Annotated in this window: 48 protein-coding genes and 1 CRISPR repeat array (1 of these 49 running past the window's edge); of the genes, 26 read left to right on the forward strand and 22 right to left on the reverse strand. The window is 50.9% G+C overall.

Features of this window, described 5'->3' with window-relative positions; genetic code table 11:
• Nucleotides 1–758 precede the first annotated feature (758 nt).
• From IX84_RS21365 to IX84_RS21395, 7 genes are all read left to right on the forward strand, one after another.
• Nucleotides 759–1,454, forward strand: a complete 696-nt coding sequence (locus IX84_RS21365; RefSeq protein WP_044225604.1) for a CRISPR-associated endonuclease Cas6 — start codon at nucleotides 759–761, stop codon at nucleotides 1,452–1,454.
• Between the two features lie 129 nt (nucleotides 1,455–1,583).
• Nucleotides 1,584–2,585, forward strand: a complete 1,002-nt coding sequence (gene cas1 / locus IX84_RS21370; protein ID WP_044225606.1) for a CRISPR-associated endonuclease Cas1 — start codon at nucleotides 1,584–1,586, stop codon at nucleotides 2,583–2,585.
• Nucleotides 2,586–2,596: 11 nt separating this feature from the next.
• A complete protein-coding gene (locus tag IX84_RS21375; RefSeq protein WP_152605182.1) occupies nucleotides 2,597–3,190 on the forward strand; it encodes a hypothetical protein in 594 nt (197 codons plus the stop codon).
• Nucleotides 3,187–3,492, forward strand: a complete 306-nt coding sequence (gene cas2 / locus IX84_RS34695) for a CRISPR-associated endonuclease Cas2 (protein WP_052516272.1) — start codon at nucleotides 3,187–3,189, stop codon at nucleotides 3,490–3,492. The genes IX84_RS21375 and cas2 overlap by 4 nt, the downstream gene beginning before the upstream one ends.
• Nucleotides 3,493–3,607: 115 nt before the next feature.
• A CRISPR array of direct repeats spans nucleotides 3,608–4,577; the repeat unit is 36 nt; unit sequence CTAGGCGAGCGCATCCAGATAAGTTAGGACTGCGAC.
• A gap of 490 nt (nucleotides 4,578–5,067) precedes the next feature.
• Nucleotides 5,068–5,970 carry an Rpn family recombination-promoting nuclease/putative transposase gene (locus IX84_RS21385; protein ID WP_044225869.1) on the forward strand — a complete coding sequence of 301 codons (903 nt, stop codon included), beginning with the start codon at nucleotides 5,068–5,070 and terminating at the stop codon, nucleotides 5,968–5,970.
• Nucleotides 5,971–6,237: 267 nt separating this feature from the next.
• Nucleotides 6,238–7,308 carry a tetratricopeptide repeat protein gene (locus IX84_RS21390; protein ID WP_044225612.1) on the forward strand — a complete coding sequence of 357 codons (1,071 nt, stop codon included), beginning with the start codon at nucleotides 6,238–6,240 and terminating at the stop codon, nucleotides 7,306–7,308.
• A gap of 60 nt (nucleotides 7,309–7,368) precedes the next feature.
• A complete protein-coding gene (locus IX84_RS21395; RefSeq protein WP_044225615.1) occupies nucleotides 7,369–9,342 on the forward strand; it encodes an acetoacetate--CoA ligase in 1,974 nt (657 codons plus the stop codon).
• Here the strand turns inward: IX84_RS21395 and IX84_RS21400 are convergent.
• From IX84_RS21400 to IX84_RS21415, 4 genes are read right to left on the reverse strand one after another with little or no spacing between them, the layout of a single operon-like run.
• The gene (locus IX84_RS21400) at nucleotides 9,339–9,992 is read right to left on the reverse strand and encodes a deoxynucleoside kinase (protein ID WP_202965282.1); all 654 of its coding nucleotides are present in this window, start codon (nucleotides 9,990–9,992) and stop codon (nucleotides 9,339–9,341) included. The genes IX84_RS21395 and IX84_RS21400 overlap by 4 nt on opposite strands.
• Before the next feature lie 15 nt (nucleotides 9,993–10,007).
• Nucleotides 10,008–11,018, reverse strand: a complete 1,011-nt coding sequence (gene murB / locus IX84_RS21405) for a UDP-N-acetylmuramate dehydrogenase (protein ID WP_044225618.1) — start codon at nucleotides 11,016–11,018, stop codon at nucleotides 10,008–10,010.
• The gene (locus IX84_RS21410; protein WP_044225621.1) at nucleotides 11,015–11,560 is read right to left on the reverse strand and encodes a hypothetical protein; all 546 of its coding nucleotides are present in this window, start codon (nucleotides 11,558–11,560) and stop codon (nucleotides 11,015–11,017) included. The genes murB and IX84_RS21410 overlap by 4 nt, the downstream gene beginning before the upstream one ends.
• Nucleotides 11,561–11,562: 2 nt before the next feature.
• A complete protein-coding gene (locus tag IX84_RS21415) occupies nucleotides 11,563–13,362 on the reverse strand; it encodes an ABC transporter ATP-binding protein (protein WP_044225624.1) in 1,800 nt (599 codons plus the stop codon).
• Between the two features lie 439 nt (nucleotides 13,363–13,801).
• Between IX84_RS21415 and IX84_RS31325 the strand changes: the two genes are divergently transcribed.
• From IX84_RS31325 to IX84_RS21450, 7 genes are all read left to right on the forward strand, one after another.
• Nucleotides 13,802–14,653: a DUF6089 family protein gene (locus IX84_RS31325; protein ID WP_052516274.1), complete on the forward strand. Its 852-nt coding sequence runs from the start codon at nucleotides 13,802–13,804 to the stop codon at nucleotides 14,651–14,653.
• Between the two features lie 112 nt (nucleotides 14,654–14,765).
• Nucleotides 14,766–15,626 (forward strand): DUF6089 family protein, encoded by an 861-nt coding sequence (locus tag IX84_RS31330; RefSeq protein ID WP_152605183.1) that lies wholly within the window; start codon nucleotides 14,766–14,768, stop codon nucleotides 15,624–15,626.
• Nucleotides 15,627–15,894: 268 nt separating this feature from the next.
• Nucleotides 15,895–16,332: an arsenate reductase ArsC gene (locus tag IX84_RS21430; protein WP_044225626.1), complete on the forward strand. Its 438-nt coding sequence runs from the start codon at nucleotides 15,895–15,897 to the stop codon at nucleotides 16,330–16,332.
• 517 nt (nucleotides 16,333–16,849) lie between these two features.
• The gene (gene hemL, locus IX84_RS21435; protein ID WP_044225629.1) at nucleotides 16,850–18,166 is read left to right on the forward strand and encodes a glutamate-1-semialdehyde 2,1-aminomutase; all 1,317 of its coding nucleotides are present in this window, start codon (nucleotides 16,850–16,852) and stop codon (nucleotides 18,164–18,166) included.
• Nucleotides 18,166–19,224, forward strand: coding sequence for a sensor histidine kinase (locus IX84_RS21440; protein ID WP_044225631.1), 1,059 nt, complete (start codon nucleotides 18,166–18,168; stop codon nucleotides 19,222–19,224). Before hemL ends, IX84_RS21440 begins: the two co-directional genes overlap by 1 nt.
• A 7-nt stretch (nucleotides 19,225–19,231) precedes the next feature.
• Nucleotides 19,232–19,915 carry a response regulator transcription factor gene (locus IX84_RS21445; RefSeq protein ID WP_044225634.1) on the forward strand — a complete coding sequence of 228 codons (684 nt, stop codon included), beginning with the start codon at nucleotides 19,232–19,234 and terminating at the stop codon, nucleotides 19,913–19,915.
• A 121-nt stretch (nucleotides 19,916–20,036) separates the two neighbouring features.
• Nucleotides 20,037–20,456: a CBS domain-containing protein gene (locus IX84_RS21450; protein WP_052516276.1), complete on the forward strand. Its 420-nt coding sequence runs from the start codon at nucleotides 20,037–20,039 to the stop codon at nucleotides 20,454–20,456.
• A gap of 7 nt (nucleotides 20,457–20,463) precedes the next feature.
• On the opposite strand, the gene IX84_RS21455 is transcribed toward IX84_RS21450, so the two are convergent.
• Together IX84_RS21455 and IX84_RS21460 are read right to left on the reverse strand one after the other, a co-directional pair.
• Nucleotides 20,464–21,195, reverse strand: a complete 732-nt coding sequence (locus IX84_RS21455; RefSeq protein ID WP_044225638.1) for an EI24 domain-containing protein — start codon at nucleotides 21,193–21,195, stop codon at nucleotides 20,464–20,466.
• A gap of 82 nt (nucleotides 21,196–21,277) precedes the next feature.
• On the reverse strand, nucleotides 21,278–23,452 hold the full coding sequence (locus IX84_RS21460) for a bifunctional alpha,alpha-trehalose-phosphate synthase (UDP-forming)/trehalose-phosphatase (RefSeq protein WP_044225639.1): 2,175 nt from the start codon (nucleotides 23,450–23,452) through the stop codon (nucleotides 21,278–21,280).
• Between the two features lie 281 nt (nucleotides 23,453–23,733).
• Here IX84_RS21460 and IX84_RS33580 point away from each other — a divergent pair, with 281 nt between their 5' ends.
• Nucleotides 23,734–23,898, forward strand: a complete 165-nt coding sequence (locus tag IX84_RS33580; protein ID WP_160213872.1) for a hypothetical protein — start codon at nucleotides 23,734–23,736, stop codon at nucleotides 23,896–23,898.
• A gap of 56 nt (nucleotides 23,899–23,954) precedes the next feature.
• On the opposite strand, the gene IX84_RS21465 is transcribed toward IX84_RS33580, so the two are convergent.
• Complete coding sequence (locus IX84_RS21465; RefSeq protein WP_044225642.1) at nucleotides 23,955–24,683, reverse strand: beta-ketoacyl-ACP reductase; 729 nt, start codon at nucleotides 24,681–24,683, stop codon at nucleotides 23,955–23,957.
• 268 nt (nucleotides 24,684–24,951) lie between these two features.
• Between IX84_RS21465 and IX84_RS21470 the strand changes: the two genes are divergently transcribed.
• The 4 genes from IX84_RS21470 to phaC all read left to right on the forward strand — a co-directional run bounded on the left by IX84_RS21470 (nucleotide 24,952) and on the right by phaC (nucleotide 29,650).
• Entirely contained in the window at nucleotides 24,952–26,130 is a 1,179-nt protein-coding gene (locus tag IX84_RS21470; RefSeq protein WP_044225645.1) for an acetyl-CoA C-acyltransferase, read from the forward strand.
• A gap of 304 nt (nucleotides 26,131–26,434) precedes the next feature.
• Nucleotides 26,435–26,881, forward strand: a complete 447-nt coding sequence (locus IX84_RS21475; RefSeq protein ID WP_044225648.1) for a hypothetical protein — start codon at nucleotides 26,435–26,437, stop codon at nucleotides 26,879–26,881.
• Nucleotides 26,882–26,923: 42 nt separating this feature from the next.
• Nucleotides 26,924–28,501: a poly(R)-hydroxyalkanoic acid synthase subunit PhaE gene (locus IX84_RS31335; protein WP_052516277.1), complete on the forward strand. Its 1,578-nt coding sequence runs from the start codon at nucleotides 26,924–26,926 to the stop codon at nucleotides 28,499–28,501.
• 90 nt (nucleotides 28,502–28,591) lie between these two features.
• Entirely contained in the window at nucleotides 28,592–29,650 is a 1,059-nt protein-coding gene (gene phaC, locus IX84_RS21485; RefSeq protein WP_044225651.1) for a class III poly(R)-hydroxyalkanoic acid synthase subunit PhaC, read from the forward strand.
• A 228-nt stretch (nucleotides 29,651–29,878) separates the two neighbouring features.
• Here the strand turns inward: phaC and IX84_RS21490 are convergent, their stop codons facing one another.
• Nucleotides 29,879–31,402 carry a M48 family metalloprotease gene (locus tag IX84_RS21490; protein WP_044225653.1) on the reverse strand — a complete coding sequence of 508 codons (1,524 nt, stop codon included), beginning with the start codon at nucleotides 31,400–31,402 and terminating at the stop codon, nucleotides 29,879–29,881.
• A gap of 199 nt (nucleotides 31,403–31,601) precedes the next feature.
• Between IX84_RS21490 and IX84_RS21495 the strand changes: the two genes are divergently transcribed.
• Nucleotides 31,602–33,641 carry a urocanate hydratase gene (locus IX84_RS21495; protein ID WP_044225655.1) on the forward strand — a complete coding sequence of 680 codons (2,040 nt, stop codon included), beginning with the start codon at nucleotides 31,602–31,604 and terminating at the stop codon, nucleotides 33,639–33,641.
• A gap of 2 nt (nucleotides 33,642–33,643) precedes the next feature.
• Here IX84_RS21495 and IX84_RS21500 read toward each other — a convergent pair whose 3' ends face one another.
• The 6 genes from IX84_RS21500 to IX84_RS21525 all read right to left on the reverse strand — a co-directional run bounded on the left by IX84_RS21500 (nucleotide 33,644) and on the right by IX84_RS21525 (nucleotide 42,313).
• Nucleotides 33,644–34,813 carry an AGE family epimerase/isomerase gene (locus IX84_RS21500; protein ID WP_044225658.1) on the reverse strand — a complete coding sequence of 390 codons (1,170 nt, stop codon included), beginning with the start codon at nucleotides 34,811–34,813 and terminating at the stop codon, nucleotides 33,644–33,646.
• Nucleotides 34,814–34,815: 2 nt separating this feature from the next.
• Nucleotides 34,816–35,751 (reverse strand): DUF4434 domain-containing protein, encoded by a 936-nt coding sequence (locus tag IX84_RS21505; RefSeq protein WP_044225660.1) that lies wholly within the window; start codon nucleotides 35,749–35,751, stop codon nucleotides 34,816–34,818.
• A 5-nt stretch (nucleotides 35,752–35,756) separates the two neighbouring features.
• A complete protein-coding gene (locus tag IX84_RS21510) occupies nucleotides 35,757–37,577 on the reverse strand; it encodes a sodium:solute symporter family protein (protein WP_044225663.1) in 1,821 nt (606 codons plus the stop codon).
• 87 nt (nucleotides 37,578–37,664) lie between these two features.
• Complete coding sequence (locus tag IX84_RS21515) at nucleotides 37,665–40,979, reverse strand: FG-GAP-like repeat-containing protein (RefSeq protein ID WP_052516278.1); 3,315 nt, start codon at nucleotides 40,977–40,979, stop codon at nucleotides 37,665–37,667.
• Between the two features lie 110 nt (nucleotides 40,980–41,089).
• Nucleotides 41,090–41,359, reverse strand: a complete 270-nt coding sequence (locus IX84_RS21520; protein WP_044225666.1) for a hypothetical protein — start codon at nucleotides 41,357–41,359, stop codon at nucleotides 41,090–41,092.
• 21 nt (nucleotides 41,360–41,380) lie between these two features.
• Nucleotides 41,381–42,313, reverse strand: a complete 933-nt coding sequence (locus tag IX84_RS21525) for a tetratricopeptide repeat protein (protein ID WP_044225670.1) — start codon at nucleotides 42,311–42,313, stop codon at nucleotides 41,381–41,383.
• Between the two features lie 109 nt (nucleotides 42,314–42,422).
• Here IX84_RS21525 and IX84_RS21530 point away from each other — a divergent pair, with 109 nt between their 5' ends.
• The 3 genes from IX84_RS21530 to IX84_RS21540 all read left to right on the forward strand — a co-directional run bounded on the left by IX84_RS21530 (nucleotide 42,423) and on the right by IX84_RS21540 (nucleotide 46,000).
• Nucleotides 42,423–43,781: a cryptochrome/photolyase family protein gene (locus IX84_RS21530; RefSeq protein ID WP_044225673.1), complete on the forward strand. Its 1,359-nt coding sequence runs from the start codon at nucleotides 42,423–42,425 to the stop codon at nucleotides 43,779–43,781.
• A 77-nt stretch (nucleotides 43,782–43,858) separates the two neighbouring features.
• Nucleotides 43,859–44,494 carry a sulfotransferase family 2 domain-containing protein gene (locus tag IX84_RS21535; RefSeq protein ID WP_044225677.1) on the forward strand — a complete coding sequence of 212 codons (636 nt, stop codon included), beginning with the start codon at nucleotides 43,859–43,861 and terminating at the stop codon, nucleotides 44,492–44,494.
• 231 nt (nucleotides 44,495–44,725) lie between these two features.
• Complete coding sequence (locus IX84_RS21540) at nucleotides 44,726–46,000, forward strand: sulfatase family protein (protein ID WP_044225887.1); 1,275 nt, start codon at nucleotides 44,726–44,728, stop codon at nucleotides 45,998–46,000.
• Nucleotides 46,001–46,161: 161 nt separating this feature from the next.
• On the opposite strand, the gene IX84_RS21545 is transcribed toward IX84_RS21540, so the two are convergent.
• A complete protein-coding gene (locus IX84_RS21545) occupies nucleotides 46,162–47,334 on the reverse strand; it encodes a 5-(carboxyamino)imidazole ribonucleotide synthase (RefSeq protein ID WP_044225681.1) in 1,173 nt (390 codons plus the stop codon).
• 344 nt (nucleotides 47,335–47,678) lie between these two features.
• On the opposite strand from IX84_RS21545, the gene IX84_RS21550 reads away from it, so the two are divergent.
• Nucleotides 47,679–48,125, forward strand: a complete 447-nt coding sequence (locus IX84_RS21550) for a hypothetical protein (RefSeq protein ID WP_044225684.1) — start codon at nucleotides 47,679–47,681, stop codon at nucleotides 48,123–48,125.
• A 65-nt stretch (nucleotides 48,126–48,190) separates the two neighbouring features.
• Here IX84_RS21550 and xseB read toward each other — a convergent pair whose 3' ends face one another.
• From xseB to IX84_RS21570, 4 genes are all read right to left on the reverse strand, one after another.
• A complete protein-coding gene (xseB, locus tag IX84_RS21555) occupies nucleotides 48,191–48,373 on the reverse strand; it encodes an exodeoxyribonuclease VII small subunit (protein WP_044225686.1) in 183 nt (60 codons plus the stop codon).
• Entirely contained in the window at nucleotides 48,370–49,596 is a 1,227-nt protein-coding gene (gene xseA / locus IX84_RS21560; protein ID WP_044225690.1) for an exodeoxyribonuclease VII large subunit, read from the reverse strand. The genes xseB and xseA overlap by 4 nt, the downstream gene beginning before the upstream one ends.
• A 35-nt stretch (nucleotides 49,597–49,631) precedes the next feature.
• Nucleotides 49,632–51,557 carry an ATP-dependent zinc metalloprotease FtsH gene (gene ftsH / locus IX84_RS21565; RefSeq protein ID WP_044225693.1) on the reverse strand — a complete coding sequence of 642 codons (1,926 nt, stop codon included), beginning with the start codon at nucleotides 51,555–51,557 and terminating at the stop codon, nucleotides 49,632–49,634.
• Between the two features lie 65 nt (nucleotides 51,558–51,622).
• Nucleotides 51,623–52,549: an alpha/beta hydrolase gene (locus IX84_RS21570; RefSeq protein WP_152605184.1), complete on the reverse strand. Its 927-nt coding sequence runs from the start codon at nucleotides 52,547–52,549 to the stop codon at nucleotides 51,623–51,625.
• A gap of 175 nt (nucleotides 52,550–52,724) precedes the next feature.
• On the opposite strand from IX84_RS21570, the gene IX84_RS21575 reads away from it, so the two are divergent.
• Together IX84_RS21575 and IX84_RS21580 are read left to right on the forward strand one after the other, a co-directional pair.
• Entirely contained in the window at nucleotides 52,725–53,744 is a 1,020-nt protein-coding gene (locus IX84_RS21575) for a tetratricopeptide repeat protein (RefSeq protein WP_044225698.1), read from the forward strand.
• Nucleotides 53,745–53,854: 110 nt separating this feature from the next.
• Nucleotides 53,855–55,666, forward strand: a complete 1,812-nt coding sequence (locus IX84_RS21580) for a CHAT domain-containing protein (RefSeq protein WP_152605185.1) — start codon at nucleotides 53,855–53,857, stop codon at nucleotides 55,664–55,666.
• Nucleotides 55,667–55,672: 6 nt separating this feature from the next.
• Here the strand turns inward: IX84_RS21580 and IX84_RS21585 are convergent, their stop codons facing one another.
• From IX84_RS21585 to IX84_RS21595, 3 genes are all read right to left on the reverse strand, one after another.
• Nucleotides 55,673–56,440 (reverse strand): tetratricopeptide repeat protein, encoded by a 768-nt coding sequence (locus tag IX84_RS21585; RefSeq protein WP_044225704.1) that lies wholly within the window; start codon nucleotides 56,438–56,440, stop codon nucleotides 55,673–55,675.
• 2 nt (nucleotides 56,441–56,442) lie between these two features.
• A complete protein-coding gene (locus IX84_RS31340) occupies nucleotides 56,443–57,009 on the reverse strand; it encodes an RNA polymerase sigma factor (protein ID WP_052516280.1) in 567 nt (188 codons plus the stop codon).
• A 66-nt stretch (nucleotides 57,010–57,075) separates the two neighbouring features.
• Nucleotides 57,076–57,671, reverse strand: the end of a protein-coding gene (locus IX84_RS21595; RefSeq protein WP_238578316.1) for an ArnT family glycosyltransferase. It continues 1,123 nt past the right edge of the window; the window shows 596 of its 1,719 coding nt (coding positions 1,124–1,719); the start codon falls outside the window, past its right edge — the gene reads right to left on this strand; the stop codon is at nucleotides 57,076–57,078.

Raw genomic sequence — 57,671 nt, forward strand, 5'->3', positions numbered from 1 at the left:
CGTTTGACTGCTACTTGCATTGGGCACGACGACCGCACCAGATCCAGCTGCAGTGCGTTAGATTGAGCTATGTCGGCAATGCCCCGTTAGGGTCAAAATGTCGGAAACCACGAGATAGCACAGTGGGGCCGCGCCGTAGGTGCGGAGGGTGAGCTAAGGGCCTGGATGGAAGGACAATATAGGGGGATGTACTTTCAAGAAATACCCGAGCGGAGCATTGACAAAAGGCATCGCTACGTCCCTTTGTACAATACACATTCCGCACCTACGGCGCGGGGGAAGCTGCGGCTTTACTGTGTTACCTACCTATAGCCCCTAACGGGGCTTACAGTGATTGACTGCTCCTTACATTGGATAAGATGACCGCACCAGATCCAGCTGCAGTGCGTTAGATTGAGCTATGTCGGCAATGCCCCGTTAGGGGCAAAATGTCGGTAACCACGAGATAGCACAGCGGGGCCGCGCCGTAGGTGCGGAAGGTGAGCTATGGGCCTGCATGGAAGGAAAATGAGGGAGGATGCACATCCCTATCCTTTCAAAATCCAGAGAATACGCTTAAATTTGAAAAGTGAGTGCGGGGGCAATGGCTTGAGCATGACTTTGAAAGGGGCGCTGTACAAGACAGCTGGCCAATTGTCATTAGAGCTCATAAAAAGACTTTCCCCCAGTCGATATTGCGTAAGCAGCAAGTGCCACAGTGTAGAAAACAGAAACGATCATAGCCCCTTACCAGGCTGATAGATAAAACAAATGAAGCTTTGACAAAGAGCCCGAACCTCCTCGATATCCCCACGCTGAAAGTCCGGTTCGAGCCCCGGATACAGCCCCGGGAGCTCAATGCCTTCCGTGGGGCTATGGCTGCCAAGGTGGGGCTGGAGCACGAGTGGTTCCACAACCATGACAATGATGAGAAAGGCAACCGCCGTTACCACTACCGTTATCCGCTGGTGCAATATAGGCTTATGGAAGGCTGCCCGGGCCTGTTCTTTCTGGGTAAAGGGGCAGATGAGGCGATGCGCCTGTTTGCGCAACCGGATTGGAGCGTAACTTTCACCCGGCAAAAAAGAGAGGCCCATTTGTATGAAATGAAACGGGCTATACAACAAATAGGATTGTCCCAAAAAATGCAGCAGTATCGGCTGCGGTCCTGGATTGCCTTTAATCAGGATAATTACAAGCGCTACCAGCAAACACCTGGGCTCATCGGTCGCCTGGAGCTCATGGAGCGTGCGCTGGCGGGCCAAATCCTGGGCTTAGCGACCGGGCTGGGCTATCAATTCCCGGAGCGTTTTAGCGTTGCGATCACAGAATGGGAGGGGGCTTCCACGGTCACCTTTTCCAAAAACAAAATGCTGGCTTTCAATGTGTCTTTTCAGACGGATGCGGTGCTGCCATTGCAGGCGGGCCTTGGCCGTGGTGCCGGGCGGGGCTTTGGGGAGATTGAGATAGGGTAGTAGGAGTCTTGAGAGATAATATGCCGGAAATTTTCTAATGAAGAAGTGTAACCTGTGCAGGGTGAATGGCGTAATGCATTGTCGAGGTTGTTCCCCTTGAATAGCCTGGTTTATGAAAAGTAGTAGAATATGCAGGTCTACCTCGACTCCTACGGCGCATTCCTGGGCGTCCGGCACGGCATGTTTTTCGTGAAGCCCAAAGGGGCTGAGGGGCGTGCATTGCCCGTGCGGGAAGTGAAAGCCATCTTTTTGTCCAAAGGGGTCCGGGTGAGCACGGATGCCTTGCAGCTGGCTATTCAGGAAGACATTCCGGTGGTGCTCACGGATGGGCTCGGCCGGGCAACAGGGCAGGTCTGGAGCGGGCAGTTTGGGTCTATCTCCACGATACGCAAGCAGCAGGCGCTTTTTTCTATGCACATGGACGGGCTTCAGTATGTGGCGGGGCTTCTGCAGCGCCGGGCAGCTATGCAATTGGAAAACCTAAGCCTGTGGTCAGAAAAGTACCCGGTGGATGCGGCTTCCTGGGAACGGGGCAAAGCGGTATTGTCGAGTATCATCAACCGGCACCGGCAGGCTTACAAGTACAAGGATGTCGAATCCCTGAAGGATAGCCTCAGAGGTTGGGAGGGCACTGCCACCCGGCACTATTTCCAGCTTATGGGCAGCATCCTGAAACCACCCTTTGTTTTTGATGGGCGCAGCAAAAGGCCTGCTTACGACCCATTCAATGCCCTGCTCAACTACCTGTACGGCATGCTTTATCCGCTTGTTGAACTGGCACTTATGAAAGCAGGGCTTGACCCCTACACTGGCATCCTGCATGCCGACGAGTACAACCGCCCTACCTTGGTCTATGATATGATCGAGCCTTACCGGCATTGGGCAGAGTGGGTGGCTATAGAGCTGTGCAATAACGGCAGCCTTGGCCTTTCCGGGTTCGAAGACAAGGGGCGGGAAGGGTTCTGGCTGGGGCCAAATGGCAAAAACGAGGTCATAGGGGCATTCCTGGCGTACCTAGAAAGCCCCGTGCACTACCACGGCAAGCAGCGCCGAAGAGCCCTGCATATTGATTTGGACGCTTTGCAACTCGCTGCAAAGCTCCGCGAAAGTGATTTTAAACCCTTTGAATAAACTTTATGCACATGAGAAAAATGCTATGCTTTTTACTATCCACTTTCGGTTTTGCCACAGCTGCAACTGCCCAGATCCCCATCATTGACGCCGACGAGCTCATGCGCGCCTTCCACGAAGAAGCGGCACACCGGATCGAAGATGAACTCAACGCTTATGAAGAGGAAAACCTCGACACGACAGACTGGATCCCCGAAGCAGACGAGTGGGATCAGGTTTTCCGCACCTCAGACTGGGAAGCGACCGTGACCGACCGGCCGGAGGGCCCGCGCATCGGCTGCATTTGTATGGACGGCACACCGCAGGACGACAGAGGGCGGGGCGCCTGTGGCGGTAGAGGCGGCGTGCGATTCTGGCTGCATCAGCAGGGCGACAGTATCTTTATGGACCCCACGATCCGGCACAAAGCGCACCCGGACCCCTACACAGATGAAGACAAGGAGCGCCTTGCGGCCTACAATGAAAGTAAAGGCACTGCATTTGGCAGCAGCAACAAAAGCGGTATTAGCGGCGACTTCAAGGAGATCGTCCTGGTCATGATGGTCTGCCTGACGATTGCTTACGTTGCACGCCTCTATTTTACGCATCAGCCAGAGGAAATATGACGAGCTACTTCATCAGTTATGATATCAGTCAGGACCGGCTTCGGGATAAATTGGCAAAACTTTTGCAACAAAAAGGGTGCAGGCGCGTACAAAAATCAGTATTTTTCGTACCCGATTTCTCAGCTAAAGAGCTAAAAGACCTTAGGGTCAGTGTTGGGCAGTGCCTAAAAAGCAATCTTGATCCACAGGACAGCGTTTTATGTATCCCCGTAACCAAGAGCCGGTTAGCTGATCTCGTTTGGGAAGGGCAGTCCGCCGGACTGCAACGTTCTTTGAATGACGACTTACATCTGCTGATTTGATAAAGTGACGGTATGATGAGGCGGTGCCGGCAACCGCCTCATTTAGGCTACTGAAGCGCCATTTTTTCAATTGGCGTATTGAAAAAGAAAAGATTATGTATTACATTTGACACGACTAGGCGAGCGCATCCAGATAAGTTAGGACTGCGACTGCTTTTTCTTTACCGGGTGAAACTCATTTACTTTTTCTAGGCGAGCGCATCCAGATAAGTTAGGACTGCGACTAATATACCTACTGTGTTTAGGAACCGGCCATTTGGCTAGGCGAGCGCATCCAGATAAGTTAGGACTGCGACAGAAACTGGTGCTCTCAACATCTTGGGAAGTTATTGACTAGGCGAGCGCATCCAGATAAGTTAGGACTGCGACGTCCATATACGCGTATTCGCCGTTAATAGTGTACCCCTAGGCGAGCGCATCCAGATAAGTTAGGACTGCGACCGCTAGTCTATGAATACGTGCCTCTTACTGACCTGATCCTAGGCGAGCGCATCCAGATAAGTTAGGACTGCGACCACGTTCAGCGAACGTTGCTTGATTGTAGTATTTTTCTAGGCGAGCGCATCCAGATAAGTTAGGACTGCGACCTCAGCTTCTCCTTGTTCTCCTTTTTCTGCTTGTTCCTAGGCGAGCGCATCCAGATAAGTTAGGACTGCGACTACACACAGTCATTGCTAGGTTCTTCCTCTATGTCTAGGCGAGCGCATCCAGATAAGTTAGGACTGCGACGGACTACGAGCCTTTGTAATGACTTTGAAAGACATGTCTAGGCGAGCGCATCCAGATAAGTTAGGACTGCGACTTCATGTGTTGTTCTATCATAATTATATGAGTCTTTCTAGGCGAGCGCATCCAGATAAGTTAGGACTGCGACTACATATATATAAGGATATCCATATCTATGTGTATCTAGGCGAGCGCATCCAGATAAGTTAGGACTGCGACCGTGACTGGGATTGGCATGACGAAGACCACATAACTAGGCGAGCGCATCCAGATAAGTTAGGACTGCGACGGGATTTTTACCATTTACGTAGACGACTTGGCTACTAGGCGAGCGCATCCAGATAAGTTAGGACTGCGATCCCGGTTAAGACGACTTACTAAGGTTCGCCTTTGTGGCTCACCAAGTAAGTCTAAGACCGGGACTAAATCGGCGTTGTTTCTGTCCTGGTTCTGCCGATTTAGCGTAGTATGACAAATTACATTTATACTCGGAACGGAGAGGTTTGGGCGTAATGTACAAACCCGACGCACGAGTTTGCCGGTACGCACAGGTATGCCGACATGAAGTCATGGTTGGTCCCAAACTACTTCGTCGTCGGTATAGTTAATCCAGTTGGAGCGCTCCACAGGTTTCATACAGGAAGCAGAAGTCCCGGTTTTGGTGTAGCCGCTAAGTGTAACGCAGCGCCCAAAGGGGCCTAATGGGTGAGGGGCTTAGTCGGAAAGCATAAAAAGTATTTACTGCATCGAAAGGGCTTAATTCAAATTTCCTCAGCGTAAGGTGTTAGATTGAATCAAAATAATTCAAATAAACTGGTTGTTTTCTGTGGTTTCTATTATCTTACAGGCATGATACGGCGCGATACACTTTGGAAAGCCCTCATCGAGGATTTAATTGAAGATTTCCTGCATTTCTTCTTCCATGCTTACATCAATAAGATTGACCTTGAGCGGGGAGTGACCTTTTTAGACAAAGACCTGGAACAGATTATGCCGGAAGCGGAGACAAAGCGCCGGCATGCGGACAAGCTTTTCAAAGCCTGGCTTAAAAATGGGCAAGAGCAGTGGTTTTTGGTGCACGTAGAGGTGCAGGGCTATCCGGATGATCAGTTTGCCTTCCGGATGTACCAGTATTATTACCGCATTCAGGACCGGTATGGTAAACCGGTCACTGCAATAGCGATCTATACGGATAATAAACGCGCCTACCACGCAAAAGCCTACAAGGCTGATTTCTTAGGTACGGAACTTATCTACCGTTTTCAATCGTTTGTATTAGCAGATTATACAGCAGAGGAATTACGGGCATCCGAAAACCCTTTCGGGTTAGCCCTTGATGCAGCCCGCCTTGCTTTAGACCCCAGGGTTAAAGATGATGACCAATTGATGGTCAGCAAGCTGAACTTAATCCGTCACTTACTGTCACGAGGGCTTAGCAAGGTCAAAATTCGCAGGCTGTATAACTTTATCAACATGTACGTGTCCTTTCAAAATTCAGAGAATACGCTTAAATTTGAAAAGGAAGTGCGAGAAATTACTAAATCAAGGCAACCTATGGGACTGGAAGAAGCTATTTTAAAAGAAGTGCGTGAACAGGGCATTGAGCAGGAAAAGCAGTTAGCCATCTTACGGGCCTACGAAAATGGTATTGCCACAGCAATGATTGCTAAAATTGTCGACTTGCCATTGGTCCGGGTGGAATCTGTTATTGCAGCGCAAGAAAAAGGCGACCCTTCGAACGAACCTGAGTAGGGGGTGGAAAATGCTGTTTTAAAAAAGCGCACGAACAGGGTCTGTGCTCTTCCCCCCTAAACCTTCATAACCTTAAACACCCGCTCCCCAACCCACACCAAGTACATTCCCGGTCCCAGAAAAGAAAGGTCCAGCTCAACGCCCTCTGAGAAGTCCTGCTTCAGATGAACCCATCCCAATGGGTTTTAAGCAACGAATACATCCCCTACACTTCCAACTTTCCTCCAAACATCCTATCTTCACCACTGACCAACTCGAACCCACTATATGAAGATTAACCTCAAAAAGGACGCTTTCCTGGGACAGCTCTTTCCCGGCTTAAAGGACGACGATTGGCAGGACGATAGCCGACTGGCTCAGTACCTACGCAATGCCTACAGCCGTGGTGGTTACACGCCAGAGGTGAAAATAGAGGACGATATCGTTCAGATTTCAGTGGATGAACAAGAGGTCTCCAAAGTCAACAAAGTCTACCAGAGCGCTTTATATCTGGCTTCTAAAGGTGCTTATGACCGCGCTAAAGTAATTATCAAGCCTCTCCTTGATGAGGGTACTCAGAACGCTGAGTTATTCCGCGTTTACGGTCAGTGCCTTGCTGAGGAAGGTGACAAGGAAGGCGCTATGAACTACCTGATCGATGCCTTAAAGTGGGACCCTAACCATACGGAATCGCTGATCGTGATGGGGAATCTGTACGCCGAAGGGAAAGGTGACCTGGAGACAGCCCAGGTCTTCTTCGATAAAGTCATGGAGCTGGAGCCGGACAATTACCTTGCCCTTAACAATATCGGTGGCGTACTCTCAAAAAGCGGTCAGCTCGAACAGGGAGCGGTCTTTTTCAAGCGCGCACTGGAAGCGGAGCCAAACTTTCCCTTTGCGCTTTACGGACTTGCGTTAACCAGCTTTAAAACCGCAGATTACGCTGAATGCTTTGATTACTGCTGCCGGGCAATGTCCTCAGCGGGAAAAGACGATCAGTTCCGCACGCTTATACGCCCGCTTAGAGGGTTGATGATCGAAACGGCATCGTACTATGCGGAAACAGTCGCAGCTGAAGAGCTGTACCATAGCCTGCATCAAGAACTGGAAAATGCCACAGGCAGGCTGATCGAGATAGAACCAAGCGACAATATCCCTACCGCTGCTAAATTGGAGGTGGCGGAATACAAAAAACGGGATGTTCACCGTGTGCTATACAAGCCAAAGTATACTGCTGTAGCTCACCTGATCATGCATGAGATGATTCACTTGGAATTGATTATGGAGGCTCGGGAAATTGACGAAAACCAGCTATTTTCCCGGCCATTACACAACCAACAGCGCGGAACGGCGCGATGATTTTTCGCACCTTTTCTCTGATGGGGCGGAATCCAGCCGTGGCGCGGTAAAACCAAATTTATGATTGATCAACCCCGGCAGCTGTGGGCACCTACTGAGGCCTTCCGGGCACAATCCCGCCTGGCTCACTACCGGCAATGGCTTAACAGGCACCACCAACTGAACTTTGACGACTACGAGGCGCTTTGGTCATGGTCAGTGGCCGAACCAGCCGACTTCTGGGCATCCCTTTGGGATTATTTTGACATTATTGCGCATCAACCCTACACTCAGGTCATGTCAGATGATCCCATGCCGGATACCAAATGGTTTGAAGGGAGCACGCTGAATTACGCAGAGCATATTTTCCGCAACCGGACTACTGCGCACCCTGCCCTGATGGCACAGTCCGAAACCCGGCCCCTGCATAGCCTCAGCTGGGCGGAGCTGGAAGAACAGGTGGCGGCTTTTGCGGCTTTCCTAAAGGCGCAGGGCGTGGAAAAAGGCGACCGGGTCGTTGGGTTTTTGGCCAATACCGAAGAGGCAAGCATTGCTTTCCTGGCGGCCTGTTCGCTGGGCGCTGTCTGGTCGAGTTGCTCGCCGGATTTCGGGACCAGCAGCGTAACGGACCGTTTCCAGCAAATCGAGCCTAAGGTGCTCATCGCTGTGGATGGCTACACTTATAATGGTAAGCCCTACGACAAAACAGGAGTAGTACAGGAGATCGTAGCAGCACTGCCCACTTTAAAACGGGTCGTTCTCGTACCTTTCCTGGATGAAAGTGCCGAGGCAGCGGCGATTCCCAAAGCTGTAAGCTGGGCAGATGCTCTCGGTACTCCCCACGATGGGTTAGCGTTTGAGCCGGTCCCGTTTGCCCATCCGATCTGGGTGCTGTACTCCTCAGGCACCACAGGTATCCCCAAAGCGATTACCCATAGCCACGGCGGCGTACTGCTGGAACATCTGAAGTACCTGGCTTTTCATAATGACGTACATCCCGGAGAGCGCTTCTTTTGGTTCTCCACTACAGGGTGGATGATGTGGAACTTCGTGCAGGCGGCTATGCTGGCGGGGGCCACGCCGGTACTATACGATGGCAGCCCCGCCTACCCGGACATGACCGTCATGTGGGCATTTGCCGAAAAGGCGAAGATCAACCACTTCGGTACGAGTGCGCCTTTTCTGGTGGCGAGTATGAAGCGTGGCATCAATCCCTCCAAAGATTTTGACCTCAGCGCACTGCGATCTATTGGCTCAACGGGCGCACCCCTGCCACCGGAAGCTTTCGATTATGTGTATCAGCATATTAAGGAAGACCTTTGGCTTTGTTCGATGAGCGGCGGCACGGATGTTTGTACGGCATTCGTGGGCGGCTGCCCGGAACGCCCGGTCTACATGGGCGAAATTCAGTGCCGTGCCCTTGGCTGCGCCCTGTATGCCTACGATGAGGACGGGCGGCCGCTGGACGATGAAGTTGGCGAAATGGTGATCACAAAACCGATGCCCAGCATGCCGGTCTACTTTTGGAATGATGCCGGCAAGGCCCGTTACCGGGAAAGCTACTTTGAACTGTTCCCGGGCATTTGGCGGCACGGCGACTGGGTGAAAATTACCAGTCGTGATTCCCTGGTTATCCTGGGCCGCTCAGACGCAACGCTCAACCGGCACGGCGTCCGCATCGGCACTGCGGAAATCTACCGGGCAGTTAATAAGGTAAAAGCCATAAAGGACAGCCTGATCGTGAACCTGGAGCTGGAAGGCGGGCGGCACTACATGCCCTTGTTTGTACTAATGAATAAGGGAGAAGCGCTGACAGAAACCGTTAAAGCGGAATTAAAGACCACCCTCCGACAAACGTATTCGCCCCGTCATGTGCCAGATGACATCATTGAGGTGGCCGATATCCCCTATACCATCAGCGGCAAAAAGCTGGAGGCACCGGTGAAGAAAATCCTGCTCGGGCACCCGGCGGAAAAAGCAGCTAACCGCGATGCGATGCGCAATCCGGAGGCCCTGGATTTCTTTATCGACTTTGCAAAACGGGTTAATGGCTAATAAAAACTGGCCCGGTGCAGCCCCGGCCGATAGGGCCGGTTGATGAGGTCAAGGATTTTCTGGTAATCTTCAGGGTTGTTCAGGAAGTCCAGGTCCTCAATATCGATGATCAGGATAGGGAGTTGTTCGTTAGAGCGGAAAAACTCAAAGTAGGATTGCTGGATTTCCTGCAGGTAGGAGGGCTCGATTTCCTGTTCAAAGGCCCGTCCCCGTTTGCGGATGTTGTCCATAAGACGGTCTGCGGAACGGTGGAGGTACACGAGCAGGTCCGGCTTAGGGAAAGCTGCATTCAGAATGTTGAATAAACGCTGGAACAATCGGTATTCTTCGGTATTGAGGTTGTTGCGGGCAAAAAGCAGGGTTTTGTAAAAGATATAATCCGCAACGATACCCTCCTGAAAAAGGTCGCGCTGTGCCAGTTCCTGCTGCAATTGCTTGTGGCGCTCGGTCATGAAGAAGAGCTCCACCGGGAAGGCATAGCGGTCCGGGTTCTGGTAGAAATGTGGCAGAAAGGGATTGTCAGCAAACTCTTCGAGCAGGAGTTTAAAGCCGAAATCTTCAGCCAGCATTTGCGAAAGGGTAGTCTTACCAGCGCCGATGTTTCCCTCGATAATCAGGAACTGGTGTTGCATGGATTGGTCGTTGTTCATGATTCGCGTCTCAGTTTACAGCACATTGACTTCCGGTTGGAGGGCAATGCCAAACTGCCGCTCCACATCTTCCATAATCTGTTGCGCCAGCGCCCAGACTTCCGCCCCTGTGGCACATCCGTGATTGACCAGGACGAGCGCCTGTTGGTGGTAAGTGCCCACATTCCCGATGCGCCTGCCCTTCCACCCGGCCTGCTCAATCAGCCACCCGGCAGGAACTTTGGTATGCGTATCCCCCTGCGGATATCCGGGAATAGCAGGGTGCTGGTCCCGTAAGGCTTCAAAGCGGGCATTGGCAATCACCGGGTTTTTAAAAAAGCTGCCGCTGTTGCCCAGTACTGCTGGGTCTGGCAGTTTGCTTTGACGGATGTGGATGACCGCCCGGCTGATGTCTTTGGGCTCCGGCTGTTGAATGCCCCACTGCTCCAGCGTTTCGGGTATGGCACCATAGCTGGTGTTGAGGTGGTGTTGCCGGCGCGTGAGCCTGAGGTGGATAGCGGTGATAAAGATTTGCTCTTTCAGAGACCGCTTGAACAGGCTGTCCCGGTAGCCAAAAGCAGCGTCCTCCTTTGTAAACTCCAGCGCTTTGCCTGTACTCAGGTCAATAGCTTCCAGCCGTTCGAAGACATCTGACAATTCCACTCCGTAGGCCCCGATATTCTGAATGGGAGCAGCTCCGGCAGTACCCGGTATGAGGGACAGGTTTTCCAGCCCTCCCAGGTTTTGTTCCAGTGCCCAAAGTACGGTTTCATGCCAGTTTTCACCCCCGCCGATGCGCACCAAAGTGGTGTCTGTATCTTCAGCAAGGATAGATTTTCCCATAATCCGGTTGTGCAGTACCCATTGGTCGAGGTCTTGGGTCAGGAGAAGATTGCTGCCGCCGCCCAGGACAAATACAGGTCGCTCCGGGTGCTGCCGGCGAAGGTCCTGTAGCACTTCAGGGCTTTCTATATCCGAAAAGAAAGCCGCTTTAGCGTTTATGCCAAAGGTATTGTAAGCCTGTAGTGATTGTTGTTGCTGAATCATTGTACCGCCGCTTTCTTTTGAATAACCTCGCAACCCCACAGTCCCGGTTTGATACTGATCAGGACGGTGTCGCCCCGTTCAAGGGTATTGGGATAAGGGGCCAGGCTGGTGATTTCCCGAATTTCCTGCCGGTAGTAGAATTCGATTTCAAAGACATTCGGAGCTGGTTTTTCTCCGGCTATGGGCCCGCTGCGACTGGCGTAACGGGCACTTTGGGAAACGAACTCCACCGGCGTTGGTTTTGCAGGAGGGCTGAGCAGCCGATTGCTCAGGCTGCCAGCCAGCGGCCCAAAAATAGTACAGGAAAGCCCAAAAAAAATATAAATCTGGATTTTTTCGGTTAGGCCATACTCCTTTCGTGCGGCGTAGTGTCCCAGTGCAAGGCCGAGGCAGCCACCCACGCCCATGCTGTAAAACGCCAGGCTTGATATATCCAATGTGCGGTTGAACCATGCGAATTCCAGCGCGTAGACCACGACCAGCCCCAGCATAGCCATGCCAGCGAGGGTATACGTTAGCCGCTCCTTCAGCGTGTAGGCCATGTTTAGATCGGTTCGAATTGCAGTTTAGCCAGGGTGTTGTAAGCGCCTTCTTCCTGCTGGGAAAGCTCGGTATGTGTACCCTGCTCTATGATTTGGCCATTTTCAATAACGAAAATCTGGTCCACATCGCGAATCGTAGCCAGCCGGTGTGCGATGATGATAGAGGTACGCCCTTCCATCAGCGTGGCCAGCGCATCCTGAACCACTTTTTCTGATTCTGCATCCAGGCTGGAAGTCGCTTCGTCCAGCAGGAGTATGGCGGGGTCTTTGAGGATGGCCCGCGCAATTGCAATACGCTGCCGCTGTCCCCCCGAGAGCTTTACGCCCCGCTCGCCCACCAGGGTGTCCAGCCCTTCCGGGAAGGTTTGGATGAAATCCCAGGCATTGGCTTTCTTTGCTGCCTCAATGATTGCTTCTTCCGCAGCATTCGGGTTCCCGTATAGAATGTTCTCACGAATAGAGCCTCCGAAGAGGATCACTTCCTGGGGCACGATGGCAATATTCCGGCGATAGGCTGTTGTATTGAAACTGGAAATCGGTTGCCCGTCCACCAGGATGTCTCCCTCATCAATATTGTAGAAGCGCAGCAGCAGTTGTACAATAGTGGACTTTCCGGCTCCGCTCGTCCCTACGAGTGCCACCTTCTGGCCCGGCTCTACCTGAAAGCTCATGTCTTTCAGCACCTCAATGTCCGGGCGGGTGGGGTAGCGGAAGCGCACGTTTTTATACTCAATATGGCCTTTGACCGGGATGTCGGGAATATGCGCCGCATTTTGGATGTCAATCTCCTGGTTTTCCAAAAGGATTTCACGAATACGCTCGGTGGCTCCAATGGCACCCAGCAGCTCCGTATAGAAATTCCCGAGGCCGGCAATAGAGGCACCAATTATAGCGGTGTAAGCCACAAATTCAATGAGAACGCCTACGCTCATGGTCCCATTCTGAACCATCATGGCTCCCTGCCAGATGATAAAGAAAAGCGCCCCAAACAGGAAAGTAACGATGAAGACAGAAAATAAAGCCCTCCATCGTGCGTACTTCAGCGACATGCCTACGACCTGGTTGATCCGCTTGCCGTAGCGGACGGACTCAAACAGCTCATTGGTGAATGCCTTTACTGCCTGAATGGCCTGCATGGTTTCGTTGAGTATGTTATTGGACTCCGCCAGCTCCTCCTGCCGTTCCTTGGAAAGCTTGCGGATAAAACGCCCGAAAAACATGGCTCCGATAATGACTACCGGGAAGGTGGCCAGCATGATGAGCGAAAGCTGTGGCGCACGGAAAGCCAGGAAAATGATACCTGCCAGCAGGATGATAATTTGACGAAGGAATTCAGCAAGGGTGATCGAGAAGGCATTGTAAAGTTTCTCCACATCTGCCGTGAGCCGGCTCACCAGCTCGCCCACGCGGGCGTGCTCAAAGAAAGACATGGGCATGGAAATGAGCTTTTCGTACAGTGCCCTCCTTACATCCGCAATCCCTTTCTCACTGACGATGGAAAACAGGTAGATGCGGAAATAGGATACCGCCCCCTGTATTACCAGGATAGCGGCTAGTATCCAGCCTACATCAACCAGGGAGTAAGGCATTTCCTTTTCGCCGGAAGCGATATCGACCATCAGCCCGGAAAGATACGGGAACACCATGAAGGTGATCGAAGAGACAAATAACAGCACCAGCCCGAAACCGAACGCGAAACGGTAAGGGTGGATAAACCTGAAAATCTTAGCGGCAGCGGCCAGCTTTTCCCGGGTGAGGCGGACTTTGGGCGCATCATCGGCGCCTGACTTGCGTCTGGACATTATTGTACTTGGTTTTTTTGCATTCCACGATCATAAACAAATCGAGCAGCTTTAAGTTAAAATCGCGAATGCATTAATCTGGTGAATACCTGTTTCAGGCTAAAGCCATTCTTCAGATACTGTTTAAGGTATAAGGTCTTTTGGCATCAAAGCAGCACCTGAGGATAACCTTTTATCAATAGTTTTTTTGTTTATATATCCGTGTGCTTTTCTTGGAGGGAGCCGGAAAAAAAATTAGCTTTGCAGCATCTGCACACAAGTATGCCGGGCAGGTCAGGCACTTAAAGAGCGACTTGCCAATACAGAGCGACTCCCTAATTACAGAGCGTATTTGTTCATCCATTCCCCAGTATTGAATGAAAATTAAAAGTCAGTCTGTTTGGTCAAAGACTTAGAGGCTGCCTGACTTGGGCCTTTCGATTCCCAAATCCCATTAACTATGCAAAGACAATTTTTGGTCCTGCTTTTTTGTTTTTTGGTGCATACAACGTTAACATCCCAATTTGTGGATATAGGGTTTACTTTCGGTAGTATGTTCTACAGCGGGGATATTTCACCAAGCGACCCAAGAGCAATGATCCAGGAAATGCGCCCGGCAGGCGGGATTTTCTGCAGGCTTTCTTCCAGTAATATATTCTCCACCCGGTTTTCCCTTAATCTTGGAAGTGTACAGGGGGATGACGCCCGAACGTATCGGAAACAGCGCGATCTGGCTTTTCGTACCAACATCACGGAGTTTTCAGCCATTGGCGAGTTGCATGCATGGCGCATCCGGCATACCGAGTACAGTTTTACCTTTCCTTATCTTTATGGTGGAGTAGGGCTGTTTCATTTCAATCCCCGCAGAGAAGTGGATGGGGAGTGGATAGAGCTTCAGCCGCTGGGCACCGAGGGGCAGGGAATACCGGGTTATGCACAACGGTATAATCTGACTCAGTTCTTTGCACCGTTCGGAGCTGGTATTAAGTTCATTACCCGGAAGTTTACGTTTGGGTTTGAATTTGGGCCCCGCTTTTTGCTTACGGACTACCTGGATGATGTAACAGGAGCCGAAGTGAACCACCGGGATATCTTCATCAACAACGGGCCACTTGCTGCTCAGCTCAGCCGGCCGGCCCTTGGTGGTGCTGAAGGTGTGGATCAGACTTACAGCCGTGGCGTAACCTCACGGGACTGGTACTACATGATGAACATCACAGTTTCCTACAACTTCGGTGCCGGGCTTAATAAAATGCTATCTGACCCGGTGCCTTGCCCAAAATGGTCGAAACGAACCAGCCGAAGGCTATAATTAACCACAGGACTTAATAATTATTCAGGACTGGAAAGCGTTTCTTAATCTTGAAGCGTCTATATTTCAGGCCAGTACCTTAATTGATCATTTAATCCCAATGAACAGCATTATGACACGCAAGTTATCCTACCTCATCCAGCCCCTTTTCTTTTCTGTTTTGCTTACCGGGCTCCTCAGTTTTGCTGCCCTGTCCCTTGAGGCGCAAACGCAGCTTGGAGTTATGGGAGGCGTCTCTTTATACAGCGGAGATCTTTCGCCAAAAGAGTTTGGCGTTTACTTTGAAGAGGTCCGCCCGGCATTCGGGGTATTTGCCCGTTTTGAGCTGGGGCGTGCCGCTGCGCTGCGCGTGGGGGTCAATGGGGCCTCCTTGGAAGGAGATGATGCCCGGCATGGCCGTGAGGACCGTGGCTTAGCATTCCGAAGCCGGATTACAGAGTTTTCCCTGGTTGGGGAGTTGAACCTGTTTAAAATTGGTGCGGCCAGGAACCGTGGCCTGGTCCCTTATCTTTTTGGTGGTGTAGCCGTCTTTCGTTTTAATCCGGAAGCGCCCTTTGATGGTGACTATATCGAACTGCAGCCTTTAGGAACGGAAGGTCAGGGGTTGCCTAATTATGTAGACCCCTACCGCCTTACCCAATTCGCAGTGCCTATGGGGGTTGGCGTTAAAGTATTGCTCAGTGAGCAGCTTACCTTGGGCCTGGAGTTTGGGGGGCGCATGCTTTTTACGGATTATCTCGACGATGTAAGCAATGTAGAAGTCAACTATTTTGATGTCCTCGAAGGCAATGGAGAACTGGCCGCCCGCTTAAGCCGGCCAACCGTGGAAGACCCCACCGCTGATACCAGCTACCGGCGCGGAGGACAGTACAACGATTGGTATTACGTAGGCGGTGTATCCCTTGCCTTCCGGATTGGCGGGCACAACCGTGGGGTACAGAGCGGACGCGGTATAGGGTGCCCAACGTTCTGATGTTGAAGAGTTTTTGAAGGAATGCCCACTATTTTTTCACCGCAGGCTGTAAATTGGTTAAATTCCTATCATACCAGATTTGTCGAGAATCTCATTTGCCAGATCCGCAAAGGAAAAGGCAGATTGAGAGCCACCTTTTATATTTCCGGTATTTTTCCCTGACTGAAAGCTCGGTCAACCCGATGAGACTTCGCAATTCTGTTTCCGGCATTTCTATTGTCCGTATTTAATGTTAACTTTGTGTTAACCAGACATTAAATACACTGCAATGAAAAGGGTATTAGTGCTTTGCACTGGCAACTCCTGCCGCAGCCAAATGGCAGAGGGCTATCTTAGGTTCTACTCCGGCGGGAAGCTCGATATTTACAGCGCAGGGCTCAAGGCTCAACATTTAAACCCTTACACTGTGCGAGTGATGGAGGAGGATAATATCGACATGAGCGAGCATGTTGCCAAATCCATTGATGATTTCAGCAATCAGCACTTTGATTACCTGATCACGGTTTGTGATGAAGTTTCTCAGGCTACACTTGAAGGTGTCCACTTCGGTAAAAAGATCCACTTCAGTATTCCGGACCCTGCGAAAGCAACAGGCACAGATCAGGAGGTCGAAGCGGTCTTCTTAAATGTTCGTGAAACGGTGAAGCGGTATATGCTCAAATTTTTGGGTAAGGCACTCGCTGAAAATGTTGAGGTAGCTTCTTAACCCTTTTCTCCTGCTCCGCCTTTTTGCCAGCCCGGGGCAAGGAGTACAGGCTGGTAAAATCCACTTTGTTTCCCATTAAGATTTTTATGTTTTTATAACCGGCTTTTTGGTAGGCGGCGGCTAATTCTGTCAGGGGCCATGCCCGGTAGAAAGCCTGACGTCTCTTCATTTTGCCGTCTTTCGATAGGGTCTTGCTTTACGGTATGGTATTCTTGGATAAGCTGGAGCAGAGCGGGAAGCTCTACCCCAGCAGCTATCGCGCTTAAATGCAGATCTTCATTTGCCGTCTTTCGATAGAGTCTTGCTTTACGGTATGGTATTCTTGGATAAGCTGGAGCAGAGCGGGAAGCTCTACCCCAGCAGCTTTCGCGCTTAAATGCAGAGGGTTGCCCCCCTGGTATTGATAGCCGGTGGTCACTTTCTGTTTTGTGCAATTTGTTAAACACACTTTACCAGTGGCTGACAACTGCTCTACCTAAGATTCGTTACCTTTGGCACAATCAGAAAAAAAATCGATATGGATACCATCTCCCTGGAAAACAGGACGCGTTCGGCAGCATTATTCGAGGAGGCCAAAAACTATTTCCCGGGCGGGGTGAACTCTCCCGTACGGGCTTTCAAGTCTGTCTATGGTCCGCCTTTGTTCATAAAGGAAGGGCAGGGGTGCCGCATTACCGATGAGGATGACCATACCTATATCGATTTTTGCTGCTCCTGGGGACCGCTCATTCTGGGGCATAATAATGCCAAAGTACGCGACTTGGTCACGGAGACTGTAGCGAAGGGGACTTCCTTCGGTACACCGACCCGCCTGGGCAATGAACTGGGGAAGCTCATAGTTAACAACAACCGCTATATCGATAAAATCCGCTTTGTCAGCTCGGGCACAGAGGCCGTGATGTCAGCGCTGCGCCTGGCACGGGGCATTACCGGTAAAAGTAAAGTCATCAAATTTGAAGGTTGCTACCACGGTCACGTTGATTCCCTGTTGGTGAAGGCGGGGTCGGGCCTGGCTACCTTCGGGGAAAGCACTTCTGCGGGTATCCCCAGGGCATTCGCCGAAGAGACCATCGTGCTGCCTCTGGATGACCGTAAGCTATTAGAGGAGACCTTGCAAAAATACAGCGACGACATCGCCTGCATCATAGTCGAGCCTGTGCCTGCCAATAACGGCCTGCTGCTTCAGGACCCTTCTTTTCTGGAGTGCCTGCGCCTGAAGTGCTATAAATATGGTGTGCTGCTCATTTTCGATGAGGTGATCTCTGGTTTCCGGGTCGGATTTGAAGGGGCAGCAGGGTATTATGGCATTCAGCCGGATATCATCACGTATGGTAAAATTATTGGTGGAGGTATGCCGGTAGGCGCGTACGGCGGCAGTCATGAGGTAATGAGCCATATTTCTCCCGACGGCCCCGTTTATCAGGCCGGCACTTTATCTGCCAATCCGGTAGCGATGGCAGCTGGGTACGCAGCATTAAAGCAGCTGCTGGAGCCTGGCTTTTACGAAGGGCTGGAAGCCAAAACCAAGCGATTGGCAGACCGTCTTCAGGCTTTTGCCCTCAGGCATGATTTGCCGATGCATGTGCAGCAGATAGCCTCTATTTTCTGGTTGGCCTTCACCCGCGACCGGGTAGTGCGGGCAGACCAAATTGATGCCGCAAGTATGGAGCATTTCAAAAATCTGCACCGGGAGCTGCTCAGGCGTGGCGTATATCTGGGCCCAAGCGGCTACGAGGTAGGCTTCGTTTCAGCTGCCCACACCGAACAAGACCTTGATGAAGCCGCTTCCATTATGGAGAAGTGCCTGCATATGGTTTTTAAAACCTCAAAGTGATGGAAAACCGGCGAAATGTAAGGTTGCGTTTATTGTCTTATGTAGTCATCGCCTATATGATGATGGCCTTTGCCTGGTGGTCGGTGCTGTTGTACACCAAAAACAGCGATGCCTTTGCCGCCAAACGGGACAAAATGCGCCTGATCATGGTAGCGGAAGGCACCGTTCAGTCCGAAGCAGCCTTCTTACAGTCAGCGCCATACCTGGAGCTCAAACAGCAATACACCCGGCAGGAGTATATGATACTCGGCGAGGCTGGTGTTATCATTCTCACGCTTTTGGTCGGGATGTACCTGATCAACCGGGCTTATAATAAGGAAATGGAAGCGGCCCGGCAGCAGCGCAACTTTTTGCTGTCTATCACCCATGAGCTGAAATCGCCTATTGCTTCCATACGCCTGGTACTGGAAACCTTCCAACGGCGGAGTTTGCCTCCGGAAAAATCAGAACGCCTCATCCGTAGTGCGCTGTTGGAAACCGAACGTCTTAATGGTTTAGTCAGTGATCTGCTGTTATCCGCCCGGCTCGAAGCCGCGTACAAACCCCACGAGGAAGGACTGGACTTACCCCAAATCCTGGAAGACCTGATTGAAACGCTGGACTCCAAATATCCGGATGCCCGGTTCCACTTTGAGAAGCGGTCGGCAATCAGCCCTTTCCGGGGCGATCGCACCGGTATGACCTCGGTTATGCTCAACCTGATGGAGAATGCCGTGAAGTATTCCCCAAAGCCCGCAGATATTGAAGTGAGCCTGGAAGAAACACCAGATGCATTGATTCTCCGGTTCGCAGATCAGGGGTACGGGATACCGGATAAAGAAAAACCACAGGTCTTTGGGAAGTTCTACCGGATTGGGAACGAAGATACGCGCAAAACAAAAGGTACAGGTTTGGGTTTATACATTGTGCAGCAAATTGTCGCCGCTCATGATGGCCGGATATCCGTAGAAGATAATCAACCGAAGGGAACGGTTTTTAAGATCGAACTTCCCGCGGAACGGCTGGATAAGCAGGCAGCGCAACGGTCTGTAGAAATGTCAAAAACACAAAGCCAATAAATAGCTTATGCGCATATTACTCGTTGAGGACGAAGAGAACATTCAGGATGTCATTAAGCTCAATCTTGAAATGGAAGAGTACGAGGTCGTTGCTGCCGATAACGGAAAGGATGCTCTCAAGTACGCCAAAGAGCAGCATTTTGACCTTCTGATCCTTGATGTGATGCTACCGGAAGTGGATGGTTTCCAAATCTGCGAGCAGGTCCGCCTGACCAACCGTGAAGTGCCGATCATGTTCCTCACTGCCAAGGACACTGCTCAGGACCGGATATCAGGCCTGAAAAAAGGCGCAGATGACTATCTGACCAAACCATTCAATCTGGAGGAGCTGCTTCTGCGCGTCAATAACCTGATCAAGCGGACGAGCAAAAGCCCCGACAATACGCCGGATGAATATGAATTTGGAGGCAACTGGGTCAATTTTGCGACCTACGAAGCCAAAGGCAACCCCGGGCATTTTACCCTGACTAAAAAAGAGGCGATGCTGCTGAAACTGCTCGTCGACCGCAGGGGCGAAGTCGTCTCGCGGCAGCAAATCCTGCAGTCGGTCTGGGGTTATGATGTGTACCCCTCCACACGGACTATTGACAATTTTATCCTGTCGTTCCGAAAGTACTTTGAGGCAGACCCTAAAAATCCGGAGTATTTTCTCTCTGTAAGGGGAGTGGGGTATAAATTCATTAATGATTAGGAAATAGCCCTTCGTTTTACCGGCGACTGCCTGAGTGGGTGAGATTTTGTTTGGTGTTTGTTTTGAAATGCAAAATAAATGCGTAATTTATAGCATGAGATAACACCAAATGCTTCATGCTATGATGAACGAGCCCATTTCCTCGATTATGACTAAAAAAGTAGTCACTGTCCGCCCGCAGGATACCCTGGAAGTTGTCAAAGACATCCTCTTCTTTAAGCACGTCCACCATATTCCGGTGGTAGAAGGCCATACCCTGGTCGGAATTATAACGTCCTTCGACCTGGTGCGGCTTGGCCGGTGCCAGGATGAATACAAACAAGTTAAGGTTTCAGAAGTAATGACGACTAAGGTAGCCACGCTTGGTCCCAACGATAAAATAGGTGCAGCGGCGGAGGTTTTTCTGGAAAACCTCTTTCATGGGCTACCCATCGTTAATGAAGACAGAGATTTGGTTGGCATCATCACCACCCATGATGTGCTGAAGTACGAGTTCCACAAAGAGTACCCCAACCACAAGATTTACTGGGAGCCGGTTTGATAGCGGGTTAGAGCCTCCTGACCGCCTCTTTGGTTGCGGCAATCGTGCCCAGAGGCAGTGCAAACAGAAAGCCCACAATAGAAAACAAGAGCAGGAGAAAAGCGGCGCCGTTGCCAATGCATAGCCCACGGTTGGCTCGTGCAAAAGCAATGCTGCCTCTTACATCCCGGTGCCTTTCCAGCGTGAAGTCCAGGTTGCCAAAGCCGGCATAGTAGGCTTGTACCCCGAATATGGCGAAGGCGATCACAGGGCTGAGTACTGGGATCAATATCCCAAGCAAAAACAGCAGCAGGGTAAAGAATAATTCCCGGACAATATTTCTAAGCGCCAGGGTGAGCCCGCGTGCTAAGTCCCGTAGTGCTTTGCTGACCGAAAAAGGCACCTGTTGGTGATGCCCCTTTAGTTGCTTTTCTATTTTTTCAGACAGGAAACTCATGAAAGGAGAGGAGAGGGCTAATACGAGGTGTTTAAAGAGCAATAGCCCCATGGCCAGGACAAAGACACCGCCAAAAATCTGTACAATGGTCTCCAGCGCACCTTTACCCCAGTCAAAGGGATAAAAGTCAATGAGCCATTGGGCGATATCATCGCTGGCCGTCCAGGCGCTGTAAAAAATCCCCACGCCTAATAACAGGCTCACTAAACCGGGAGCAAGCACATACCCCCAGAGATTGTAGCGGGAAGTCAGCCGGATGGCATCGAAGTAGGCAGTGAAGCCCCGGATAAAGCCAGTGATCATAGTTTGTTTTTACCCAAATTTGGACAAGCCGCCGCCTTTCGCCGAAAATAATGGACAGAAGCAGGGGATTCTCCGATGAAGGTTATTCCGTGAAGCGGCCCAGGAAACGGCGCACATCTTCTACAGAAAGCAGATTGTAGCGGGCTACAGACTTATCCAGGCCAACCTTAATGGTGTGGGCGGTGTCTGGCAGCGCCTTGAACGTATCCTCATCGGTATGGTCGTCGCCAAGGGCCATGATGAAGTCCCACTTGCCTTCCTCCAGCCAGTTGATTGTGGCTTTGCCTTTGCTGACACCTGCGTTTTTGATTTCCACGACTTTGTTGCCTTCAAGTACCTGCAGGTCGTCATTGGCCGTGAGGTATAGGAGGACATCCCGGAATTCACGCACCCGCTTTTCACCCAACTGAGGATCGATGCGGCGATAGTGCCAGGCAATGGAGAAATCTTTTTCTTCAATAAAGGAGCCCGGTGTTCGCTCGACCATGTTCTCCAGTACCTGCCGGATTTTAGCTTTCCAGCTGATGGTCAGGCCGGGATTGCTTTGCCATTTTCCGTCACGCTTCATCCAAACACCATGCTCGGCAGCCATATCCAGACCGAGATGGCCCAGCCAGTTCTCGAGGGTGGTGCGGTCCCGGCCGCTGTTGACGACCAGCTTAGTGCCCGGGTGGCTGGAAAGGGCCTTGAGCAGATTGATGACCTCTTCTCCCGGCACCACAGCCTGTGGGTCTTTATGGAATGGCATAAGCGTGCCATCATAATCAAGGATAATCAGCCGGTTCTCGGCATCGTGGTAATCTTTGACAATTTCTTTTCTTAAATCACGGTCTATTCGTTTCACAATATTTTCTTTTTGCGACTCCATCAGTTTTTTTTGTTCATTAATGAAAGTGGCAGCCCAGTTGCGTACATCGTGCTGCTTAAGCTTTTCCTGCATGCCTTCCAGGCGCTTTGCCTGTTCTGCTTCGTCCATTGTAAGAGCCTGAAGCAGGGCTTTGGTGATATCCTGACGGTCTTGTGGGTTGACGGTAATGCTGTCGTGGAGCTCGTTATGGGCACCAGCCATCTCACTTAGGATAAGCACGCCATTTTTAGAAGCTTCCTTACTGGCGATGAATTCCTTAGCCACCAGGTTCATGCCATCGCGCAGGGGCGTAATTAGCGCAATATCAGCTACTTTATAAAGCGTTGTCAAATCGCCGAAGTCAAGGCTACGGTAAAAGTACTGAATGGGCACCCAACCGAAATTGCCGTATTCACCGTTTACCCGGCCTACCAGGTTGTCAATCTTCTGCTTCAGGGCCTGGTACTGGGAAACATTGGCCCGGGATGGCACTACGATCATTACCAGGGTAACTTTGCCCCGGTACTCCGGATGCTTCTCCAGGAAGTTGGCGTAAGCCCGCACACGCTGGGGAATGCCTTTTGAGTAGTCGAGGCGGTCGATAGAGATGATGAGTTTTTGCTCCTCGGCAAGCTGAATGATTTTTTGTGCCGTTTCCGATTCCTCGCTTGCCGGTTCAGGATGAGCATATTTATTATAGTCGATGCCCATGGGGAACATATCGACGTTGACCAGGCGGTCGCCCACCGTTAGCATGCCGAAGTGGTGCTCAAACCCGCAGATCCGGTAGACAGCGCTCAGGAAGTGCCGCATGTAGCCGAAGGTGTGGAAACCGATCTGATCAGCCCCCAGAATGCCTTCCAGGATTTCCTTACGCCAGGGGAGAATGCGGAATACCTCGTAGGACGGGAAAGGGATGTGCAGGAAAAAGCCAATGGACACATCAGGGTAAGCCTCCCGGATCATGGCAGGCAGTAGCATGAGCTGGTAATCGTGTACCCAGACCAGGTCACCCTCTTTGATGAGCGGGATTACTTCATCGGCAAATTGCCGGTTGACTTGTTGATAGGCTTCCCAGTAGTGGTCCCGGTAGGAGGTATACTGCGTGAAATAGTGGAAGTGCGGCCAGATGGTTTTGTTGCTGTAGCCTTCGTAGTACAGCTCAATTTGTTCCTGAGTCAGGAAAACCGGAAACAAACCATCCTTTTTGAGGTCTTGCCGCACCGTCTCGCGTTCCCATTCGTCTTTAATATCCTGGCCGGGCCAGCCGATCCATATTTTTTCGAAGGATTCGTCCAGGGAATTCAAGCCGGTAGCCAGCCCTCCGGCGCTGGGGTGGTAGATCAGGTCTCCGGCTTCTTTTTTTATCGTTACAGGCAATCGGTTGGAAATGATGACTAATCGGGACATCCTCTTTATAGGGTTTTGTAGGATTGAATAATACGGAATGCATTGGATTTCTCCAAGAAACTTAATGTAAAAATTACACTAAGTTTTATTAAGGTGTTCAATAATTAAAGTGCTGGCGTTGGTGCAATGTTCGACCGGTGGAGAAGACGGGAGAGGTTAATTTGGGAGTGGATTTATTTTTGTTCTTTCATTTGATCGTTGTTTAATATTTTGTTTTGTATTTTAGTTTTTTATTGATATTTAATGTAAATTGTGGTGTTTGGATTTAAACTATTTATCGTATGAAAAAGCCTATTACGCCCAAAACCATTTTGAACCTGCAGGTGGTGCTCTTATACGGAGTGCTGGCTCTGTTGTTTTTCCTGTCTTATCAGCAGCTGCCGGAAATTGCTGAGTTTTTCCGGGAATACAGCGGCAAAATGAAAGCCGCGATCCCCATAAGGTAAAAAAGCACCACCTGATCTTTGACAGGCAGTGCTTTTACCAGTATCTGAAAAATCACTTATAAAGTTACGCCACCATCAACGTTCAGTACAGCGCCATTAATGAATGCGGCTTCATCTGAAGCCAGGAAAGCATAAGCGGCGGCAATTTCCGAAGGCTCGCCCAGGCGTGGGACCGGTGTCTTTTGCTTGAGCATGTCGATTACCTTTTCAGGGATGGTCAGCACCATTTCGGTACCGATGAAGCCCGGTGCCACGGCATTGGCGGTAATACCTTTGCGGCCAAACTCCTTGGCCCACACCTTGGTCATACCGATGACGCCGGCCTTGGTGGCTACGTAATTCGTTTGACCGAAGTTGCCATTGTGCGCGACTACGGAGGCGGCGCTCACGATACGGCCGTATTCCCGCTCCAGCATATATGGCAAAACGGCTTTAGTGCAGTTGAACACGCCGGTCAGGTTGACATCGATGACCTGCTGCCACTGATCAGTGCTCATTTTTTTCATTGTGGCATCCCGGGTGATGCCCGCGTTGTTGATGAGGATGTCGATTTGCCCGCAGGCATCCGCTGCTGCTTTGGCGGCAGCTTCGCAGGCAGAGAGGTCGGTGGTGTTCACCTTGAAAAATAAGCCGTCGAGCTCGTCCGCCAGCGCCTTGCCTTTTTCCTCGTTAATATCCCAGATGACAACTTTGGCGCCTTCTTCGGCAAAACGGATAGCGGTAGCCTTGCCAATGCCCATTGCGCCGCCGGTGACGATCGCTACTTTTTCCTTCAATTTATTCATAATTCAGTATTAAAAGGTCAGTCAAATTGAGTTCTGATGCGTTCAAAAGTAGGGAAAGGCGGTTTATTCCTGATTCTGTAGCAGGAGTGAAAGGGGTTGACTTCATTCTTTTTCAGCGCCGTAAAAAAATATAAAAGCCACATCACCAATATTTTAAGGTGATAATTAATGATGTGGACGAATGCCTGCCCCTTGCAGCAGTCTTTTTATTTTCCGACCTTTACATATAAATATCTAAATAATTTAATTTATCAAATCCTAACCGAAAATGAAAGAAGTCTATATCGCATCCGCTGTTCGTACGCCACTGGGAAGTTTTGGTGGCGTATTCGCCAATGTTTCAGCAACGGACCTTGGTGCAGCGGCCATTAAGGGCGCACTGGAAAAGGCTGGTGTGGATGCCAGTCAGGTCGAAGAGGTCTTTATGGGCAACGTTTGCTCGGCCAATCTCGGTCAGGCGCCGGCACGTCAGGCGGCGCTTGGAGCAGGTATTCCGAATACAGTGCCTTGTACGACTGTAAATAAGGTGTGCTCCTCAGGCGCGAAAGCTATCATGTTCGGCGCACAGTCTATTATGCTGGGGCATCAGGACCTTGTTGTGGTTGGGGGGATGGAGAATATGAGTGCCATTCCTTACTACGTGCCCAAAGCGCGCTACGGCCATAAATACGGGCACGGCCAAATTGTGGATGGCCTGCTTAAGGATGGCCTGACGGATGCCTATCAGCAGGTAGCGATGGGCGTATGTGCGGATGCCACAGCGAAGAAATACGAGATTACCCGTGAGCAGCAGGACGAATTCGCGATGCTTTCCTACAAGCGTTCTGCAGAGTCCACCAGCTCCGGCGTTTTTGCGGACGAAATAGTGGCAGTACACGTGCCACAGCGTAAAGGCGACCCGATCGCGATTACGGAAGACGAAGAATTTAAGCGGGTGAAGTTTGAAAAAGTACCTACGCTGCGCCCGGTATTTACTAAAGATGGTACGGTCACGGCTGCCAATGCTTCCACCATTAATGATGGGGCCACTGCCCTGGTACTGGTAAGCGAAGAAAAGCTCAAAGAACTGAATCTGACGCCCCTGGCTAAAGTGGTCAGTTTTGCAGATGCCGCACATGAACCGGAATGGTTTACCACTGCTCCGACTAAAGCAGCACCCATTGCGCTGAAGCGGGCCGGGCTTACCATGAATGATATTGATTATTTTGAAGTCAATGAAGCGTTCGCGGTAGTTACGCTGGCTTTCAATAAAATGCTGGACGTGCCAGTAGAAAAAACGAATGTCTTTGGTGGTGCGGTCTCCCTGGGGCACCCGCTGGGGGCGAGTGGTGCGCGCATCATTACAACACTGAATAACGTACTGCAGCAAAAGAATGCCAAGCGCGGCCTGGCAGCCATCTGCAATGGCGGTGGTGGCGCTTCTTCCATCATCATTGAGAAAGTATAAGGTTTATTAAAAATTGGTTATGTACCAGCCCGGGGCGCTCGCATCGCTCCGGGCTTTTGCTTTTATACGAGCAGCTTAAAAAGGTGTAGGAATTAATTATCAAGGGCTTTAAAAATTAAGTCAATGTTTGTTTTTAGTGATGTAATCCATTGAATTGCATATAGTTATGATTAATGGTTGTGTCTTCAAGTCTTTTAGTCAGGGTGAAACATATAAAAAAGCCTATTGATCCCCGATTCAGCTCTGCGTACCTTTAACCTATCAATAAAAACACACATTCTCTTCCACTAAAAAGATACTAATCATGGCTTCTACAAAATCTTTCTACGATCAGCTGATGGACAATCAGTCTAAACTGTTCAACACAATGACAGAATTTACCAACGCCTGGATGGAAATGATGACACCATCATCCGATCTGTCTGACAAGGCGGGCGAATTGATGAACGAATACTATACCAAGACTTCCGAAATGATGGAAGCTATGGCTTCTAAAGAAAAAATGGAAGCTTATCAGAAGGACTTCTGGAACGCTTTCACAGCTGATTACACTAAGAACATGGAGGTAAGCATGGAGCTGTACAAGAAGTCAGCAGAGTACTTTAAGAACATGTGGTCTGGCAACACCATGGAAACCACACAGGAGCGCACCAAGAAGCTTGGCGAACTGTACCAGCATTCTATGAAGGCCTTCTATGATACCACCAAAGCTAACGGTAAGGTGATGCAGGAGTACATGAGCGCTAATTGATACCGCCCAAGCCCCTTCCTCCACTTTTAAAACCAATCAATCATGAGTAATCAATTCGATACCTTGCTAGAGGGCCAGAAAAAAGCAATGGAATTTTGGTCAAAATTATCTGACCAGATGACGAAGCCTTTTCAGCAAGAGCAGGCTGACCCTGCCAAAGCCGGAGAGGCGCTTTTTCAGGAATGGTACAACAAGCAACAGGCTTTTTTCCAGGAGGCTATGAAAGGCAACCCTCAGGAAATGCTGCAGCAAACCCCGGAGCACCTGCGCAAGTACATGCAGATTCAAACGGAGTTTACCCAAAAGTGGGCGGACTTTTTCAAGTCCAACGCTGGTAAAATGGGCTTCCAAATTCCGGGTGCCGACAGCTTTGGCAATTCCACGCAGTTTTTCCAGGAGAATATGTCGAATTGGAACAAGTGGATGAACGGCGGGCAGGATTGGTTCAGTGCTCAGGTGCTGGACAAGATGCCTTTCAATATGCGGCCTCACTATACGGGCTTTCTCGATAGCTACAACTTTATGTCAAAGTACTGGGAACCGCTGCAACGCCTGCTCAAAAACGGGCTCTACGATGGCGATATGGTAAACAAGTACTTTAACGCCGAAGCTTACCAGAAACTCGTCAATCAGATGATGGGCTTCCGCCCTGTGGGCAATACCAGTGAGGTCATTGAACAGGTGAACAAATGGTTTACCAACATGATGTCCTACATGGGCGATCAGTCGGGCGACTGGAAAACCGTAAGCGATAGCTGGAAGGAGAAAATGGAGTCTTTCAGCAATGCAGGCAACATGCCTTTCTTTGAAATGGCTGCCGAATTCAACAACCGCCTGCGGGATCAACTGGCGCCATTCAACAATATCGCAGCGCAGGGCCGGGAAACAGAAATTTCCAAAACGCTGCAGGATATTCAGTTCCAGTACATTGCGTTCGTGCTGAAGTCTGCCGAAATGCAGTCCAAGGTTTACGAGTCCGGGCAGTTTGCAATGCCGGACACCCTGCGCGAGTTTGCTGAAAAGTACAGGCAGGAGGCCGAAATGCCGGATTTCCAGGCGTTCTTCCAGGCTTACATCAATAAGCTGGAGGCGGCTATGCTTGAAGTCCTGCATTCATCAGAGTACTCCAAGCTTCAAAGCGAAGTGTCGGCGCTGGCGACCAGCATCAAGAAAGACAATGGCCGCCTTATGGAGCTGATGTATGCCGATATGCCATTTCTTACGCATACCGATGGGGACGATATCGCTAAGGAGGCGTCGGCTCTCCGTACTAAAGTCCGTTCGCTGGAGCACCGGCTGGCTGAACTGGAAAAAGCCATGCTTTTGAACGGCAAGCCTGCCGTCGAAAAAAAAACGCCCGCTGAAGGCGGAAGCCTTAAGAAATCACTGATGGACAAAATCGGTATCGCTTCGGCTTCGGATGCCGACGACCTCAAGCAAATCAAGGGCGTAGGTCCTAAGCTGGAGACGATGCTCAATGACCTGGGGGTTTACACCTTTAAGCAGGTGGCTCAGATGGGCGCTTCTGAATACGATATGATTGACGAACTGCTTGGTGCTTTTCAGGGGCGGGCCAAGCGCGACAACTGGGCCAGGCAGGCCAAGGCTTTACTTAAATAATCAACACGAGGCTTTCAGGGCTGCTAACCGGGATATGCCGGCTGGCTGCCCTGCCCGGGCCACACCCATAACCAGGTAAAAAATCAACCAATGAGTACAACGGCATCCAATAACGTCAGCGATCAGCTCCTCGAACAAGTCAATACGGCTTCTGATGCGCTGCGCAATATCAACAGCGTCCACGATGTGGATGTGGCTACGGCACCTCGGGAAATTGTCTGGGAAGACGGCAAAGTCAAACTTTATCATTTCCTGAGGGAGGACAAACCGGCTACCAAAACACCCGTTCTGGTCTCTTACGCTCTGGTCAACCGCTGGGAAATGATGGACCTGCAGCCGGACCGCAGCTTTATCCGTAAACTGATTAGCGAAGGGCTGGACGTTTACCTGATCGACTGGGGCTACCCAACTAAGGTGGACCGTTACAAAAAAATGGAGGACTACATCCTCGGGAATATTAACGACTGCGTGGATTACATCCGCGAAGCCCACGGACTGGCTAAGGTAAACCTGCTTGGCGTTTGCCAGGGAGGGACTTTCAGCCTGATTTATTCCGCTCTGTTCCCCGAAAAAATCAAAAACCTGGTCACCCTTGTCACACCAGTTGACTTCGATAACGAAGAAGGGCTGCTCTTCAAGTGGGCTAAAGATATGGATGTGGATGCAATTGTGGATGGCTTCGGCGGCATAATCCCCGGTGATTTCCTCAATACCGGTTTTGACCTGCTCAAGCCAATGAATAAGGCACGTAAGTACATGGCGCTGCCCCAAACCATGGCCAACAAAGGCAAGCTGATGAACTTCCTGCGCATGGAGCACTGGGTTGCCGACAGCCCGGCACAGGCCGGAGAGACCTACCGCCGTTTCATTAAGGATATGTATCAGCACAACAAGCTCATCAAAGGCGAATTTGAGCTGGGTGGTCGTGAGGTGAAGCTGAAAAACATCAACATGCCGGTACTGACCATCTATGCCAAGCACGATCATATTGTGCCGCCGGCAACGACTAAGCCGATTAATGATGAAATCGGCTCCAAAGACAAGGAGCTGATGGAATTTCCCGGGGGGCACATTGGTGTCTTCGTGGGCGGGCGTTCTCAGAAGCTGTTAACGCCTGCAGTCGCCAGCTGGCTGACTGAGCGGGACTAACGAATAAGGAAAGTGTGGTCCCATGAACATGAAAACTTCGATCACGCACTACTTTGTCTCAGCGTACGCCCGGGCGCGGAGCTTACAAGCCTTAGCTCCGCACCTGCGTACCACTAAACAAGGGAACCGCAGCCTGGCGCTGCCTTGTTTAGCTACAATTTGGTAATACCTGGTTTTAATTTGGTTAGGGCTGAGCTGGCTGTGGGCAACTGCAGCCAGTTCGTTTTTTTACCTGCCCCGGGACATCTTTTCGAGCATTTGAGTGACCCATGCTATGCGGTCTGCCTGCCCTTCTCCATTATCCGTTTTCTTGAGTGCATTCCTGTAGTTTTCGAGTTCCCGGCGGGCCCCTTCCTGCTTATCGAGCCGGAGTAAGATCATGGCTTTTTCCAGGTGTATTTCCGGAGAAAGGGAGTAGGCCTCCTGCTCAGCTTTCCGCAGCAGCAGCATAGCTCTTTCCATATCACCGGCCTCATTTGAGGTTTGGCGGAGGAGTACAGACTGCAACATGTAATCTTCAAGTACGGCGGCATCTGCATCCAGTTGAGTGGTGAGGAGTTGTTGCGTGCGTTCGTAATTGCCGCTCAGGAATTCCTGCCACGCGGTATTGCGCCTTGCCATTGCTGTTACGCTGATATAGGCAGGATCAGCTGCCGGCGGCTCATAGTTTAATTGGTAACCCAAGTCCAGCATTTGCCGGTAAAGATGAGGGTAAGGGCGCTCTTCCCGCGTTTGCAGCTGGTAAGCCCTGCTGATTCTCTGTGCTTCGTAGATGCGGGTGTAAGCATTCAGCAGAGCCTGGTTATCTGCCTTGAGGTGTTGTATGAGGATGAGCGCAGTTTGGTCGGCTTCTGACTCTTGCTCAAAGGTATATTCCATCCCCAGGCGGTTCGCTACCTGAAAGGCAATGGCAGAGGAAAGCATAGAAATACTTTCTGTGAATGCGCCAAATGCGTACAGGTCTACAGGGCTAAAGGTGCCATTCCGGATGGACTGATTGGCCACAGCGGTCTCAGTAACCGCAGCGGCTACGGTAATTACGCCGCTCCAGAATGCGGCACGGGCTTCCCGGGAAAGGTTGCGGCGGAAGTTGTCTACGGAATGATTGAACTGAATATGCGCGAATTCCTGGGCTAAAATGGCCAGCAGTTCCTCTTTGGTTTGCAGGGCGGCCAACAGGCCGGTCGAAATGAACAAGTCACCATTGGCACAGGCAAAGGTGCCGGGCTCTACCGACTCGTAAACACGTATGCGCATTACTGCCGGATGTTTCTTTACAGGTTGTTTGGGAAAAAGTTGCAGCCGGATTTGATTGAGGTAATCCTCCAGGTACGGGTCGTCAAACAGGGTGATGGTCTCATTAAAACTAAGGTACTCTTCCTGTAGCTCGCGCCTGACTTCCTGGTCCCAACCCCTTTTGGAGAGTTGGTCCAATGCGCTGGACTGCAGAAATTGCTGATACCAAAGGCCATCAATCGACAGTTCATTAAGCTGGAAATCAAGGTGCTTGAGGTCAAACGCGGAGATCATGCGCTCCTGCACGTTGATTACAGCTCTAATGGTGGGTGTTCCTGCGATGATGCGATAGTCACTAAGTTCAACGATCGTGCCGGCGTCCAATTTTTCAAAAGAGGCGTCAGCTGTCCGGAATTTCTCCTTGACAACGGCCCGGACGGTATAGTCCTGTGCAAGGAGCGCGTCATTGACTAAAAACAAGAGTAAAACGGGAAGGAAATAGAGAAAATACTTCATGTCAAAAGGTTTTAAGTGTATGAACAAAGGAGCATTATTGCTGAGGTTTATTCGCAGGTTTCGTCTATTTAATTTACAAATAAAAATGGCTTTGGTGTGCTATAGCAATGTTAATTTTGGGCTGCTTCCTCCGTTAAAGGGCCTTAAGGGGGCTAACAAATTGTTAAAAAAAGTCCGACCTTAGCGCAAAACGCCAAATATGACCGAATTCCAAAAAGCAATCCTGGAAGGGATACCAGATACGCTGCCGGTGCCCAAGCCCTACGATCCTAATGTGAGCCATGCACCAAAGCGTGGTATTGACGGTGTGCTTTCTGATAAAGACCGGGCGCTGGCCCTCAAAAATGCCCTGCGCTACTTCCCGGCTCATCAACACAAAGTCCTGGCTCCTGAATTTGCCGAAGAACTGGAGCGCTACGGGCGCATTTATATGTACCGCTTCCGTCCGGACTATGAAATGTACGCCCGCCCGATTGATGAATATCCCCATCAGTCCCATCAGGCTGCTGCGATCATGCTGATGATTCAAAACAACCTGGACCCCAAGGTTGCCAAGCACCCGCACGAGCTGATCACCTACGGTGGCAATGGAGCTGTTTTTCAAAACTGGGCGCAGTACCGGCTGGTTATGCAGTACCTGGCTCAGATGACGGACGAGCAGACCCTGGTGCTTTATTCCGGGCATCCGCTCGGGCTCTTCCCCTCCCACCCTGAAGCCCCGAGGGTAGTGGTGACCAACGGGATGATGATCCCGAACTATTCCACAAAGGAAGACTGGAACAAGTATAACGCCCTGGGCGTCACTTCCTACGGGCAAATGACGGCCGGCTCCTTTATGTACATCGGCCCGCAGGGGATTGTGCATGGTACAACGATTACGCTATTGAATGCTGGCCGCAAAATGGGGCTTGGCGATAAAGATCTCCGCGGAAAAGTGTTCGTGACTTCCGGGCTGGGCGGCATGTCCGGTGCACAAACGATTGCGGCTGAAGTAACCGGAGCTGTAGGAATTGTAGCGGAAATTGACCCTGATGCCGTACAGCAGCGCCTGACGGACGGCTACATCAAAGCAGAAAATGTCTTTACCGACCTCAATGCGCTTTTGCCCAGAATAGAAGAGGCAAGAGCTGGCAAAGAAGCCGTGGCACTGGTCTATCAGGGAAACGTGGTAGAGCTTTGGGAGCGCCTGGCTAAGGATGAGGTTCGAGTGGAGCTGGGCTCTGATCAGACCTCCCTGCACAATATCGAAGGCATGGGCTACGCTCCTGCGGGCTATACCTTTGAAGAAGCCAAACGGCTTTTGGATAAAGACCCTGTACAATTCATGTCGGAAGTGCGGGACACCCTGCGCCGCCATGTAAAAGCCATTAACACCATGGCAGAACGCGGCATGTATTTCTGGGATTATGGCAATGCATTTCTCAAGGAAGCAGGCAATTCCGGAGCGGATATCTGGCTGGATGAGACCGAGGGGCACTTCCGTTACCCATCCTATGTAGAGGATATCATGGGGCCAATGTGCTTTGACTACGGTTTTGGCCCATTCCGGTGGGTATGTACTTCTGGCACAATGGAAGATTTGCAAAGGACCGATGAAATTGCAGCAGAAATCCTTCGGGAGATGCTGGCAGAAGCCCCGGAGGATATTCGTCCTCAGTTGCGGGACAACCTCAACTGGATTGAAGGAGCAGAAGATAACCTGCCTGTCGTAGGCTCAAAATCCCGGATTCTGTACGCTGATGCCGAGGGCCGCATACGTATCGCCCGGGCGTTCAATAAAGCTATTGCAAGAGGGGAGCTCTGTGCGCCAGTCGTGCTGGGCAGAGACCACCACGATGTCTCCGGTACCGATTCGCCCTACCGGGAGACCGCAAATATTTACGACGGCTCCCAGTTTACCGCAGATATGGCAGTGCACAACGTGATTGGAGACGCTTTCCGTGGGGCAACCTGGATTTCCCTGCATAACGGTGGCGGCGTAGGATGGGGCGAAGTGATGAACGGAGGTTTTGGGATGGTGATCGATGGCACACCGGAATCTGACCGCCGCCTGGAAAGTATGCTCTTCTGGGATGTCAATAATGGCATCGCCCGCCGTTCCTGGGCCCGCAACCGGGGCGCGATGTCCACCATACAGCGCACCATGCAGGCTTATCCGGGGCTCAGGGTGACCTTGCCCACTATCGCGGACGATAACCTGGTGGAGGAGGCGCTGGGACTGACTGCCAGGGAAGGGTAGGTTTAAGCCGGCAGTTTTTTCAGGACTTCCAGACAGCCCCACAGCGCTCGCGGCACGTGGAAACAGCCTTTCCACTTGCCGCCCTTCGCGGTGTGCAGTGGCGTGCCGTCCCGCTTCAGATAGCCGAACCATTCGCCGTACTCCGGATCAGAAAACCGGGGCCAGGCGTAATCGTAAAGCTGCACAAACCACTGGGCACACCGCTCATCGCCGGTATGCCGCAGCCCTTTCAATGCAGCTTCCATGGCCTCGAGGTGGACCCACCATAGCTTTTGGTCCCATTCCAGTTGTTGGGGCGGATAGCCTTTACGGTCCAGGAAGTAAAATAAGCCGCCTGCTTGTTTATCCCATCCGTAGTCCAGCATAAAAAGCGCCCGGTCGGTGGCCTGCCGGATCAGCTCCTGATCGTCCCGGCGCTCGCCCAGGTCCATGATGAACCACATAGCTTCCAAAGCATGGCCTGGATTGAGGAGCCGGCCTTCGAAGGTATCACTGAGCTTACCATCGGGCTTTACATTTTCCAGGACCAGCCCGGATTCATCGTCATAGAAGGTATCCATGACGGTATGAATGCAATGGTCAATCGTTGTTTCCACCAGGTCCGACTCGAGCAGCGGCTCCAGCTCCAGGCAAAGGTTGCAGAGGATCATAGGCAGGGAGAAGCCCATGAGGGGGCGGGTACCGGGGACCAGTTTGTTGTACTTGCCTTTGGGGTTGTCCTGCCGTTCCAGTATTCGGCTGAATGTAGTCCGGGCTATGGAAGCGTACCGTTCCGTACCGGTAGCCTGATATAGTTGGCCGAAAGCCATAGAAGCGAAGCAATCGGAGAAGATGTTATAGGCTTGTACGAGAGGTTGCCCATCCTGCCGGAGGGAGAAGTACCAGTTGCCGGCTTCGTCCCGGCCGTGTTTTTCCAGAAAATTGGCACCCAGCAGGGCGAGGTCCAGCCATTCCTGCCGCTGTTCCTGGTTGTTGTACAATTTGGAAAAAGTCCAAACCTGACGGGCCTGTAGCCAGATGAACTTGTCGGTATCGTACACCTGTCCGTCCCGGAGCAGGCAGGTGAAATAGCCGCCATATTCGCGGTCCGGGGAGTGGCGTTCCCAAAAGGGGATGACCCGTTCGTTTAGTTCCTTTGTGAAAACCGGGATGTATTGTCCTGCATTCAGCATGTTCAGTGTTCGTTTCGGTATTCCTGGTATCGGTTGTATAAATGGCCCGCCTGCGGGTAGGCCGATTGTGGGCTCATAAAATGCGAAAACTCAAAGGTAATGGCTTTTTCTAATCCGGCAGCGCGGGCGGCTTCCAGTTTAAGGCGCAGCTTTTCCCACTTTATAGGCAAAAACTTGATGGGCATATCCCGGTCGAAGGATTCAGCATTGGTCCAGCAGCGCAGCCCGTGGCGGTCAGCGAGCCGCTTGTTAACGGCAAAATAATCGGCCAGCTGATGGTAGTCCACGTGTCCGTCCTGAAAGGCCACGATGTCTACGGCCTCCCGTATGCCGGCAAAGATTTCGTCCCACTCGGCTTCGTGCTCCTGCAGGCTGACGGCATCGGTTTTAGTCAGTTCGGCTTCACTGGCCATGATGGCTTTCTGACCGTCGATGTATGGAGAAATCAGGGTGGGCAGCCCGCCACTTACTTTCTTGCAGTGCAGCCCCAGTTGCCGGTAGAGGTCAATGATGCCGGCCGTTTTGCGGCTGACCTCCTGGCAAATATACCAACCCTTGAATACCGGAGAGGAGCCATACCGTTCCCAAACTTCATCAATGACCCGGAGATTGAGGGCTACCTCGCGTTGGAAATCGCCCTGCGCCCACCAGTATTTGCCGGAGTCGTACAGCCCAAAGTAAAAAGCCATACCATGCTTTTCTGACAGGTCCAGAAACAAGCGCACCAGGTCGACCGGTGGTTCATACGCTCCCTCTTCCTGCTGAAGTACTTCCGATGGATAGGTCAGCCAGTTTTTATATCCGCAGCGGATGAGAATGACGGTGTCAATGCCCATGCGCTTCATATGCTGAAAATCGGTGTCCCACTCTTTAATGCCCCAGTTTTGGTGAGGAATGTCGTGGGAGATTTCATCCAGGAAAGTCCCTGTTAGCTTCATGTGTTTTAGTCTTCAAGTTTGTCCCACCAGTACTTCTTCAGCAGCCAGGTGGTAATTAAGAAAATGAGAAAGGTAATGGCCAGTTCCGTAGACTGCCGGATGAGCAGGTAAATGGGCATGACGACCAGGGACATTTGCCAAACGATACCGACGAGTACATTGAACGCATCCCTTCCGAAAGAATGATTGGGCACAAAAGCGGGGTCTGCCGCCAGTACCTTTTTTCGGATGGGGGCCCAAAACCCCCATGGGTTGGTCTTTTTATAAAAGTTCATTAGCGTTTCGTCATCCTCGGGAGGAGTGGCATAGGTGCCGATGAGGCAGCCCGCCAGGGAAATGGCAAAGATGACCGGGAAAAGGTAGATGGGCGTAACATCCGGAAATAACGGCGGGATAAAGGTCGCTGCAATCAACCCGCCGATCATGCCCCAGAAGTAACCGTAGCCATTGAAGCGCCACCAGATCCACTTGAGGGCATTGGCTGCAGCATAACCGCCGTATAGCGCTGAGGTGATCCAAAGCGTCAGGGAGTTGATGCTACTGGCATAAAAACCGCCGATCAAACCGATAGCGACCAGCAGGAAGGAAGCCAGGTAGCTGTATCGGATATAGGTCTTGCTGCTGGCATTTGGGTTGATGTACTTTTTGTACAGATCGTTAACCAGATAAGCCGGCGCTGCATTAATAAAGGCTGCGAAAGTCCCCATGAAGGCGGCCAAGAGCCCCGCCAGCAAGAGCCCCTGAAAGCCAGGTGGGATAAAACGCTCAATGGCCAAAGGCAGAACCGTCTCAAAATCGATATCAGCGCCCATCTCCCTGAATTCCGGGGTCAGGTAGACCAGAGAAAGCACCGCAAATCCGGCAATCATGAGGTACCGCGGAAAATACAGGGCAAGAATGGTCAGCCCGCTCATCTTCGCCGCTTCAGAAGCGGTAGGGGTGGAAAGCACCCGCTGCATATCATAGCTGGGAACCGGCCCGGCCAGGCTGGCAAAAATGCCCTTGAAAATCATCGCGATCAGCAGAAGGCCTATGGCCCCAAACCCATCATCCTCAATGCGTTTGTTGACGCTGTCCAGATAGCCGGTCCAGTCCAGGTCCATCTCCCAGCTGAAGAACAACTCCGTCCAGCCGGGCGGTACGGCTTCCATTACCTGTTCTCCGCTGACGTTGGTATAAGCAATGATGCCCACTACGAAACAGGAAATGGTCATGATGACAAACTGCAGCACTTCCGTTCCAACCACGCTGTACATCCCGCCCTTGATGGTGTAAAGGGTGGTAACCGCGATGATGATGAGTGCATACGACTGCTCAGAGGTCAGCTGAATCAACCCCTGGTCAACGGACAAATCCCAAGGGAAAAAGATGACGGCAAACTTGCCAATTCCTTCGAAGAAGTAGGCGATGAACCCAAATACGCTGATTACTGCAAAGACCGTCACTATAATATGCGATAAGCGCCCTCCGGTCTGATCCCCAAACCGGAAAGTGATCCACTGCGCACCGGTAAGCACCCCTGAGCGCCTAAGCCAGATAGCCAGGAAGACCATGACAAACACCTGATTCCAGACCGGCCAGAGCCACGGGATCCAGGCACTCTTCAGCCCGTATACAAACAGGATAGTGACGGTCCACATCGTGCCCGAAATATCGAACATACCGGAGGCGTTGGAAAGGCCCAGGAGATACCAGGGGATTTTATTGCCGCCCAGAAAATAAGCCTGCATGTCCTTAGAGGCCCGCTTTGAAACCCAGAAGCCGAAAAGTACGGTCAGGACGATATAGCCGAGGATGATCCCGGTATCCAGTAAGGTTAAGTTCATTGTAACAGGTGTTTAAAGTCAGTTTTTGCTCCGGTTGAGTACATCTGTATTTGCATGCAATCAGAGCTTCCGGTCTGTTTAGGCAGATCAGTTTATGGTCGTTTTGTTCTTGTTGTAGACCAGGACAGATTGGTTATTACGGAAAAATAAAAGGGTTTGCCCCTCATTTAACGCAACGGCCGTGCGTACATCCCCGATTAGGCTGAGCCCGGATTGGTGCTGAGGAATGTACTCAAACTGCCCATCGCCCCGGTTGAGGAACAACTGTCCGTAATTGGCATCCCAGGGGCCCATCGTAGGCCGGGTTTCACTTAGGTTGCCGGCCAGTATCAGGTCTTGCAGCCCATCGTTATTGGCGTCAAGCGGCAGGATGGTAAACACCGGCGACATTTGTGCGGCAACAGGCAGTTCCCGTATTGCCCAGTTGCCATCGCCCTGATTTTCCAGCCAAACGGTTTTCCCTTGCTTCGCTTTGAGTTGCCGTGCACCTTCCAGTTGCTCCGGTGAAAGCACATCTTCAATCTTTGCATTGGAGTAGCTGGCGTAGTCCCGAAATTTCTTCCGCATGGCGGCCAGTTGCCCAAACAGGTTGTCCCGGCTCACAAAAGGGTAGGGTTCACCTTGTATATAATGCGTGATGAGGGGGTCTACTGCGCCATTCTCATCAAAGTCACCGTAGTACAGGGTAGCGGGCTCCTCGGCAGACACCTTGAGGTTGGTGTTTTGGCCAAGGTTGCCGGCAATGAGGTCAGTATCACCATCGCCATCAAGATCGGCTTTTGCCATTGACCACCACCAGCCATCGGTATGCTCCCCAAAGAAGTTATTGGCTCGCTGAAGTTGCCCGTTTTGATTCAGGAAGACGGTAAGCGGCATCCATTCGCCGGCCAGCACCAGGTCGGGCTGACCATCGGCATTGAGGTCTTCCCAAAGCGCCGTGGTGACCATGCCGGGCTGCTCCAAGCCAGGGGCTTTTTCTGCAGTGACTTCTTTGAATTCGCCCTGACCATTGTTTTCAAGCAGGTAGCTGCGGGCAGGCAAGGGGTACTTTCCGGGGATCAACCGCCCCCCTGCGAATATATCCTGGTCTCCATCCCCGTCGAAATCGGCAACAGCAACAGTGCCGCTACTGCTGCGCATAAGTGGCAGGGCGCGGGTGGCTTTTTCGAATTGACCGGAGCCGTCATTAAGGTATAAGCGGTCTTGTAGCGCCAGGTCTTCCGGGAGGTAGTGGTAGCCCCCGCTGCTGACATAGAGGTCCATGTCCCCGTCTCCATCGGCATCAAAGGCGGCAGCGGCAACATCTTCCATGATCAGGTCATTGGTCAGAGCAGGCTGAAGGGACAGCGCCCAGGAGCCATCCGTTTGTTGCAGGAATATCTGACCAGCTTGCATTTTGGCACCTCCGGCAAAAAGATCTGTCCGGCCATCACCATTGAAATCGGCTGTGGCTACTGCCGGGCCCATGTAGGACAGGGCGTAGGGTAGGAGGGTTTGTTGTTTGAAGTCTACCCCCTGATTTTCCCGATGGGCAAAGGGCAGGCTATTGTTAAGCGGGCTAAACATCGCTTCTGTCGCGGGAGAAGGGTTGGCAGGTTGAGCATTAGCGATATCGACGGTGAGGGTTTGGTCTGCCGGGATATTGCGGAGGACCGTGGTCGTGCCATCGGGCCAGAGTACGGTGAGCTTATCCACAGACTGTGCTTCGCCAAGCCCGAAATGCAGTGGCAGGTGCATAGCAGACTGAAATCCGCGGGAGGGAATAAATTCCTGCATGAAAGTTTGACTGTTGGCTTCCAGGGTGACTTTAGCGCCCACGGCATGACGATTGCTGCCGTTACCCATTAGATTGACCTTGAGATAATGGCCGTTAGCAACCTGATTTTCGTAGATTCGGGCAGGCGCATTGACGTTGTTGATGACCAAATCCAGGTCACCGTCAAGGTCCAGGTCAGCGTGGACAGCGCCATTAGAGAGCACCAACTCATCAAAACCCCAGTCAGCTGATTTTTTGGTGAAGGTCAGGTCGCCATTGTTCCGGAAAATATAGTTGGGTGTTTTGGTGGACTCCATTCTTGCTATAATGTCCAATAGCGGGTCCGACTTTTCGCCCCGCTGCTCCTTGATTCGCTGATCAGCGTAATAGGAAACAAAATCGCGGTTGGTATAGTCGCGAAGGTAACCGTTGGAGACGAAGAGGTCTTTCCAGCCATCATTGTCAAAGTCAGCGAGCAGGGGCGCCCAGCTCCAGTCAGTATTGGAGACGCCGGCCAACTGCCCGATTTCACTGAAGGTACCATCCCCATTATTGAGCTGCAGCATATTGCGCATGATCTGATGATAGAAACCGTTGCGCAGCATGTACTGATACTTTTCATAGGTATCCGGGCCGTAGAGCAGCTTTTGCCGGCGGTTATCCTCCGGCAGCATGTCCAGGCTGAAAATATCCGGCAAGGCATCATTATTGAAGTCTGCTATATCGGAGCCCATGGAAAAATGGGAAATGTGCCCAATCTGTTGTTTGAGCTCGTCTTTAAAGGTACCGTCTTTTTGATTGATATAGAGGTAGTCTTCCTCAATGTAGTCATTGGAGACGTAAAGGTCTGTCCAGCCATCCCCGTTGACATCCGAGGCGGCAATGCCCAGCCCGAAGCCCAGAGGAGTACTTTTGATGCCTGCGTCAGCCGTCACTTCCGTGAATTGGCCGTCATCGTTGCGCAGGAGCTTATCCCCGGCAAATTCATCGGACAGCCCTTTGACATAGGTCGCATCAAAACTTTGAAAATCCTCTATAGAGTGATTGAGCAGGTAACAGTCGAGGTCACCGTCCCGGTCGTAATCAAAGAAAAGCGCCTGTGTGGAATAGGAGGGCAGGTCGAGCCCATACTTTGCTGCCTCTTCCCTGAAGGTGGGAACCCCTTCGCTGTTATTACCCTGATTGATGTAGAGCTCATTGCGTCGCAGGCCGGGAGCTTTATCGCCGGAGTAGCAGAGGTAGATGTCTAAACGCCCGTCGTTGTTGATATCTACGAGGGTCGTGCCGGTATTCCAACCTTCTTTTCGCCCGGCCACACCTGCTGTTTCGGTAACGGCTTTAAACTGCAGCCCGCCCTGATTTAAGTACAGGGCATTAGGCACCATATTACCGGTAAAATAGAGGTCCGGCAGGCTATCCTGATTGAAATCGCCGACGGCAATTCCGCCTCCGTTGTAAAAGTATTCGTAGGAAAGGACATTGACGTCTTCTGTCTCCGTCAGCGTATTCACAAAGTCGATACCGGTTTTTTGCCCGTCGTGAGGCACAAAAGTCCCTTGTTGCCGGGCAATATTCTGGTTATCAGTGTTCTGGCAGCCCGCAAAAAGCAGGCTAGTGGCGATTAAAAGGCAAAAATACTGTTTCATGGAACGAAAAATAAGTAAATCTGCCAGAAGCACCTAGCAATTGCCGGTAAAGTAGTGTGCGCACACAGTGTGCTGCAAACATTGCGTTTTAATGTACAGGCGGGTTAAAATCAACCTTTGGCTTCTTTTTTGTGCTCCTCTATTTTATCGGCAATTTTGAGGGCCCACACCATTTGTTTGGCGGAGGGGTGGCTGTTATACAGTGCTTTTTTACGTGCCTGCATAAGAATGCCGCGTTCATCATAGGAGAGCAGGCGTTTGTTGCCGTCCTGCAGGGTGTAGTCAATCATCTCCTGCCATTCGTCTGCGTCGTACATTTCGAAGTCGGATTTGAGCACATCAAGATCAGTAGGGTCGGAGAGGTCGTAGTTTCTGGACATGGTGATTTCCAAGTTTGTGAGTTATTGATTAGTGGGCGCAGGCTGATTGCCTGCTTTGGTATTTAAGTTGCGGATGATTTCCTCTTCGTCTTTGCCTAAGTTTTCAAGTAAAACCTGGGCAGAAGAAGCGAAGTCGTCATCGGGATACTGGTCTATAAATTGTTGGTAAAGCTGGCCAGCCTCATCGAACCGCTTGAGGTCATTGTCGAGGATGAAAGCCTGCATAAACAGGGCTTGTGGCGCTTTTTCGAATTCTGGATAAAGGGAATGAAGCCTGCCGTACAGGTCCAGTGCTTTTTCATAATTGCGGGCTGAGCGGGCAATCTCTCCGGCACGGTAGAGTAGGGTAGGCGTCAGCGCATCATCAGGGAGCAAAATGCTGTAAAGTTCGGATTGCTGAATGTAAAGGTCAGCCTTCCGGAAGTCCAGCCGGGCCAGGGAGTCGTTGTAAATGGATAAGCGCAGGGCTTCCAGTTCGTCCTCCAGTGCTACCATGGTGTTGCCCAGTTGTTCGGCAGCAGTTTTAGTGGATTCGCTTTCCGGGAATCTACGGGTAAGAGCCTGTAAGGCCAGTTTGCCGGCTTTAGGCTGTTGGAGGGCGGAGTTGTACAGGTCTCCCAGGAGAAGCATCGCCTGCGGGGCCACCTCTGCACCATTGTGTCGCTCCAGCAGCTGCAGGAGCCGTTCTGCTGCGGCCGGGAAATTGCTCAGCCGGTACTGCAAAGTAGCTTCCCGGTAAAGGTAACGGGGCGTAAAGGTTGGGTCTTCGGGATAAGCCGATATGTAGTCCGCGTAGGATTCAATCAGGATTTTAGCTGTGGCTGCGTCTGTTTTGCCTTCAGCTTCAGCTTCCAGCCCGGCAATGGCTGCCTGCCTTTTTTGCTGCTCGCTGGTACAGCCCATCAGCGCCATGAACAGGAGCAAAAACAGGGGTAAAATCAGGTTGTATTTCATAACGGTCTGATGTTCTTAACCACTTAAAACTACAAAATCCCGAAGGAACTCAGGTTGCTAAACAAACAGCTGTTTTTCCTGTTTCTCCTCCGAAAATGAATCCAACTTTATGGCAAAGGTAAGTATCTTTTGGTTCCGCAGGGACCTTCGTCTGCATGATAATGCCGGACTTTATCACGCGCTCAGGGGAGCGCATCCGGTTTTGCCCCTTTTTATTTTCGACCGGGAAATTCTGGATGATTTGGAAAGCCCTAAAGACGCACGGGTGGAATTTTTGCATGACACCCTTGCCGGCATGAAGGAATCCCTTGAACAGGAGGGGCACTCCCTGCTGGTGCGGTATGGTTTCCCAAAGGAAATCTGGCCAGCCTTGCTGAAGGAGTTCGATGTGGCCGCCGTCTACACCAACAGAGATTACGAGCCTTATGCCAAAAAGCGGGATCAGATGGTGCGGGAACTGTTAGACAATGCGGGAATCCCGTTTCATGATTTCAAGGATCACGTCATTTTTGAGGCCGAAGAAGTCCAGAAAAAGACTGGCGGCAACTATACCGTTTTCACGCCCTACAGCCGCACCTGGAAGGAAGTGCTGAACAACCGCATGGATTCATTTACCAATCCGGACGGGGAGCAGCAGGAGATTTCCTATTACCTGAAACCTTATCCGGTGGAGGCGTACGCCAGTCATTTTTTAGAAACAGAACCGCTGCCCATGCCCACTCTTGAGGATATGGGCTTTGAGCCTACTGACATTGAAATCCCACCCAAATCCGTTAGCCGCGGGCTGATCCGGACATACGATGAGACGCGGGATATCCCGGCTATCAATGGCACTTCCCGGTTGGGGATCCACTTCCGTTTTGGCACCATTAGCATACGCGAAAAAGCCTGGCGGGCGAAGCAGCTCAACGACACCTTCCTCAATGAACTGATCTGGCGCGACTTCTATGCGCAAATTCTGGATGAGCATCCGCACGTGGCGGAGCGTTCCTTCCGGCCGAAGTACGATTATGTGCCCTGGCGCAATGACGAAGCCGATTTCAAAAAGTGGTGCGAAGGGAAGACGGGTTATCCGATCGTAGATGCCGGCATGCGCGAGCTCAATGCCACAGGCTATATGCACAACCGCGTGCGGATGATTACCGCCAGCTTTTTAACGAAGCATCTGCTGATTGACTGGCGGTGGGGCGAGGCTTACTTCGCAAAAAAGCTACTTGATTTTGACTTGTCCAGCAACAACGGCGGCTGGCAATGGGCGGCAGGTAGTGGTACGGATGCAGCGCCCTATTTCAGGGTTTTCAACCCCTATTCTCAGCAGAAAAAATTTGACAAGGACTTCAAGTACATCAAGAAGTGGGTGCCCGAGTTTGGTACAGACCGCTATCCGGAGCCTATGGTTGAGCATAAGATGGCCCGGGAACGTTGTCTGGAGGCTTACAAGTCCGGATTGGAGAAAGCGGAAAACTGAACGGTTTGTCTTGCAGGTAGAATCAAGTGCCGGAATTTGAGGTTTGTTATATTTGATCCGGAAAACAAACATAAACGATGGTTATCAACTACAAATACCGGTTCTGTTTTTTTCAAATACCCAGAACCGGCAGCACTGCCATAGCAGAAACTCTTGTAAGGGAGTGTGGTAGTGAATATGTGGGTCGCCGGCATTCCACAATAGAAGAATTTCTTGAAGTTTCATCAGAGGATACACGGAAATATTTTACTGCGGCAGGAGTTCGAAACCCGCTGGACTCCATGGTCAGTAAATATTTCAAAATTAAAAACAACCACAAGAACACAGTTCAATACCCCAAAAAGAAATCCACAGGGCGGTCCCTTTCTCAAAAACGGCTTCATATGGCTCAGGATATCTTTCAAAATAATCACTCTTTTAGCTCCTTTTTTAAAAAGTATGGCGATCAGGTGCGTTGGTTTAACCCAAAACACATGGCAACCATTCAGCAGGTGGATTATTTAATCCGGTTTGAACACATACAAAAAGATTTCGACCGCTTTGCTGAAAAAACGGGGATGCCTAAAGTTGAAATCCCTCAAATCAACAGTACCCAAAACCGGGAAAGAGACTTTAGAAGCTATTTCGATGAGGATATTATCCCTTCTGTTATTAACCTTATGGAGGTACATATGGATCAACTGGGATATGAATTCCCTAAAGAATGGAGATGAGCATTCTCAAAGGCCCCGGGGCATTTGAGCTAGCATTCCACAAATCGGATGAGTGGACATCCTGTATTCCGTTCATTTAGTAAAAAATCAATGTAAGTGTTTGCTCAATATTCTGAAACCATTGGTTAAGTTTGGATATTCTTCCACCACATTATCTGCTTTATGCCATTCTACCTTATCAGCCATATATTGAGCCTAATGTCTTTGCTTTTTGCGCCAGAGCCTTCCCAAATGGACCATTCCGTTCAGGAATCCAATTCACCGAATGTCGTTTTGATTTTTTGTGACGACCTAGGCTACGGCGACCTGCACGCCTATGGGCATCCCACCATTGCGACGCCCCACCTGGACCGAATGGCTCAGGACGGCATGCTTTTCACTCAGTTTTACAGTGCTTCCCCGGCCTGCACCGCCAGTCGTTATGCCCTCCTGACCGGCCGTTATCCGGTGCGTTCCGGTTTTGACTGGGTGCTCTATCCAAAGTCGGAACGCGGATTGCATAGTGAGGAGCATACCTTAGCCGAAGGGCTTAAAGCAGCGGGCTACCGTACCGGGTGTTTTGGTAAATGGCACCTGGGGTCTACACAGCCCGGCTTCCTTCCTTTGCAGAATGGGTTTGACACCTACGTAGGCCTGCCGTACAGCAACGATATGATCCCACCCCAATGGCCGGATATTGCGCTGCTCTCCGGCAACGATACACTGGGCATGAACCCCGATCAGTCCCTGCTTACCGGCCTGTATACGCAGACGGCTATTGACTTCATGCGGGAAGATGACCCGTCCCCCTTTTTCGTTTACCTGCCTTTTGCGATGCCTCATGTCCCTCTGTACCCCGGCAAGGACTTTGAAGGGCATTCCCGGGCAGGCACCTACGGCGATGTCGTGGAAGAGATTGACGATGCGGTAGGGCGCATACGTGCAGCCCTGGAGGAGGCAGGACTGGCAGAAAATACCCTTATCCTGTTCACCAGCGACAACGGTCCCTGGATTATCAAGGGTGCGGATGGCGGCTCAGCGGGGCTCCTTCGGGATGGGAAAGGCAGTACCTGGGAAGGAGGGATGCGGGTGCCAGGCATTGCTTGCTGGCCCGGGACTATTGCGCCCGGGCAGGTACAGCGTACGCCCGCCAATACGATGGACTGGTACACGACTTTGTTAGGGCATGCCGGGCAGGATATTCCCGAAGACCGGATAGTGGATGGTGGTGATCTTCGCCCTCTCTTGCGTGGAGAGACGCTTTCAGATCGCCCTTTTTTCTACTACGGTCCCGGCAATCAGTTGCAAGCTGTGCGTAAAGGTCCTTGGAAATTGCACCGGATAACCTCCAGTCAGACGAGCCTGGATTACTTTGATGGGAAACTGCCTCTACTGTTCAATCTGGATGAAGACCCCGGTGAGCGCTTCGACCGGTCGGAGCAGTTCCCGGAAATCGTTACTGAGCTGCAGCACCTGATGGATGAGCAGATGAAAGCTACAGATAGAGTGGGGACGTTTTGGGACTAGTGGTCTGTCAAGGCTAAAACTAGGGGTTGCCTGCGGCGACTTTTGAGGCTACTCTTCGTTGGATAACCCCTTACGTAGCGCTGCTATGCGCGGGAACATCCGCCTTGATTAGCCTCAAAATTCGCTCCCACTCAACCCATAAATTAACACTTGACAGACCACTAGCTCCCGCTCACAATCTCCAGCTTTTCCTGAATCCAACGCGCTTTCCCAACGGCACGCTCCAGGGACTCATCCACTATAGTCGCGTGACCCATCTTGCGGAACGGCTTGGTCGTGCTTTTGCCGTAGAGGTGGAAATGGGCGCCTTCAATTTTGAGGCACTCTTCCAGATGCTTGTAATAAGCCGGGCCGGTGTGGCCGGGTGCGCCAAGCAGGTTGACCATGACGGAAGGTGATTTCATTTTCGTACTGCCAAGGGGCAGGTTGAGAATGGCGCGCAGGTGCTGCTCGAATTGGGAGGTGTAGCAGCTGTCAATCGTGTGGTGCCCGCTGTTGTGAGGCCGGGGAGCGACTTCATTGACTAATAAGTTGCCCTCCTTGTCCAGAAACAGCTCTACGGCCAATAAGCCGCAAATGCCGTAGGCATTGATAACCTCAGCAGCCAGGGCTTCAGCTTTTGCTTCCACTTCCTTACTGATATTGGCCGGGCAGAACAGGAATTCCACCAGGTTGGCTTCCGGATTGAAGGCCATCTCCACGGCAGGAAAAGCCTGGGTCTGGCCACTTTCATTGCGGGCTACAATGACTGCGATTTCCTTGTCCATTTCCACGAGGTCTTCAATCATGCAGGGGCCAGGCAGCAGCTTTTCTTCGAGGTCTGCTTCTGAGCGGATGATGCTCACGCCACGCCCATCGTAGCCTGCGGTGCGGGATTTTTGTACAAATGGCAGGGAGCGCTCGCCTGAAGCCACTGCTTTCCTTACCGCTTCTTCATTGGTGTAAAGCGCGAAGGGGGAGGTAGGAATGTTATGTTCCGCATAGAATTGCTTTTGCAACCCCTTGTCCTTGATGATGTCCAGTTTGGCGGGAGCAGGGTGCACTTTCACACCTTCCTTTTCCAACTGATGCAGCGCCTCCGTATTGACGTGCTCAATTTCAATGGTGAGCACCTGCTTATCTTTTCCGAACTGGTATACGTCATCGTAATCTTTAAAATTACCGGCAGTGAAAAAGGGAGAGACCCGTCCTGCAGGGAAGGAGTTATCAGTATCGAGCAGGAAAAGTGGCAAGTGCCAGTTATTAGCGGCCTGAGCCATCATTTTGCCGAGCTGCCCGCCGCCCAGTACACCAACTTTGAAGCCTGGATGAAGGATAGAGTCTTGATATGCCATGGTTGGATCGCGTGGTTTTGCCTGCAAAGCTAGAAAAAATTGCCTGCTATCTGTTAAGGATTTTAAGTTATCGCGACTCCGGTATTAAGGTTTTCCTAATTCTGTCATTAGCACTGGCGTCCTATTTCCGGCGGGTGTATTTTGCAGCTTTATTAGAGTTTATTAAGGTAAGTTTTGTATAGGGTATGGATGAGTATTTTTTGCCAGATCAAAGAACGCCCGGAACCTCGTAGCCTAAGCTACGAAGGTGAGGACGAGATGCAGAGCTGGTGAAAAAGACCATTCAGAGACATACAAAATTTGCGTTAATAAACTCTATTTAACACAACAAAACCCAACTTAACATGAAAAAAGCATTGTTCACTTTTATCGCGCTCACCGGTTGCCTCATTTTTGCACAAGCTCAGGAATATAAAGTCATTACCACTGTAGAGTCTATTGTGCCCGGTGGGCTTGGGCGTTCCCGGATCATCGAAAACAAAACCGAGGTTGACGCTGAAGATTTTACTACTGAACGAACCGACGGCACGACCAGTGATCAGCGCAGTGTAAGGCGGCGGGATGCAAAAGTGGATGAATTCTCAGAAACCAAACTGCTGAACTTTTACAGCCTGGTAGGCATCAACTTCCAAAATATCGCTTCAAACGATGCGCTGGTCAGCTCCCGTATCAATCAACTGGTGGCAGAAGGCTGGGAACTGGCATTCGTGACATCCGGTGTGGAAAGCAGTGCCGGCGCAGATGATACAGAGGGGATTTTTATCACGCGCTATATCTTCAAGCGTCAGTAAAAGTTTCCACGCCTTGTATCACGATAGCCATTCTGGTAACTACCAGGATGGCTATTATTGTTCTGTCACCCTTCAAACAGCCCGCCAATTTCCGCTTCAGTAGCCCGCAGTTTTTCCCGGCAATAGGCAATCAGTTGCGCTGCCCGTTTTACTTTAGCTGAGAGCTCATCAATATTCACTTCGTTTTCCTGGAGTTGGGTTACTGTTTCCTGGAGCTCCTGGATAGCCTCTTCGTAAGTTAGGTTCATTGCACTTTGCTTTTTACGGTCCCGTCCTTAAAACGGGTGGTCAGAATATCTCCTTTTTTGACGTTCCGGGCATCGGTTACCGGTTGTCCTTCAAGGGTAGTAAGTGTATAGCCGCGGCGGAGTGTGGCCTCGGGGCTTAGCAACTGAAGCAACTGCTCAAATTGCTGCAATTGTTGCTGTTCCAGTTTCAGATGCTGCCGGACCGTTGGGGGGATGAGCTGCCTGAGCCGGTCAATATGCTGATGCTCCCGTTGCAGCTTTTGTACAGAAAGATATTTTAACTGCTGTGCCCATCGTTCAAGTTGCAGTTTTTGCTGGCTAAACTGTTGCTGTACCAGTTTTGAAATGGCATAACCCGCCTCCACCAGCTGGCTTTCAAACCGGGCCGCCCGGTCTATCAGCCATTCGGCTACAGCCGTAGGGGTTTTGAGTGCGGTATGGGCAACCAGGTCGAGCAAAACCTCATCAATTTCGTGTCCAATTCCGGTCAGTACCGGTATCGGACATTCTGCAACGGCCACGCACAGCTCGTAGTCATCAAATGCGGCTAAGTCAAGCCTTGCTCCACCTCCTCTTGCAATAATAATAACATCGTAGGGCCTGGTCAGGCTTTGGATGCTGCGAATTTGAGCGGCTACCTCCAACGGGGCATTTTGCCCCTGCATGGCAGCAGGGAAAACCCTGACCTGGAATTTATACCCATACTCATTTTGCTCCAGCTGGCGCATGAGGTCTTCTAAACCGGCAGCCGTAGGGGAACTGATGACCGCTAACCGCTGGGGTACAAGAGGCAGTTTCTGATTGCTGTTTTTGGAAAGCAATTGTTCTGCCTTCAGGCGCTCGAAGGTAGCCCGGCGTTGCTGCTCCAACTGACCCATGGTGTAGGCAAGGTCTATATCTTCTACGACAAGCTTAAGCCCATAGCGTTCGCTGAAGTCAATGCTAACTCGTAGAAGGACGGCGGTACCTGACCTTAAAATTTGGATTAGGCTGGCTCCAAGTTTGCGTTCCAGTTTTCGATATTGCCTTTGCCATAGCACTGCGTCACTTTGAGCGATAATTTGGTCTTTGCCTTCAGCTTTCTGTACCAGGCTTAGGTACCGGTGCCCCCGGGAAACATTCAACTGATAGATTTCGCAGCTCACCCACACTGGTGCGGGCAGGTTGAGCGCGATGATCCTTCGAATGTATTCATTGAGTTCGTAAAGCGTATGCTTCTCCAAGTCCCTTGCTTTAGTGAGAGCTCAAAGGTAAACATTTAGGCTTCAACTTCCTGTGTCCGTTCTCCGAAAATCGCTACGAGGTCATCCTTAAAAGCCACTTCCTTAGTAAGAAGCAATTGGGCCAGTTCCTCAAGCTGGCTGCGGTGGTCGCGCAGCAAACTGAGGGTCCTTTCGTAGGCTGTCTCCACGAGTTTATGGACTTCCTCGTCAATGACCTGTGCGGTAGCTTCGCTGTAAGGCTTTTGCAGGGATTGCTCACTTTGCCCGGTGCTGTCGTAGTAGCTAATGTTGCCCAGCTTTTCGTTAAGCCCGTAGTAAGCCACCATGGTGTAAGCCTGCTTGGTCACTTTTTCAAGGTCATCCAATGCGCCGGAAGAGACTTTGCCAAAGATGATCTCCTCGGCCGCCCGGCCGCCCAGTGCGGTACAGATCCGGTCCATGAATTGATCGGTATTGTAGATGACATGCTCCTGCGGCAGGTACCAGGCTGCCCCCAGAGACCGCCCTCTGGGCACCACCGAGACTTTCAACAGATTGTCGGCGTGTTTTAGGAACCAGCTGGCGGTGGCATGCCCGGCTTCATGGTGGGCAATAACTTTCTTTTCTCCTTCACTGATGATTTTGCTCTTTTTCTCTAAGCCGGCAATGACCCGGTCGGTAGCATCGTAGAAGTCTTTCATTTCCACCTGCTCCTTGCTGCGGCGGGCTGCAATTAACGCTGCTTCATTACAGACATTGGCGATATCCGCACCGGAGAACCCTGGCGTTTGGGCAGCCAGGGTATCCAGGTCGATATCCTCTGACATGGCGAGGGGCTTGGTGTGCACTTCCAGGATAGCTTTCCGTTCGGTGCGGGTAGGCAATTCCAGGTAAATCTGCCGGTCAAAACGGCCAGGGCGCAACAGTGCGCGGTCGAGGACATCGCCACGGTTAGTCGCTGCCATCACAATGACACCGGTGTTGGTGCCAAAGCCGTCCATTTCAGTCAGAATTTGGTTGAGGGTGTTTTCCCGCTCATCGTTGGCCTGCATAGCTGCACTTTTGCCCCGGGAGCGGCCAATGGCATCGATCTCATCAATAAAAATGATACTGGGGGAGGTCTGCTTGGCTTTTTTGAAAAGGTCACGGACTCTTGAGGCACCGACCCCTACAAACATCTCCACAAACTCAGAACCGGAGATGGAGTAAAAAGGGACTTCTGCCTGGCCCGCTACTGCTCTTGCCAGCAAGGTCTTACCGGTGCCAGGAGGACCAACGAGCAGGACGCCTTTGGGTATTTTCGCACCCAATTTGGTGTAACGGGACGGGTTCTTCAGAAAATCCACAACCTCTTTGACTTCCACTTTAACCTCTTCCAATCCGGCCACATCTTTGAAAGTGACATCACTGGAGCCTTTTTCAAACAACTTGGCTTTGGACTTGCCGATGTCAAATATATTGCCCCCGCCGCTACCCATGCCCCCACCGGGCCTCATACGCCGAAGGACGAAAACCCATATCCCTACGATAATCAGTATGGGAAGCATCCACGACAGAATACTGCCTAACCAGTCAGTACGCTCCTGGAAAGCCAGATCAATAGCGTTCCCCGTTGCTTCCTGATTGGCATCAAGCGTTTCCTGGAAGTTATCCAGCGAACCGATATTAAAGGTGTAATGCGGCCCTGCCTGACTAGAGTCAATTTCCGGGTAACGGCTAGTTGTAAGGGCTTCAGATTTGATATAGACCTCTGCCTTTTTCTGATTAATGACATCAATCTTGTAGACGTCTCCGTTCCCAAGCATCTCCTGCTTAAAGCGGCTCCAGGAGATTTCCTCTGTCTGGGAGCCATTGAAATAGAAAACAGCTTGTCCCAGAAGCAGGGCAAGCAGTATGTAAAGTAACCAGGATGGTGATCTGCCAGAAGGGGAGTTGGGTTTCCCCTTGGAAGGTTGGGGTTTCGGATTGGTTTGGTTAGCCATGTATAGGATTGATTTTCAATATTATATTTTGTCCGTAATTAAAACGGCTGGGAGAGTGGGATGTTTTAACCGGACTGGGTAGTGCCTGTTCTATCCTGTTTTTTACATTTCGGGGGGGCGGGGTTTTGGGAAAGCCAGTTGGTGATGATTTGGCGGACCTGCTCATTTTGAAAAGGCCATGCTGCTATGCTCAGGTGAGTGCCTCGCTCAATCTGATGAAAGGCAATGTCATTTGAGCTGCCTTTAGCTTTCTGAACGAAGGCCATGGCAGCTGCTACCGGGACCATACCGTCCTGATCACCGTGGATGATAAGCCCCCGCTGTTGGGGTTGAAGTGGAAGATGCGCGGCGGGGTTGGCTTTGGAAAACAAAGGGTCTTCCCGGGAGCCTGCCAGGTCACGGATAGCAAAACGTTGGGGCATTTGCTCCAGGTCGAGCGGGGCGCCAAGTGCAAAGAAACCGGCGATTGATCTGGCATTGGGCAGGGCTTCGCGGATTAAATTTACATCAAGAGCCAGCAAGGCGGACAAATGCCCTCCGGCAGACATACCGCCGGCAATCGTAGCCTGTGGCGACCAGTCAGCATGTTTTTGGTCCAAATTGCGGAGCAGCGCCTTCAGGTCGGCAGCAATATGACTGTAGTTGTGTTGGGGGCAAGGGCGGTAGGAAGGAAGAATCACATGGTACCCCAAACCGGCAAGGATGTGGGCATGTACCCTGAAATAATCGGGTTTGCCCCATCTCCAGCTACCACCATGAAAATAAATAATCCATCTGGGAGGGTTCGCCGATGGCAGCTTCGGTTCGCAGTAAAGGTAGTACTGCCTTAGGTGCGGCCCATAGTTTATCCTTTTGAGTGTTGCTTTTGGCTGCCTACTCCGCAATGCCTGATACCACAGCACCGGAAGCCGTGTGGCTTCGTGCCAAAGGGTGCCCCGTGGGGCCGTCACGTACAACAAGAAAACGGAAAGCAGCAGTAAGACGACAATCATAGAGAAAAAAAATTGCACACAGGATCACTGTCCTGCGTGCAACTCAACTATTTTAACTAAAACCTATTACGGGGACCTAACCAGGTTTCGTTTAAAATGTTTCCAAATTCCATTAGAATTTTTCTTTTTCTTCCCGAAACAAGTACTTTCAGGCTGGATTAATCAACGGGGGATTATGAATCTATGGAAACTAAATCCATGGGCTCTGGTAGTATGTTTTGGCATATCTGCCGGTCAAGCCCAGGAAGACACACCTGATGTGCTAGTTTGTGAAGCTGACGAACTTCGGGAAGCCGGAGCGTATGCCGATGCTTATATGGCCTATGAGCTGGCTTATCCTTACTATGAGTCAGTATGCGATTATTACCATATGGCTTACGTGAAGACGTGGGCTAGTGAAATGTCCTACTATCTACCCTATCCTGATGAGGTACGTGATGCAGCCGTTTTCAAAGCTTATAGCATAATCGAAGAGCACCTGGCAGCGGTCAGGGACACGCTTTCGTACTATCCGCTGGCTTTGATGAATATGAGCCTCTATTTTGGGCATAAGAAGGACTATGAGCGCAAATTGTCCTTTTGTCATAAGGCAAAAGATGCTGCTCTGCTCATCAATGGCTACAGCAGCCCTAATGCAGCAACGGCCTATAACAACCTGGGGGTCGCTTATGGCGGGAGAGGCAACTGGAATAAAGCACTGAGCTATCTGGATACAAGCCTGAGTATTTTACTGGAACTGGAGAAGCAGGGTGATATTTTTTATGCTAAAAACAACATAGCCCACAGCTATGCTGAGCTGGGAGATTTCGAAAGGGCTATTCTCACGCAGGAGGAGGCAGTTGAAGCTGCCAATGAAGACCGAAACCTGGCTCGTGCCCTCAATAATCTTGGAGCACTTTATGTAGAAGTGGATGAATGGGAGACCGGTATCCTGCACCTGAAAAACGCACTGGCTATACGCCGCCGGTTAAGTGATACCCTGACGGATAATATCTTTTCTACCCAACTCAATCTGATCTGGGCTTACAGTGAGAGCGGGAAAGCCCGCCGTAGTGAAGCTTTACTGGATGAAGTTATTGACGAAGCTATTGCCCTTGCACCCTCATTTAGCAATTCGGCTTACCTGCAGATCGCCTACAACTATAAAGCCAGAAATGTATTGGAAGCCGGTCATGCAGCCGATGCAACTGGGTAGGCAAAGCGGAGGAAGTCAGTTCCTGGAGTGCCGAATCCTGGGCAGGGACCAAGCTGGTTAAAGGTAAAATCCTTCAGGCGCTTGGGCGGACGGAAGATGCGCTTTGGGCGGTGCAGGAAGCTTATCGGGTGCTCGTGCCTGGTTATCAGCCTGCGGACTATACAGATATTCCAAACTGGCGCGCTATGGAGGCTATTGCCTATACACTCACGCTCTTCCCGTTACAGGCGGTATTGCTGGAGCAAAAAGCCAGCGAAATAGCGGATTTTGAGTTGCAGCAGGCCTCGCTGAAGACCTTGCAAGCGGCTGATTCAGCGGTGACCGCATCCCGGCTGTCATATCAGAGCCAGAAATCCAAGGAGCTTATGTCGGCCAATTCCAAAAGCCTGTACAATGCGCTCATTGGAATGCACTACCGCCTATACCAAAAGACGGGAGATAAGCTGCACATTAACCGGGCTTTCCTGTATATGGAAAAGAACAAGGCCCTGTCGGTAATGGAAAATCTGAATGCCATGGAAGCTGCCCGCTTTTATGATATTTCTGAACGGGTGGTTGAGGCAGAAAGGAGTTTTCGGGAGGATATCGCTTTTTACCAGTTGAATCTCAACACTCTGAGCAGTAGTTCATCCCCAGAACAAGTTGAGGCATGGAAGAGAGAGCTCGATCGGCTGACCCACGCTCAGGATAGCTTGTTTGATATCATCAGGGACCAATATCCGCGTTACTACAAAACCCGCATTGCGTTGGTTATGCCAGACCTGGAAACAGTCAGGCGTGATGTAGTGGATCCTGACGAGACGATGATAGAGTACTTTTATACGGATAGGGAATTGTATGTCCTGATTGCCGATACTGAAACCACGCACTTTCTTAAGCTAAAGGCAGACGGCCTGGAAAAGGATATCCGGTTTCTGTACGATGCGCTTCGCAATAACGAAGATTGGGCAAGCGAAGCAAGCTACAAAGTTTATCAGCAGGTTTTTGAGCCCTTACAATCGTACATCAATGATGAAAAACTGGTTGTAATTCCGGATGGTCCCCTGTTGTATATCCCGTTCGATCAATTTCTTATGAAGCCTCCCGGAGCTGAGCCTCATCAGTATCTGCTGGAGGCCTATCAAACAAGAAGACTGTTGTCTGGAAGTGCGGCACTGCTGTACAAAGGTGTTCAGCAGGAGGTTGGGATACGCTATGGCGTTACTGCTATGGCCCCGCTGTTTGATGGAAGTGAAGGAAGTGTAAGGGCTGGAGATCAATTTGGGCCTTTGCCCGGAGCGCAAAAAGAAGTCAGTATGCTGGATCAGCTTTTCCAGGGAACTTTCTTGACAGGCATAGATGCCACCGAGGAAACATTTAAGCAAAAATGCGCTGAGTCTGGCATTTTGCATCTGGCTACCCATACGGCTATCAACGATCAGTTCCCAAATGCCACGCACCTGTTGCTCAAAGGGACCGGTAAAGAAGACGGCAAATTGAATATCTACGAAATTTACGGGCAGCATATTCCCGCGCAGCTTGGCTTTCTGAGTGGGTGCAATACGGGCTTTGGCACCATAAAGGCAGGGGAGGGAGCAATAAGCCTCGGGCACGCTTTTGCTTATGCGGGCTGTCCGAATACAGTGATGACGTTATGGCCCATCAAAGATGATTTGGTGCCCGACCTTGTCCAGGTGTTTTACGAAAAGCTTAGTGAAGGGCTGGGGAAGGCCGAAGCCCTGCGGGAAGCTAAAATTCACTGCCTGAAAAACGATGATCTTTTTGTTCACCCTTACTATTGGAGCAGCTTTATTTACAGCGGAGACCTGACTCCTGTACAGCTGTCTGCCTTTGTCTTTCAGGATTATCTGTGGATGTTGGTTGCAGGGCTGATGGCTGTCGGCTTGTTTGTTGGCATATGGTGTTACAGGAGGTGGCAGTAAGCCAGATCACGAACCTGGCTTAAGACCATAGTCGGATAATATTTCAGAAGCCTTCCTGCCGTAGCGGTCCTCCCGGCTGGCAAGAAACTGTAAAAGCGGCAGCGCCTTTTCATGCTGTTCCTGCCGGATATGAGCTAATGCCAGGTAAAAAGTAGCCGGCCGTTTGAACGCAGCTACTGGCGGGTTGTTCCGGGTGTCTTCGAAAATAGAAATGGCAGGTTTCAATTTGCCCTGGTCGAGTAGGGTAATCCCATAGAAAAAGCGGGCGGTGCGGTCCTGAGGGTCCGTTTGGCTGAGGTGAAGCTGAAACAGCCCTTCCGCTTTGGCATAATCTTCTTCCGTATAAGCTTGAATTGCCTGGGTTTTGATATCGGTGCTGGCGTTGCTTTGTGTTCGGGTGCCGCGTTTAATATCATCATCCACATAGCTGAGCGGCATAAAGTGGGTGTTGTACATTTCTGCTCCGGAAACAGAAGCGCCCTGAAAGAAGGCAAGGTAGCCTACACTTATGAGAATAGCAATGGTGGCAGCAGCGGTCATTACTAGCCGCAGGGAGACGCTACGGGCACCACCTGAGTCCTGTAGCCCAAGCTGCTTCTCCATCCTTGAAAAAACAAGTTCAGGGTCCTCTTTTTGGTACCTTACGCCGCCTAAAGCAGCCTGAGAAAACGCATCGTAACGGGAAGGGTCAACATCTACTTTTCCGGTACGGTGAAAGCGCTTAAAATCTTCTTTGGTCAGGTTTTTTTTGCTCTTTGGCTGTTCCCTTTTCATGTTCACTTGGTTAACTGCAATCTGAGGTTTCGTTTCCCGTTTTGGAGGTGGCTTTTGACTTTGCTGAGTTCAAAGCCTTCTTCTTCGGCTATTTCTTCGTAGGACATGCCTTGGAAGTAAAATGCGACGATACATCGGTTTTGTTCTTCTTTCAATTCATCCACAGCTTTAGAAAGCTTTTCCAATTCCGGATTTCTATCATCAAGAGCTTCGAAAAGTGGAAATTCCATAAGCGCGGGGTCATTTTTTTCAGAAAGTTCCTCAAACCGGTTTTTCATTCGGCTTTTCAGTACTTTCAAGCTTTCTGTTTTGGTGACTTTCATGAGCCAGGCAGAGAAATTATCAATTTGATACCTGACAAGGTGATTCTTCAGGTTAGCCCAAACCTCCATAGCTGCATCCTCGGCATCCATCTGATTTTTCAAAATACTTAGCGAAAAATAGTAGACCTTTGACATATAGCGCTTTATCAGGCAATTGAGTGCAGCTTCGTCTCTCCGTTGCTTGAAGAGCTCGATCAGGTTTTCATCCCCGAGTTTATTGTATTTGGGTCTTAAGAAGCGACTCATAGTTTGCCTTAGTAGTTGTCTTATCAAAAGTAGTGAAATAAAATCAAAACTTAGCGGAGCGATCTGTTAATCCGGTAGCCGCCGGAAAAAGACAAAACCATTTTTTTCTTCCAGTAATTCTAAATTAGGGTTATTGCGGTGTGCTTCTGCTTTATGTACTTTAGTTGCGATGTATACAGGCTTGCTTACCGGGCCATTGAGGAGCTCTTCCCGGCAGTCCTCATCCATAAAGCAGGCTTCTCCGCCTTGCTGAGGGCGGGTGTAGAATAAGTGTACGTATGATTTGTACCCTGTGACGAGGTAGTGGGCATCTTCGGCAGCCCTTTCCTTGAAAAACTCCACGGCAGCACGTTGAGAATAGCCTTCTATACGTTTGATGAAGAAAATTAGCGTGAGCATGATAAAAATGCCCATGCCTCCAAAAAGCAGGGCAAAAGCGCGCTGACGGTTCTTTTTTATGAAGCGGCTAAACAGCAGCAGCAGCCCGAGCAGGAAAAGCCCCGGGATGACTTCCCAGCCGGTCCAATTGACCTCAGCCTGTAAGTTGCCCTGTGCAAATGGATCCTTAAATAAGGGCGACAGGACTTCCGCCTGCATACCTGCAAATGGAAGGGCTAGGGTTAGAAGGATATACAACCCCCCGATACTGTACAAGAACCCCT

The sequence above is a fragment of the Phaeodactylibacter xiamenensis genome (genome assembly GCF_000759025.1).
GTDB lineage: Bacteria > Bacteroidota > Bacteroidia > Chitinophagales > Saprospiraceae > Phaeodactylibacter > Phaeodactylibacter xiamenensis.

Bases quoted from the DNA above. Each gene is read 5' to 3' on its own strand.
- IX84_RS21515 (WP_052516278.1), bottom strand. From the start codon at position 40,979: ATGAAACAGTATTTTTGCCTTTTAATCGCCACTAGCCTGCTTTTTGCG.
- IX84_RS21530 (WP_044225673.1), top strand. From the start codon at position 42,423: ATGGCAAAGGTAAGTATCTTTTGGTTCCGCAGGGACCTTCGTCTGCAT.
- IX84_RS21575 (WP_044225698.1), top strand. From the start codon at position 52,725: ATGAATCTATGGAAACTAAATCCATGGGCTCTGGTAGTATGTTTTGGC.
- IX84_RS21505 (WP_044225660.1), bottom strand. From the start codon at position 35,751: ATGAAGCTAACAGGGACTTTCCTGGATGAAATCTCCCACGACATTCCT.
- xseB (WP_044225686.1), bottom strand. From the start codon at position 48,373: ATGAACCTAACTTACGAAGAGGCTATCCAGGAGCTCCAGGAAACAGTA.
- IX84_RS21500 (WP_044225658.1), bottom strand. From the start codon at position 34,813: ATGCTGAATGCAGGACAATACATCCCGGTTTTCACAAAGGAACTAAAC.
- IX84_RS21535 (WP_044225677.1), top strand. From the start codon at position 43,859: ATGGTTATCAACTACAAATACCGGTTCTGTTTTTTTCAAATACCCAGA.
- IX84_RS33580 (WP_160213872.1), top strand. From the start codon at position 23,734: ATGAAAAAGCCTATTACGCCCAAAACCATTTTGAACCTGCAGGTGGTG.
- IX84_RS21445 (WP_044225634.1), top strand. From the start codon at position 19,232: ATGCGCATATTACTCGTTGAGGACGAAGAGAACATTCAGGATGTCATT.
- phaC (WP_044225651.1), top strand. From the start codon at position 28,592: ATGAGTACAACGGCATCCAATAACGTCAGCGATCAGCTCCTCGAACAA.
- IX84_RS21510 (WP_044225663.1), bottom strand. From the start codon at position 37,577: ATGAACTTAACCTTACTGGATACCGGGATCATCCTCGGCTATATCGTC.
- IX84_RS21455 (WP_044225638.1), bottom strand. From the start codon at position 21,195: ATGATCACTGGCTTTATCCGGGGCTTCACTGCCTACTTCGATGCCATC.
- IX84_RS21395 (WP_044225615.1), top strand. From the start codon at position 7,369: ATGATTGATCAACCCCGGCAGCTGTGGGCACCTACTGAGGCCTTCCGG.
- IX84_RS31340 (WP_052516280.1), bottom strand. From the start codon at position 57,009: ATGAGTCGCTTCTTAAGACCCAAATACAATAAACTCGGGGATGAAAAC.
- IX84_RS21375 (WP_152605182.1), top strand. From the start codon at position 2,597: ATGAGAAAAATGCTATGCTTTTTACTATCCACTTTCGGTTTTGCCACA.
- ftsH (WP_044225693.1), bottom strand. From the start codon at position 51,557: ATGGCTAACCAAACCAATCCGAAACCCCAACCTTCCAAGGGGAAACCC.
- IX84_RS21585 (WP_044225704.1), bottom strand. From the start codon at position 56,440: ATGAAAAGGGAACAGCCAAAGAGCAAAAAAAACCTGACCAAAGAAGAT.
- IX84_RS31325 (WP_052516274.1), top strand. From the start codon at position 13,802: ATGCAAAGACAATTTTTGGTCCTGCTTTTTTGTTTTTTGGTGCATACA.
- IX84_RS21550 (WP_044225684.1), top strand. From the start codon at position 47,679: ATGAAAAAAGCATTGTTCACTTTTATCGCGCTCACCGGTTGCCTCATT.
- IX84_RS21475 (WP_044225648.1), top strand. From the start codon at position 26,435: ATGGCTTCTACAAAATCTTTCTACGATCAGCTGATGGACAATCAGTCT.
- IX84_RS21540 (WP_044225887.1), top strand. From the start codon at position 44,726: ATGGACCATTCCGTTCAGGAATCCAATTCACCGAATGTCGTTTTGATT.
- murB (WP_044225618.1), bottom strand. From the start codon at position 11,018: ATGATTCAGCAACAACAATCACTACAGGCTTACAATACCTTTGGCATA.
- IX84_RS21470 (WP_044225645.1), top strand. From the start codon at position 24,952: ATGAAAGAAGTCTATATCGCATCCGCTGTTCGTACGCCACTGGGAAGT.
- IX84_RS21495 (WP_044225655.1), top strand. From the start codon at position 31,602: ATGACCGAATTCCAAAAAGCAATCCTGGAAGGGATACCAGATACGCTG.
- IX84_RS21440 (WP_044225631.1), top strand. From the start codon at position 18,166: ATGGAAAACCGGCGAAATGTAAGGTTGCGTTTATTGTCTTATGTAGTC.
- IX84_RS21490 (WP_044225653.1), bottom strand. From the start codon at position 31,402: ATGAAGTATTTTCTCTATTTCCTTCCCGTTTTACTCTTGTTTTTAGTC.
- IX84_RS21390 (WP_044225612.1), top strand. From the start codon at position 6,238: ATGAAGATTAACCTCAAAAAGGACGCTTTCCTGGGACAGCTCTTTCCC.
- IX84_RS21525 (WP_044225670.1), bottom strand. From the start codon at position 42,313: ATGAAATACAACCTGATTTTACCCCTGTTTTTGCTCCTGTTCATGGCG.
- IX84_RS31330 (WP_152605183.1), top strand. From the start codon at position 14,766: ATGACACGCAAGTTATCCTACCTCATCCAGCCCCTTTTCTTTTCTGTT.
- IX84_RS21460 (WP_044225639.1), bottom strand. From the start codon at position 23,452: ATGTCCCGATTAGTCATCATTTCCAACCGATTGCCTGTAACGATAAAA.
- IX84_RS21520 (WP_044225666.1), bottom strand. From the start codon at position 41,359: ATGTCCAGAAACTACGACCTCTCCGACCCTACTGATCTTGATGTGCTC.
- IX84_RS21545 (WP_044225681.1), bottom strand. From the start codon at position 47,334: ATGGCATATCAAGACTCTATCCTTCATCCAGGCTTCAAAGTTGGTGTA.
- IX84_RS21415 (WP_044225624.1), bottom strand. From the start codon at position 13,362: ATGTCCAGACGCAAGTCAGGCGCCGATGATGCGCCCAAAGTCCGCCTC.
- hemL (WP_044225629.1), top strand. From the start codon at position 16,850: ATGGATACCATCTCCCTGGAAAACAGGACGCGTTCGGCAGCATTATTC.
- IX84_RS21410 (WP_044225621.1), bottom strand. From the start codon at position 11,560: ATGGCCTACACGCTGAAGGAGCGGCTAACGTATACCCTCGCTGGCATG.
- IX84_RS21400 (WP_202965282.1), bottom strand. From the start codon at position 9,992: ATGAACAACGACCAATCCATGCAACACCAGTTCCTGATTATCGAGGGA.
- cas1 (WP_044225606.1), top strand. From the start codon at position 1,584: ATGCAGGTCTACCTCGACTCCTACGGCGCATTCCTGGGCGTCCGGCAC.
- IX84_RS21465 (WP_044225642.1), bottom strand. From the start codon at position 24,683: ATGAATAAATTGAAGGAAAAAGTAGCGATCGTCACCGGCGGCGCAATG.
- IX84_RS21450 (WP_052516276.1), top strand. From the start codon at position 20,037: ATGATGAACGAGCCCATTTCCTCGATTATGACTAAAAAAGTAGTCACT.
- IX84_RS21430 (WP_044225626.1), top strand. From the start codon at position 15,895: ATGAAAAGGGTATTAGTGCTTTGCACTGGCAACTCCTGCCGCAGCCAA.
- IX84_RS21385 (WP_044225869.1), top strand. From the start codon at position 5,068: ATGATACGGCGCGATACACTTTGGAAAGCCCTCATCGAGGATTTAATT.
- IX84_RS31335 (WP_052516277.1), top strand. From the start codon at position 26,924: ATGAGTAATCAATTCGATACCTTGCTAGAGGGCCAGAAAAAAGCAATG.
- cas2 (WP_052516272.1), top strand. From the start codon at position 3,187: ATGACGAGCTACTTCATCAGTTATGATATCAGTCAGGACCGGCTTCGG.
- IX84_RS21570 (WP_152605184.1), bottom strand. From the start codon at position 52,549: ATGATTGTCGTCTTACTGCTGCTTTCCGTTTTCTTGTTGTACGTGACG.